Below are 50,895 nucleotides of genomic sequence, written 5' to 3'. Positions count from 1 at the left end.
AATGGATCAATTTTGAAACCAATCAAGTGGATCAAAATTAAATTGCGAAGTGGATCACTTTTCACTTGCGAAATACATTAAGCAAAACACTGCAGGGGGTATAATGATAATAGAAAGATAACAATGACACGAGGAGGAGTGAAAGACATGAAACTAAAAGTCATACTTATCAGCGGGCTTGTCGTAGCCCTCACGATTTGGATTGGTATCGAAATAAGCGACCGTATTACTAGTGACAAACAATCTTTTTTAACAAGTGAACCTGTTCAGACACAAACCGAAGGAAACGAGATTTCATTTAATCCTCCTAGTCTTGATGATGTTCCAGATGGTCCATTAGGTGAAGCCATTAAAGATGGTTATAATCTAGTAAATGAAACACATGTGTATGCCGATGACTATGTCGGAAATCAGCTCTCTTGCACTAGTTGTCACGCAGGAGCAGGATTGGAAGAACTTGGCTCACCGTTCGTTGGGGTAACAACACAATATCCGCAGTACCGACCACGCGAAGGCATTGTTTTTACGCTAGAAGATCGAATTAATGGCTGTATGATTCGAAGCATGAATGGAAAACCATTTCCGAATGACAGTCCAGAAATGCGCTCAATGATTGCTTACTTTACTTATATTTCGGAAGGAATCCCTGTTGGGGCTGAACTTCCTTGGAGAGAACAAAACAATATGAAAGAAATTCCGATCCCGAATCTCGCTGACGGAGAGGAATTGTATCAACAGTCATGTGTAGCATGCCACGCTGTTGACGGTTCAGGCATAGGCGCAAATACGGGACCTGCATTGTGGGGCGAAAATTCTTTTAATGACGGAGCAGGGATGACACGATTATCAAAAATGGCAGCATTTATTCAACAAAACATGCCACCCGGCGGTGAAGGAACATTTACAGACCAAGAGGCAGTAAATATTGCCGCTTACATTTTACAACATGACAGACCTGAATTCGCGGACAAGGACAAAGACTTCCCGCATGGTGGTAAGCCATCAGATTTTATCGATAAGGAACGACGCGAACAAATTAAAAATGGTACGATTGACTGGAAAGAAGTTGTTGGACAAGAATAAGAATCCGACATCAATTCAAGCCACTTCATTGACTTATCAGAAGTGGCTTTTTCATACATTTGCTCACCAAAGCTCAATTTTAAGAATCTCACATACAAATGACTAGTCATTTTTTTTTTAGAAGATGTTATATAGATGTGAAAAACATATTGTTAACCTACTATTTGATCTGTCTAAAATAGTAGTTTACTTCAACCTTAGATGACAAAAGGAAGTGACTTTACTAATTAAACAACATCTTCACCTTCATAAAATGATAAAGGGTTCTTGCTTGTCTTCCCTGTAACGTATATGGATTTATTAAAGGCTGCAAGCGTTCAAGAAACACTTGGTCACATGCATGTATATTCCCATAGTTTCTATAGCATTCATCATGTGCTTTACACGCTGCATCAACGTCATTAATAGGAGCCCCTGGACCACTACAACCAGGTCCGCACCAATTGTAACCGGGAAAAATACAAATTCGAAACCCTCTACTTCTTCTAGGCAAAATCATACGCATCCTTTCTTCCCGAATAAACTCTCATTCTTTAATTAGTTTATTCAGATGCTTTTAATATTGTATAAACCGTTACCTAATTTGTTAACTTAACCCAATTTAACTTTTCACAAGTGTAATTCTAAACATAGAATTAGCGAGAGCAGATCGAACATAGGATGCAGTCCTGGTCCTACTCAGACGAATAAAGAGTTACAAGGATATTTTAGAAACCCGTAAGGAAGATGGCCATATTTCCCCTATGAACTTTGCTGTGATACGATGTGAGGCTTTCGAATATGACGGTGATTTTTGCCATATTTCCCCTATGAACTTTGCTGTGATACGATGACCGCTAATGACGGTGCTATTTGTCTATAGCCATATTTCCCCTATGAACTTTGCTGTGATACGATGTATTTCTATCCTATTCCAAACTGTTATATGCCATATTTCCCCTATGAACTTTGCTGTGATACGATCTTAAATAAAAACTGGAGGAATACGCAATGGCCATATTTCCCCTATGAACTTTGCTGTGATACGATCTTAAATAAAAACTGGAGGAATACGCAATGGCCATATTTCCCCTATGAACTTTGCTGTGATACGATTTGATAATGATAATCCTTTGTACGTATTTAGCCATATTTCCCCTATGAACTTTGCTGTGATACGATTTGATAATGATAATCCTTTGTACGTATTTAGCCATATTTCCCCTATGAACTTTGCTGTGATACGATTCTAATCTCGGATGCCTTCATAACATATTCGCCATATTTCCCCTATGAACTTTGCTGTGATACGATCTTGATAACGCTTATGTTATCGAAAAGTTGGCCATATTTCCCCTATGAACTTTGCTGTGATACGATCTAGTAAAATTGTTAATTGCGAATTGGTAGCCATATTTCCCCTATGAACTTTGCTGTGATACGATACGAAAGAATGAGTAGACAAGCGGTCGAGAGCCATATTTCCCCTATGAACTTTGCTGTGATACGATCTTAAACGGTGCAACAGTAGCCTTAAAATCGCCATATTTCCCCTATGAACTTTGCTGTGATACGATTAGATAACATACTCATGCCATCTAACAAACGCCATATTTCCCCTATGAACTTTGCTGTGATACGATGTTGTTTTAATTTTCAACAAATCAATCTCAGCCATATTTCCCCTATGAACTTTGCTGTGATACGATATATGAGAGTTTCTTGCATAGTCGCAAGTTGCCATATTTCCCCTATGAACTTTGCTGTGATACGATGCGTAGGCTTGACGATGGCGAGCGATTTATGCCATATTTCCCCTATGAACTTTGCTGTGATACGATTATGACCGATTATAGCGTCAGTCTTTCCGGCCATATTTCCCCTATGAACTTTGCTGTGATACGATGAGCGGATTTCGTTGGAAAGAAGCGTTTAAGCCATATTTCCCCTATGAACTTTGCTGTGATACGATTCATGTTCTATCTTTAATACTTGCTTATTAGCCATATTTCCCCTATGAACTTTGCTGTGATACGATGACACTGGAGAAACATTAAGAAATGTATTTGCCATATTTCCCCTATGAACTTTGCTGTGATACGATTCATCTTTAGTCATATATTTCGTCACGTAAGCCATATTTCCCCTATGAACTTTGCTGTGATACGATGCATTTTATATTTACAATACTCCCATCCTTGCCATATTTCCCCTATGAACTTTGCTGTGATACGATTTCTCATTAAATTCATGATGTTTCTTAATCGCCATATTTCCCCTATGAACTTTGCTGTGATACGATTCTTTTGTCGCGAATAAATAACGCTCTTTTGCCATATTTCCCCTATGAACTTTGCTGTGATACGATCCACGTATCACAAACCCTTGAAAACAGTAGCTTTTCAGGGGTTTTTATTTTTAAAAAAGAAAGATTTTCATTCAATTTTAAGTAGTATATCCTTTATTTTTAATTGAAAATTGGAAAAAGAAAAGCACTCACAACAGATTGCAAGTACTTTCTAAAAAAAGTCCGTTTTATTTGCCCCTAATTCTTCTTCTGGGGTTCTTTCACCGAGCAGGATTTCCATATTTTCAAATTGCCTTTCTGTAATTTTCATACATCGGATCGCACCATTTACACTCGGTATATTTTCTTTTAATCGTTTCATATGTTTTTGAACAGCGTCATTTCCATTGCAAATTCGACTATAAACCGAATATTGTATCATCGTATACCCGTCGTTTAATAAAAATTTTCTAAATCTAGCATATTGCCTTCTTTCCTGCGACGTCATCACTGGTAAATCAAAGAATACGATAATTCGCATAAATCTACTCATACTTATGTTCATTCAATGAAACGAGCTCTGGTAATACGAGATACATCGGATCCTTTTCACGACATGCTGTTATAAAACTTTGAATCATTCGATCGACTCCATTTGTTATGCTTTGTTTTTCGTCTTTCCACACGGCCTCATAATTTAAGATTGCGAACAATTTTTCTCGAATGTCTTTTGACCATACTGAATCGTGATTAACGTGAATTGAAACGGTAACATCTACAAATGGTCGTAAGACTTCCATCAAATCATCAGCTAAATTAAAAGCATTTGTTTGACTATCATGAAAAATACCTAATGATGGTGTAAAACCATAGCGAACTAATGAGCGAGAGACTAATGAACGAATGATACTATATCCATAATTCAGTGAAATATTGATGACATCATCATGGCGGCGATTAAAATGTTCACCAAATAACTTTGTAAAATATAATCTTGCTCCATACGCTTCACGATTCGTTCGATCACCAGACTCAACACTTCGAGAGATAGTATAAATTTTTTGTGCTTCATCTGCTTTATGTACGAGTTCTAAGCAACGAGCTTGGTTTTCTAGTTTACGGATCACAATTTGCTGCCAAACTCGCTTTTTAAATGGTTTGGATAATCCAAGTTGCATTTCAAGCACACTTAATTGGCGTGAATGCCGATGGAATGGTTGCAACAATCCACTCGGCATTCGTTTTTGGTCACAAATAATTAAATTGATATGATAGTCTGTGCATTTACTTATCAAGACAGAAGTCAAGGTGACGGCAGGTTCTTCAATTGTGATCGTGCTAATATCTTCTAACGGTATTTGTATGGACTGTTCTTGTTGGATAACGAGTTGTTCATTTTTTGTAGATAGTTTTGCAAGATTACGAATGACAATATGCCTATACGCCATGACGCTTTTCCTTTTTCACTATTTTGAGATTACCAAGTGGATCAACCTGGTATTTATCAAAAATCTGAAGGCGTTGGACACCAACACGATCAACTAAACTATCATCATGAGATTGAATTGTTATCGCACCAGTAGCTGCGTCCACCCCTTTGAAGTAAAAGAAATCCTCTTGCCAAGAAACAATATTTTTATTTGCAGTTCGTGTTTCTTTTATTTGTGGTAGTTTAATATGAACTAAATCGTTAGGAAAAAGACTGAACTTGAAAGCAAAATCACTTGAATACTCAACCCACTCAGAGTATGGTTTTTTTTGTGTAATAAACCGATTCGGCAATCTACCTGCCTTTATATCAGACACATAAACCGGGATTAAATAGTATTTCCCGTTTTCTTTATGTTGAAAGACGTCTGTCCTTGCGATGCTCGCATTATCTGCAACCGTTGTGCGATTTAAGCTGACATAGGTGTTTCGTTTATCTTCGATTTTAACAGAGCGAATAACAGGTGCATTTTTAGGATTTTTAGATGGCTTGTAAAGCGGTTCTGCGAATGCTTTGGCTTTGTTTTTACCGTAAACCAAGTAACGCTCTTTAATGGCGCTGTATGTTTTTGGATCAGATTCTTTTCCGTACATAGGAAAGTCACCATTTTTATCAAAAGGAATTTTATCCAGAGATGTTTTCGTAACGACAACGGTATAGCCTTTATCGTTTTGGCCTCTATTTCTACGAAATGTCGCTTCGTGTAGCTGACCTTTCACACTTCGTTTTGGCATTCTTGAAACGAAAATCGGTTTAACTTCGCGAAGAAATTCCTCATCATAAGCCTCTTCTCGTCCTAATGATTGTAAAGCAAGCTTTAACGTGTCTGGATCTTGTATCATGCGAGCTTCTAACTCTTTTGCAAAACCGTCCCATGGCTCTGGAAAACGTTCCTTATCTTTTCTTAATTGTGTCGGAGTACTAACTTCACGTCTTTTAAAATAGGCACTCACCTTTTGACGGTTGTCATGGCTAACGGCAACGATGGCTGCATCTAATGCATGGTGTAAATCATTTTCGTCACGATTTTTATTGAAACCCCATCTTTTACGCATTAAAGAAGTATACGCACCGTTAACGGTATAGACATATTGTTTTTTATTTTTATCTTCACGGAATTGTAAATGTTCTTCAATAAAATTTTTAAAATAACGAGTAATATAGCGTGTGTCATTTAATTGGCGAGTGCGAAAGGCATCTTCTTGTTCATCATCAAAGTTTATTTTTAAAAGCAGACCTTTCTTTTTACGTCCAACTTTCAACGATGAAACGTAAGATGTGAATTGTTCCCATTTCGTTTTATCATGTCCGAACCATTCGTATGGTGTGCGATTTTGTTTGTTTTGGTTTTCTCTTCCGAGTACGAGCACTTTATTTTGATTACTATCATCAAAACTACGACTATATGGAATGATGTGGTCGACTTCGGCGTAACCAGGTTCAAATAATCGTTCAATCGTAATCGATTCTAATGAATAAGGGCATTTCCCATTTTGCTCTTCCCAAAGTTTGTATTTTAAAATATCATGGCCTCGTGGGTCACTGATGCTCGGATGTAATTCACGAATCTTTTTTCTTGCTTTTTCGTTGAGCGTTCGATTTGTATTGTAATCTTTCGATAGCTTCTTCCGTTCTGCATAAGGACGTCCCATTTCGCGAGCAAGTTCAATGTAAATCCCGGATGGGCTTCCGTATCGTTTAATAATGGCATTTAAGACTTTTCTCGATTGAGCGAGTGAACGTAACACAACAGGATTACGAATTTCATCGGTTGGAATAACGGGTAGCAATTTGCTTTTTTTCGTATTTGTGTTTTGATTGATTGCATATCCTGCTAATTCACAAGCTTTCGTATAGTTCAAACCTTTCTCCATATGTACAAGAATATCTTTTAATGCTTTTAATGATAGGTGTGAAAATTTTGAAAATGATAATGACAGTAATTCATCGATAAGTTCATCATTGTATGGACGATTTGCGATGTTCGGCATCTTTTTTCCTTTTGAACTAACGAATTCATTTTTTAAATAGTCGCGAATGTCGACATCATCTTTAAATACGGTTAAAGCATATGCGATCGTATCATAATCAACCGGGCGATATTGATGAAGGGCTGATTTTCCTTCAACTTCCTTTATTACTTTTTTTATTTTGTATTGACCTTCTAATGAAATAAATGTGACATTTTCATTATCTTTCAACGATTTTCCTTCATCATAAAATAATTCATTAAATCGTACGTTGTCACCTAAAGATAGTGCTTTCCTTAAAGCGGAATATTTAATTTCTTTTTTGTCATCCATGATTAAATCTAAAGCGATTTGTCTCTCTTCATCGTTGAGTGGACGGCTTGGTTCATCTTTCGGAACGATACGCAAGCGATTGAGCTTGTCCAATGCACGAAATCGTTCAAATTGATAACTAAATTTCGGTGCTCTTTTTTCACGAGGGATGAGTGAACACTCTCCGATTTTATCGATAATGTCTTCTTTAGAAGCATACGGACGTTGGGAGCTCCAAATTTCTAAATACATGTTTTCATTTTCTTTCGTAGCAAAAGGATGTCCATATTCGCGTTGTTTTTTAAAGATCGTTTTAATTTCATTTTCAATGTCATCACGTGCAAAAACGTGGGTATACTCCCCGCCTTTATTTCTCTTTCTTCCCTCAAATAATTCAGGTTCATGAACGAGAAGTTGGGCAATCGTTAAATAGCCTTTTTCTTTCATCTTTTCGTGATTTTCTTTTACTGCTGATAAGACGACACCGTCATCGCCTTTTTTTGTTTCACTTTTTCGATTCGATTTAAATCCACGATGCTTAGCACAATGAATTAAAATTCTAGCAAACTCGCGATCTTCTAATTGACGTTCAAGAGCATTTACTCTTAGTAACCAAATGTCTAAATCCCCATCTTGCCAATCATAAAGCATATCAGCTTGTACTTTTGTTAGTAAACCTTGATCAACGATAAATTTACGAACTCGACTGACACGGTATTTTCTCCGACGTAACCGTCTTCTGCTGGATCTCGCTTCTCTTCTCGGAGCAGCTAACGAGGAGCCGTCTTTCGGATTTTCGGCAACTTCAAACATTCTGACGCCAAGTCGTTCGATCCGTTCCTTATCTAAATTAATAACCGCCCAGCCAACAGATGTTACACCGATATCCAGGCCAAGATTATACCTCAATGAACTCACACCCTTTAAAATTGTTCCTTTAAAAGCAAAAAATGACTAAACGAGTTAGTCATTTTTTGAGGGAGATCCGACTAATCGGATAGGCGATCCCCAACGCCTCGGCTTCGTGCCTTACCATATTAACCCTATGAACTTTGCTGTAATACGATCGTGGTTTCCCCAAACCACAATTATAAAATACCAAATATTTTTAATTTTGTAAAGGGGTTCTAGTGAAAAATTCCAGGTTCATTATACCCATTGATCATCGAACAAAATATTGGCTAGCGTAGTAATATTTTTTTCATCTGGATCGATCATAATAAGTTTGTTATCTTTCGTAAACACGAGCGTTTGCTGATGTTTTATTGTACTTTTTCGAGTAAGACTATCTTCTTCAGTTTGAAAAGATTCGATATTGAAGATCGAATTTCTTGACGCTCCTTTTGTAATAAAGTTTTTTCATGTTCAGACGGTTTCCGAAAGACGAACGGAAACCGTTCCCCTAGCAACTTTAATACAATTGCTTTAGAGATGACATAAAGGCGGTATTGTTTAACATCTTCAAGCTCGACGAGCATAATCAATTCGACTTCCTCCAGCTCGCGAAAGACAAACATGAGGTTATACTTTTTACTTTGGTGGTAAAGTTCAAGCGCTTGAATGCTCCTCCATCTGTAATTTTTTCTTCCGATGTTACAATCTCTTTTTCGATTAATCGTTGATGTGTTTCCTCAAAAACGGCTTCGCCTTTCAACTAGTACCGTTTTTTTATCTGGCAGTCTAAATAGAGCTTCAGCACTAAATGCGTCAGCCAGCAAATAGTGCTCTGCAATTGAAAAAACGTCATTCGATGGCTTCATCATAAATTCCTCACTTGCTTCACTAAAGGATCCTTTAAAAAGTCATTCGTATACGTATCTAAATTGTTCAACGCTTTCGTTTGCTTTGCGGTAATCTGAGCAATGTCTTCGTGATACTGTTTAATAATCTCAAGGTAACTAAAAAAAGAATCGCGAGTCTTGCTACTCCAAGAAGCAGAAGCAACGTAAGAAATTAACGTTTCGCAACGAACGTTTGTTTTGTTGAGTGAAGCTTCAAACGCTTTTGCGGCTGCTTTTGCTTCTTCGACAGCATCTTCGTGAATCATGACATCTTCCATCTCAGCAATCAGCTTTTCGTATCTGCTTCTGCGATCGCAAGGTTTTTAAAGTGCATGTAACGGCTGTACGCGCGGTCTCTTGCGATGACGAGCCGAAGGCGTTGCTCTTTATCCTGTTCAAATAATTTCGTTTATTTTTGAATTTAATTCGTGCCTTTTCGCTTCAAAATCATTTGATGGAATGTAAGTCGTGGAAAAACAAGGAGCTGAGCTAGTGTAGCTGTTATAGGCAGCGTTTGCCTCACTAACTTTCTTATCGTGGTATGCGATTGCATCATTCAAACGCGAGTATAATTTATAATAACGAGCCCTTTCGATTTCATTGTCCGTTTTAAAGAGATTAAAAAAGAAATCAAACATGAACGTTTCCCTTCCTTTGCCTTTAATGCATTTAAGAAACGAATGTCTCCCTAACTAGTATTGATTTCTAGCCAAAAGTTTCGTTTTATAATTAGAATGAATAAATGCCACACAACGTCGTCGTGTGGCATCCATCCAAGACCTGTCCTTTCGATTAGCTAAGTCCAAAGTTTCTGGATAATGCTTCATCATGCTGGGCAACAGCGTCTGCTGTTTTGGTCAATTGCATATTGATTTCTTCCATAAGCTGTGCAAAGTCTTGAACTCTCGGCTTTAGTTGATTAAACTGGTCGTCAAAACGATTGAAAGCACGACCTTCCCATTCTGAACGTAATTCTTCTTGCAAGTTCGTTAAATTTTGCAAAATTTCCTCAATTTGTCTAGCGCTTTGTCCGTAACGAGTTGCTTTCGCTTTTAACTCTTCTGGACTCATGCGAATTTGTCCTGCCATCTTTTCCTCTCCTCTGTCAAGATTAATTTTTTATTCTTTGGTTTAAAGGAATTTTTAACCAAATTAATCCCTACTTGATACTTTATAGCATTATTTTTGTTTATCAACTGTTTTTTAGATCATTACAAAAAAAGGTTATTATCGTCCGTGTCTTTTTTTCTATTCATGGAATATTTTGGTTATTATCGTCTAACGAAAGGACTAATAAAAATTGATTGATATGAGCAACAATATTAACTGTTGATATTCGAATCGGTTTCTAATCTCTTTTTTGATTTTATGTATAATTTAATTATTAAAGCGTAAAATAAGAAAGACCGCTTGATGAAGGTACATTCAAGCGGTTGTACATTAGCAGATTAATAACATCTGCGTACCGGAATAATCCACCGACTAGAGTGAAGCACTTAAAGGTGGATTATTTTTTTAAATTTACTGAAACAATCGTGACAACAAGACTGGCAAACGTAACGGCAAAGATTAAACTTTCAAATACTGTCATCGGGACCGACCCCCTTTCCTAATGGTGGGAGTAGTTGACATGTCCAAACGAATCATACGGCCGTCGTTTTGCTTGTTGATCATGCTGTCACATCTCTATATATAAAAATTATATGATTGAAATTCATAATATAGTACATCCATTCATATATTGTTGGTTATCATCTCTCATTTATTTTTATTAAAAAATACGTTATACTTTAATAATATTCTAATTCTCAAGTATGTAAATGGTACACTGAAAATATTGAGTCTTATCTTATTCCCTAATAATCAAAAAAAGAAACACAATTTTTAGAAATTGCGTTTCTTTTTTGCTTTTTAAATAAAACGATATCCGATAATTAATACAGCAATGAGTGAGATCATAAACTGAATCCAAAAGCTAACTGTAGACTTGCCTTTACGTGCTCTCACTAAGATGAGTTCCATTGAGGCAATGAGCCAAATCCCAAATAGCATTTTTACAATCGCCATCAGCATAAACTTATAGGTGATCACAAGTCCAAGTCCGGACAAAAACATTATGACGAAAAACAACCGCAAAATCATGTGGGTAATCTTTTGAGCTTTTACCTTATCGTACCTAACTAAAATGTAACTAATTAAAAACAAAAGCAATACAACAATCCACATGTCAGCATGAGCGTGGAATAACGCGTTATAAGGCAATGCCATTCCTCCAATCGTGTAAGTTCTTCAATGTAAACGTAAAAGAATTGAGAACGTATACAGAAAAGGTTATTTATCCGAACCTATTGTACCAGAGTGATATAGTAAATTCATCCATTAACAATAAAATATTCCATTATACAGCACAGTCATGGAGTTAATTGCTGTTCTCTCTTTGTTTACATTGCTTTAACGAGACCTCCGTCTACGAGAATCGCTTGACCCGTCACGTATGTATTCGCTCCAGAGCATAAAAAGACGAGTACGTTCGCAAATTCTTCAGGTGTTCCATAGCGCCCAAGAGGTATGGCTGCTTCTGACTGTGCAACAATGTCTTCAAGTGCAACTTCTTTCATTTTTGCAATTTTGCTGTCAAGTTCTTTGAGTCGATCAGTCGCGATTCTACCTGGACCGACCGTGTTAATTAAAATATTATCTTTAGCTAGCTCTTGAGACAAACTTTTTGCGAGTCCCATAATACCTGTTCGAAATGTGTTTGACAACGTTAAGTTTTCAAGTGGCTGCTTAAAAGACGATGAAGCAATATTAACAATCCGTCCACTTTGTTGCTTGCGCATAAATGGCAACACTGCGCGAATAGTTCGAATGACACTGAGCAATGTTAATTCAAATGCATTCACCCAATCTTTGTCGGAAAAATCATCAAAGTTTCCTGCAGGTGGTCCACCAGCATTGTTAACTAGAATATCGATCGTTTTAAACTTATTCCCTGTTTCATGAACGAGTTCGACGATTTGTTCATTGTCCATAATGTTACACGTTTTGTAAGCGACGTTCGCTCCCGTTTTTTCACGAATTTCTAGAGCTGTTTTTTGTAAGTCCGTCTCGTTTCGGCTTGAGATCATAACATTTGCACCTTCTTCAGCAAGTTTCATTGCTGTCGCTTTCCCTAATCCTTTGCTTGATGCGAGCACCAGTGCCGTTTGTCCTTTGAGACCTAGATCCATTACACATTTCCCCTTTATTTTCTACTAATTGTTAAGCAAATGAAATTAATACGGACGTCTACTTTCCATGGATTTAAAGACCGACTGTAATATATTTTGTTTCTAAATAGGATTCGATTCCTTCCGTTCCACCTTCACGACCAATTCCGCTTTGTTTCATTCCTCCAAATGGAGATTGAGCTGCAGAAGGGACACCGTCATTCCATCCGACGATCCCGTAATTCAATTTTTCAGCAATACGAATACCTTTAGCATAATTTTCCGTATATACATACGCTGCAAGACCGTACGGAGTCTGGTTTGCAAATTTAATCGCTTCTTCTTCGCTATTCACTTTTTGAATTGGAGCGATAGGACCAAATGTTTCTTCGTTCATAATAATCATGCCTGGTTTGACGTTCGTTAAAATCGTTGGATTGTAAAAATACGTATCTCCTTCTACGATACCGCTTCCGCCTAACACACACTTTGCCCCTTGTTTCAAAGCATTTTGTACGTGACGATCAATTTTTTCGTAGCCTTGGCGGTTTATGACTGGACCGATATCGATACCTTCTTTCATTCCATTTCCGACTTTTAGTTTCGATGCTGCTCTAACAAATCGTTCCACGAATTCATCATGAATGCCTGCTTCAACATAGATTCGGTTGCCACAAATACATGTCTGGCCACCATTACGAAACTTCGCTAATAATGTATTGTTTACAGCTTTATCGATGTCGGCATCGTCCAAAATTAAAATCGGAGCATGCCCGCCAAGCTCCATTGACATATTTTTTACTTGATCGGCTCCTTGCTTAAGGAGCAACTTACCTACTTCTGTTGAACCCGTGAACGTAATTTTATTAACGCGGGGATTTGTGAGTAGTTCCTCGCCAATCGGCGCCGCTTTTCCAGTAATCACATTAATAACCCCTTTTGGAATCCCAGCACGTTCACAAAGCTCCGCTAGCATGATGGCCGTTAACGGTGTTTCATCTGCAGGTTTAACGACAAATGTGCAACCAGCAGCTAGGGCAGGACCAAGCTTACGTGTAATCATCGCCGCAGGAAAGTTCCACGGTGTGATTGCTCCTACAACACCAACAGGTTGTTTTGTCACGATCATCCGTTTATGATTAACGTGAGAAGGAATCGTCCGGCCATAAACACGTTTGCCCTCCTCTGCATACCATTTTATAAATGATGCAGCGTATTGGACTTCTCCCCTCGACTCTGCCAGCGGTTTACCCATTTCAAGTGTCATCATTTCTGCTAAAGGCTCAATCGCTTCAATCATCAAATCGTATAATTTTTCTAAGTATGCTGAACGTTCATAGGCAGTCAGCTTAGACCATTCTGGAAATGCTTTGTATGCAGCGTCAATCGCCTCGCGTGTTTCTTTTCGTCCACCATTTGGAACCGTACCGATACATTCTCCTGTAGCTGGATTACTCACTTTAATTTTTTCGAGATGCTCACCTGTCCAAATGCCATTCACGTAAATGAGCTTATCCATGTAATTGCCTCCTTAAGAATTGACTGAGTTTATCAGTGTGCCGATCCCTTCAATTGTGATTTCAATCGTATCACCTGCTTTGAGTAGCTTTGGTGGTGTAAATCCCATCCCAACACCTGCAGGTGTGCCAGTTGCAATGATATCTCCAGGTTCAAGTGTCATACCTTGCGAAAGCACCGAAATCAGCTCGGGAATGTCAAAAATAAGTTGTTCAGTTGTTGCACTTTGTCTCAATTCACCATTTACTTTCGTTTCAATTTTTAGCGCATGAGGATGATTAAGTGCAGATTTATGTACAATGTATGGACCCATTGGGCACGAACCGTCTAAGCTTTTTCCAAGTAAAAATTGTTTATGGCGCTTTTGTAAGTCTCTTGCTGTAATATCGTTTATAATCGTATAGCCGAACACATAATCGAACGCTTTTTCCTTTTCAATGGCAAAGCCTTTTTTTCCGATAATGACACCTAGTTCACCTTCATAATCAAGAGCTTCAGTTACATGTTCATGTGCAGGGATCGATTCATGCGGTCCGATAACGGTCGTTGGTGTTTTTGAAAAAAACATCGGTGCTTCCGGGATATCTGCTTCACTACCAAGTTCAATCGCATGAGCTGCATAGTTTTTACCAACGCAAAAAATATTTTTCGCGGGGCGTGGGATCGGAGCGAGCAGTTTGACGGATGCTAATGGTACAGTTGCTTCCGTTATATCCATTTTCAAAATTTCATTCACTTTATGTATCAATTTATCTCCGAATTGAAGGGCCTCATTCATCGTTTTCGGAAAATCTCCTTTTGATGCTCTCGTCAAATTGATAAATTGACTATCTTGAATGAAGCCAATCACTTCTTCGCCTTCCACACGTGCTGTTGCAAACTTCATCATATCGCCTCCCTCTTTTTCTTTTATTGTAACGAAAAAGAAGTAGTATTGTAAGTAAAACAATACCACTTCTCAAGTTGGATTATTATGCCCTATTGTGCACCCATTCCTCCGTCGATTCGATATTGTGCTCCAGTAATAAATGAACTTTCATCAGAGGCTAAAAATAATACAAGCTTCGCTATATCATCCGATTCTCCGTAACGACCTAAAGGAATTCCTTGTGCAAATCCTTTTTTCGCTTCCTCAGCTTGACCAGGATTGTATCCTTCTTCTAATGAACGCATCATTCTCGTGTTTACCGGCGAAGGATGAATAGAATTCACTCGAACGTTAGCACTAGCGGCTTCAAGAGCTGCAGTTTTTGTTAAACCAGTAACAGCGTGTTTCGATGCAATATACGGTGAAACGAAAGGGCTTCCGTTTAATCCCGCAACGGATGAAGTGTTAATGATGCTTCCACTTCGTTGTTTCATCATAATAGGTAAAACGTACTTTAAACCTAAAAAGACACCACGAACATTAACAGCTATCACCTTATCAAAGTCTTCAATCGATTGTTCTGTAATGGGAGCTACTTTTCCTTCAATGCCAGCATTGTTAAAGAAAATATCAATCGTTCCAAACTTGTCAATTGTCTCCTTCACATAATTTTGAACATCAGCTTCCTTCGACACGTCTGCTTGGACCGTATGCACGTCTCCTTGAGATTGTAGTTCCGATTTTGCTAGTTGCAATGGTTCATCCATCAAATCAACAAGAACGACTTTCGCTCCCGCTTGCAGAAATTGTGAAGCTGTTTCTTTCCCAATGCCACCAGCACCTCCAGTAATGATACCGACTTTTCCTAATAGATTTGCCACGTTTTAAACCACTCCTTTTCGTAAGCTGATGAATACATCATCCCTATTATGACTTCATTATTAAAAAATATTTATTTCGTAATTGTTTAAATTGTAGGTTAAGACAAGCTTGTCCAATGAATTCTTCTATTACGATTATTTTATTTAAAAATAAGAAGAAAAACTTCCCATCGTTTCCGACAGGAAGTACACTAAGCGTTCAATTCTTCAAATTTCGTATGTAAATCTTTGATTGCTGCGATAAGCGCATTCGTTGCTTTACCTTTATAATGTTCTTCAATAAGTTGCACCGGATAATCGACACCATCACGTAAGCTTAACCCTCGAAGCAAGCTTCCAATAAAGTCACGCCCATGTTCCGTCGCAAGCGTACATGACGCTTCAATAATGACACCGTATTTTTTGTCAATTTCTGCTGTAATCGTTAACGTGTCAAACACACTTTTCGCTGCCATTCCTTGTGGCAGTCGTGCATGTCCCGCAACAAAATAAGTATGAATCATAAAAAAATCCCCACCATCCCTTTTATGTCTATATTACATATACCATAGGACAGTGGGTAAATGCTATATTTCATTTACATTCATTAGTTGTTCCCTTTCCAAGCAGGGAGCATTTTACGAAGTGGTTTGTCTTCACGATAGCCGAGTACATAATCTGCTTGCATAACTGTATGAATTTCACGTGTTCCTTCATAAATGACAGGCGCTTTCGAATTGCGTAGGTGTCGTTCCACAGGGTATTCGTTCGAATAGCCATAAGCACCGTGAATTTGGACAGCATCATTCGCTGACTCATTTGCGAAGTTACAAGATTGCCATTTTGCAAGTGATGTTTCTCTCGTATTGCGCTTGCCTTGGTTTTTCAGTTCACCCGCACGATAAACAAGAAGGCGGCTCATGACAAGTTTTGCTTCCATATTTGCAATCATTTGTTTCACAAGTTGGTGCTGTCCGATTTCAACGCCGAATGTTTTACGCTCTTCGCAATATTTTACGCTCGCTTCAAGGCAAGCAGAAATGATACCACATGCCCCAGCAGCAACAGTGAAGCGACCGTTATCAAGCGCTGACATCGCGATTTTAAAGCCTTCACCTTCTTCACCAAGTAAGTTTTCTTTCGGTACTTTTACATTGTCGAAGAAAAGCTCTCCCGTGTTCCCAGCACGAATGCCGAGTTTCCCTTTAATTGCTTTTGATGAAAAGCCTTCCCATGTACGTTCAACGATAAATGCTGAAATCCCACGGTGTTTTTTGCTTTTATCTGTATAAGCGAAAACAAGGAAATGATCAGCGACATCGCAAAGAGAAATCCATGTTTTTTGACCGTTTAAAATGTAATAGTCGCCTTCTTTTGTCGCTGTCGTATTCATGGCAGCTACATCTGAACCTGCATTCGGTTCCGTTAAGCCAAACGCACCGATTTTTTCACCTTTCGCTTGTGGCACGAGATATTTTTGTTTTTGTTCTTCATTTCCCCATTGCAAAAGTGTCATGCTATTTAAACCAGTATGTACAGATACGGCTGTACGGAATGCGGTATCACCACGCTCAAGCTCCTCACAAACGATCGCTAGAGAATTATAATCCATACCCGAACCGCCATACTCCTCTGGAATACAGACACCCATCAAATCAAGTTCACCGAGTCTCTTCATAATCCCCATATTAAATTCGCCTTTTTCATCCCACTCTTTTATGTAAGGATTAATTTCTTTGTCAACAAAGTTGCGAACCATATCGCGAAGCATAAGTTGTTCTTTTGATAATTCAAAATCCATGTTTCTTCCTCCTAAAGTTTAGTTTCTATATTTTTAAACTGGATCAATGGCATCATTGTTCCAAATTTAAACGTTTTTAAATTACTCCATCTTGTGAAAAGCGGACAATGTCAGCTTTAGAAAAACCTAACTCACGAAGCACCTCATCATTATGTTCACCCGCTTTCGGCGGATGCCTCCGGATTGTCGTCGGTGTTCGTGAAAATTTAAGTGGGCTTCCGACGAGCGGCACGATACCTGCTTCGGGATGTTCAACCTCAACGAGCATATCTCTCGCTTCAATTTGTTCATCTTCAAACAGTGATTTCATGTCGTTAATCGGTCCACACGGAATGCCCGATTCATTTAGTAACGCTTGCCATTCAGCAGCTGTCTTTTGTTTAAATAAGACTGATAAAATTGCGACTAAGCTTTTTCGGTTTTCTAGTCGTTTTTCATTCGTTCGGAAAAATTCATCTTCTGCAAGAGTTTCCTCGTTTAAAACAGTACATAACCGTTTAAACTGATGATCATTTCCAACTGCAATGACAATGTCGCGATCCTTCGCTTCAAACGTTTGGTACGGAACAATGTTTGGATGTTCGTTTCCTAATCGACCCGGTATACTACCCGAAATTAAATAATTGCTTGCGACATTGACGAGCGCAGCGACTTGTGAATCAAACAAGGAAAGATCAATGCTTTGTCCGATACCTGACACGTGTCTTTCATTCAGAGCAGCGAGTATGCTTATCGCAGCATTCATCCCCGTTAATACATCCGAAATTGCGACTCCAACTTTAACAGGACCAGATTTTTCTGTTCCAGTAATGCTCATCAAACCGCTCATCGCTTGAATAACAAAATCGTATCCTGCTAACTTATTGTACGGACCCGTATTACCAAAACCAGTAATGCTACAATAAATAAGTCTTTCATTCCAATCTTTTACTTTCTCATAGCTGAGTCCGAGCCTTTCGATCGTCTCGTGTTTAAAATTATGAATGAAGACATCTGACTGTTTTACGAGCTTTTTAATAATGTCTTTCCCTTGTTTCGTTTTTAAATTTACAGTGATCGCTCGTTTGTTACGGTTCGTACATAAATAATACGCACTAACATCATTTTGAAACGGAGGTCCCCAATACCGCGTATCATCGCTTCCGCCTGGTAATTCAACCTTTATAATTTCAGCTCCAAGATCCCCTAGCGTCATCGTACAATACGGACCTGCAAGCACACGACTTAAATCGAGGACTTTAATCCCTTGTAACGGACCAGACACGATTTCACCCACTTTTTTTCAGAAAATATTCAAAAATAAAAGCCAGTAAAAAGTATGTGCATCTAAGGAATGCACCATACTATTTCACTGGCTCGTAAAAGTTTGAGAGACAATTCGGGCGTTGAATTGTGATCAAACTTAGGCAGTTGAATGAATATTATACAACTTTATACATATTGTAATCGAAGCGTAAAATCGTGTCAATCTATTTTTTGAAAAAATAAAACGGGTTGAATGATAATTTTACTTTGACTGCACAACTTCAACGTCAAATTTGAATGTCAAAATTTTTTAACGCGAATACTCGATAGCGTCATAAATGTTATTGCACATCGCCATCTTTAATCAAATTGATAAACGTTAACAGCGGATCTGATTTTTAAGACTCATTTCGGTCTCGACCAATCGCATGATACATGTCATCGTATTGTTTCGCTAGTGTAAAATCAAGTTCGGTTAAACCTCGCGCATTCCAAGAAGATAATTTTACTGTAATAAGCTTGTAGTCTATCGAAATAAGCGGATGGTGATTTACTTCTTCAGAGCGTTGTGCAATACGGTTAACAAATTCAATGCCTTGCAAATACTCACGGAATCGATATTTTCTCTCGATCCATTTTTCATCGAGTCGTTTCCAGTTTTTATTTTCAGTCAATGCTTGTTCAATTGCTTCCTCGGTTAAACGTTCCACTTTTTTCACTCTCCTCGTATTGTCGTTATTCGATCATATAACATCACACTGTTCATATATACTTGTTGTTTTACATTTTCAAAGCTTAAATTTTTTAGTTTTGAGATTTTACGCAAGCTTTCGTTTATAAAGAGCGGTGTAGTCCATCTACCTTCAAACGGACCCGCAAATTTCCAAGGACCGTCAGTTTCAACTAAAAGCTGCTCCATCGGCACGTTTGAAATGAGTGGAATATCCCTTTCACGATAACAAACTTCCGGAGTTATCGAGACATAATATCCTTTCGTAAGCAACTTTTTAATCATGGTAATGTCTGCTTTTAACCAATGAAACTGCGCTTTTATGACATTTTCACGTATGAGAATGTCGTATACAATATCAACCTGTTCATATACGGCATGAAGATTAACAGGAAGCCCATATTCTTTAGCTATTTTTACAAAGGTTGTGAAAAGTTCAATATATCGGTGTAATGAAGATGCACCAAGTTGTGTGAGCGCATAATACGGAAGACCGATTTCACCAATTCCTACAATTCGATTTTTTTCTTTTTTTATTAACTGTAATAACTCGAGCATCTCCTGATCAGTTGGCAACCGTTGCTCAGGATGCCAACCGATGCACGGAAACACAAAATTAGAAAATTGCTCGCTTAATTCTAAAATGTTATAACTTGAACGAACATCTGTCGCAACTGCGACAACACCCTTAATCCCTTGAAACTGCCAAGTAGCGATCAATTTCGGCATTTGTTCACGCGGATATTGATCGAGATGGATATGGGTATCGATCATTCGTCATCCCTCCGCTTATGATGACATCGTAATCCGGCTACCGATTCCAGCTGGTTCAGCAGCGTGAACGATCAATTTTCGGGCGAGGCGTGCTTTCAGTTCTGGTACGTGGCTAATAATTCCGATCGATACATTTTCCATTTGAAGTTTTTCTAAAGAAGTAATGACTGTTTCAAGTAATTGTTGATCAAGTGTCCCAAATCCTTCATCAAGAAAAAAGAATTCAAGTGGGTATTTGCCACGCAATTGAATGTGAGATGATAATGACAGTGCGAGTGCGAGTGATGTTAAAAAAGTTTCGCCTCCAGATAGCGTAGAAACAGGGCGTCTCACTCCCCCGTTCGCATCATCACGAATGACGAACCCACCTTCAGAGTTTACTTCGATTGCATATCGTTGATTCGTGAGGCGACCGAGTCGTACTGAAGCATCTTTCGTTACTTGCATTAACTGTTCTTCCGCCATAAATTCTACGAATGCATTTCCGCGAAAGACAGACTCGAGCTTCGTCAATCGCGTCACAAGCGTTTGTGCTTTTTCCCGTTCGCTCTCAAGCTCTTGAAATCGCTTATATTGTTTTTCTACTTGCTTATAATGATAATTAGCTTCAGATTTTAATTTGAATGCATCAGCATGTTGTTGTTTCACTCGTGTTCTTTCATTTTTCGTTTCTTCCCATTGTTTTTCTGATATTTGATTCTCGCCGATCAGCTCATTTACCCGCTCTAAATCATATTGGACTGCATTCCACTTTTCCTCGAAATCTGTTAATACGTTTGACCATGTTTTCCGCTCTTTTTCATCAGCTAACGCTTCTTCAAGCTCAGTTTCATTTACGAAGCTTGATTTTGCTAACTTCTCTTGCCAATGCTTTGTTGCTTCGGCCTTCCTTTCCGTTAATTGACTTAGGCGTTCACGGGTGCTCGTTTCACGGCTTTGGAATAGCTGTAATTTCTTTTCACACATTTCAACTTGCTCTAGTGCTGTTTTTTCACCTAATTCGAGCGCTTTTAATTGTTGTTCGGAAATATTTAACAATCTTTCTACTGATTCTTCTCCGACTATTTCTTTTATTTGATTACGTTTATGTTCTAACTCTTTGTGCACTTTTTTTAAGTCGAACGAAGTAATTTTCACTTTTACCGTTAAATTGTTTATTCCTTCTCTTCGTTCATCGATCTTTCGCATACGTTCATCAATGACTTGTTTCATTATATTGTATTGTTGTGTAACTTTCGCTAACCTTTCATCTTGCTTTTGAATGTTTATTAGTTCCGTTTCTATATTGTTAATCGCTTTGTCTGTATACGTAACTTCCCACTCGTGCATATGCTTTTCGTACGTTGCTTTTGTATCCGTTAGCTTTTCATTAATTTCATCTAATGATTGTTTACTAGCTAAAAGTTCCGTCTGTATAATCGACAATTGCTGAGTACTTTTTTGCAGATGTTGATGATATGACGCTACACGCTCATCAACAAGAAGAACATCTTGCTGTAATCGTTTAACGTTTTGATGGATAAAGGCAGTCATATCTTCAATTGACATGTTCTGCTCTTCATTAACTTCATCATCTATTTGCTGCAAACTAACCTGTTCATCCTCTAACTGATTAAACATCTCTTTTGATAATTGTTTCAAATTCGATAGTTTATGGGAAATTTTTATTTCACATTCGTTCATGTTAGAAATGATCGCTTCGTAACGATTGAACTTTTGTCTTTCGCTGTCTAATGACTTTACTTGTTTATGTTCATTTATTTTATGACGGTGTGTTGTAGATCTACAAACTGGACAAGGCTCGCCCTCTTTTAGTTGTGCTTGCAATTCTTTTGCAAGTTCATTTAATGTTTCCTTTTCAATAAGTACTTGCAAATCCTCTTTTTTTCGTATTGTTTTTTTCCGATGCTGTTGAATGATCGAGAGCAAGTTTGCAAGTTGCATGTAAATCGATTCAATTTTATAAAATAAGGGCAACGCACCTTGTCGATGTCGTTCATGTCTGCTGAATTGTTCATTATAGGCAGCACGTTTTTCCTCATATGTTGTTTGCTTCGCTATATGCTCGTTTTCAAGCTCTCGAATTGTTCGCATCCATTCGTCAAGTTGACGTTTTTCAAACACGGCTTGCTGAACTCGTTTGCGTTCACTCGTGTCGACCGTACTTCTTTGCATTTCTTCTTCAATTTCAGTTAACTGCTTTTTTTGATTAGTCGTTTTTTCTAGCAAGTCATTCAGCTTCTCATACTCGTTTTTAAGCTGTTGCTTTATTTTTTCATAGTCTCGTTGCAGCTTGTCTTTTTCACTAACCGCGCTATCAAAATCTTTTTCTAGTTGTTGCGCAATTTTATATCGCTCAATTTGTTGGATAAGCAATGGAAAATTCTCTTCGCGTTCTTTCCGCTTTTGTTCATAATTATGCTTTGCTAATGCCGTTTCATCGGCAATCTCTTTAAGTCTATGTTTTACGTGTTCATACTCTTCCTCACATTCTGAGGTAGCTTGTCCCCATTTTTTCCATTCGGTAAAAAACGGTTTTAACTGTTCTGCTTCTTTTGCTTTTTCCAACCTATTGCTCAGAACTGTCATCTCATTTTGTTGTTTTTCTATGTCGGTCTTTTTTGCTAAAATTTCCTGTTTTTCAAGTTGCCATTTCCAGAGCTGTTTTTTGTTTTCATATGCTTTTTCGAGCATACTTAACTGTTTTTCAATTAATTCAAATTGTGTCTCAGCTTCATTTCGTTTCAACTTTGCTGCTTCAACCTCTTCTTCTGACGTAGCACCTAATTCCGATTGTGCTGCAACAATTTCATTTACAACAACGTTAGCAGATGCAAGCTTTTCTTTTAGGCGCTGATTAAGACGTTCACCGTATTTTTCTAAATGAAATAGTCGTTCTAGCATTTTGCGACGTTCCGAGCCACGCAATGATAGAAATTCCGCAAATTTACCTTGCGGCAACACGACCGCTCTCGTAAAATCATCGATTGTTAAGCCGAGAATTTGTTGTACATTAGCTGTTACGTCACGTTCTTTATCTGCCAAAACGATGTCTGTATGCCCGATTTCTGTTAAGCGACAGACGCTCGTTCGCACAGATAATTGAGCAGTCCGTTTATACGTTCGTTCCACTCGGTAGCGGCGTTTCGAAGGACCTTTTCCAATTTCAAATGTAAACGCGACAGAAAGCGTGTCTTCGGCGTGATTCATAATTCCTTGTGTATTATTTGTCGCTCTCTCAACTTTACCGTAAAGTGCAAGTGTCATCGCATCAAGAATTGATGATTTCCCACTCCCTGTTGGGCCAAATATACCGAATACGCCGACTTCACGAAGTGTTGCAAAATCAACGACTTGCTTCTCACGAAAACTATGTAAACCGGAAATCGATAATGCGATGGGGCGCATCATGTTCAACTCCTTTCTTTAGTCGACGTTGTAGGGTCTTACGACGGTGTATCATGATCGTCAACTAGTTCAAAAAAGATCTTAATTAACTCCTCGTCAGGTGTTGCACCGCCCGTTTGTCGTTCATAAAATTTTGTGAATAGTTGATCGATCGGAAGGTTTGCTGCATGTATGATATTGCCATTTGTTGCATCACTCGTACGAAAGAGAGGACGAATATGAACAATTCCGTCATGGGCTTTGCGAATCCGTTGGATATCCTCCATTGAAATAACATCATCGACTTCGATCTCAACATCTACCCAACAATGACGATCTCGACCTTCTTCAAGCCATGCAAACATTTCTACCATTGAAGACGCTTGCCAAGTCACAAGGGGTTTTCCGCTTTTCAGAAATACTTCTTTCATTTTTGCTTTTTCTCCTGGCTCTACGTCAATAATCGTAACCGACTTTGCTTGTCCTGCTTCGGAAAAACTATAAGCGAGCGGTGAACCGGAATAACGAATGCTAGATTCTGAATGTAACATTGCTTGCGGACGATGAAGATGACCGAGGGCAACGTATTGGGCAGAGGAAGGAAACACGTCTGGCGAAACAGTATAAGCGCCCCCGACTTGGATCGGACGCTCTGAGTCTGTTTCACGTCCGCCCGCAACAAACAGGTGACTCATTACGACGTTGACGCTATTCATAGAAAAAGAGCGACTTAGTTGATTGAACAAATATCGGACACGTTCTTCGTACGCTTGTTGGAGAACATGCTCTTCTTGTGACTGCGTAAAAATCTCTTTCATTCTCGCTTCCGAAGGATAAGGCAAAGCTGCCACTCGTAACGATTCACCTGTTTCCGAAACCGACAAATTGGCAGCTTGCATCACTGGTGCTCCAATGAGTGTAATCCCGAATTTATTTGCAAGCGGTGAAGCTGCTACAAGGCGTTCTGGACTGTCATGATTACCAGAGATTACGACAATTTGTCGCTTTCCATCGTCTGCAAGTCTTGAAAGTGCCTCATAAAACAGTTGCTCAGACGCAGCCGGAGGGTTTACTGTATCATAAATATCGCCAGCTATTAAGATGACATGAATCTTTTCATCACGTACGATTTCACAAAGTTCATCAATAAATTGTTCTTGTTCGGCGTGACGGCTTCTCCCTTCAAGTGTTTTCCCGAGATGCCAATCAGCTGTATGCAAAATTCGCATATGTTTCACCCACATTTTTAGTTTTTTCATAATTCGAGACCGTCCATTGCTTTTCATGGGCAATTCCTCAAAAATTCAAGCGACGAATGCGGAAAGGGAATGTATTCTACCGAAGCGGTAGTTGTGATATGCAGACAAAGAACGCCACGTTTGTAATGTTCTGAGTTTACTCTCAGTACAGCACACTTCACGGTGCTTTGTTTGAGTCCTGTGGCAACGTTACTCGTCCCACCGTAAAGATTTGCACCGTACACCCTATACGTCGCAGTTTCGTTTAATTGCAGCAATTAAAAAGCAGCAAATCTTACAAATCAAAAGATAAAGTTTCATTAGGAAAACGGGATTTCCTAACCTATAAGTATCAAAGTTCAAGAATGTGACTGCCATCAAAGAAATATAAATACTTTTCTTTTACACGTTTTTTCCAAATGTGGCTAATAGCTTGAGCGTATAAACTAAGTTGGACTTCATACCGTTTTCTTAACCGTGGAAACGCTTCTTCAACACTAGAAAAACGATCAGAAATTGCATCTGTTTTATAATCAATTAAAACGAGACCATCGTCTTCTTCTAATACTAAGTCGATAACCCCTTGAATCACTACTTTTTCTTTACTGTGTTCATACGCTGGGATCGTATAAGTGAACGGGATTTCTCGATAAATATGCTCAGCGTTTCGAATTCGTTGAAATAACTCCGTTTCTGTCAATGCCGTAATTAGTGATAAATCGATCGCATTCGCTTGTTCCTCAGTTAAAATTTCATCTCGAACGAGTCGGCTTAGTGTATTTTGCAGTTCATTCAGCGCCATCGCATGAAAAGATACATGCTGCATAAACGTATGCATCGCGGTCCCACGTTCTGTGGCAGTCATTTTCGTTTTCTGTAAAAATCGTGGTCGCTCTTCAGCGGGATGCTGAAAGCTTTTTACATATACTTGATCGCTCTGTTCATCAACGACTTCCCGCTGTCTTTTTAATTCAGTTACAGTTTGCTTCGCTTTTATTTCGGTTAAATGTTGTTGTTTATACGACCAGCCTAATTGTTTGTACACCTTGTCTTTTCCTTCATGCTCAATGATTACTTCTGAACTAGCCTTAATACGATCTAATCTATCTTTATCTTCCATCTCTTGACTTTCATTTTCAATCGTTAAATCGCGTGCATGGAGGTATGTGATTTTCCAACGCGATTCATCTGAATAGACGAAAGTAGCTCGAACTTCTTTTTCTTCGAAGAAATCACGCAACAGTTTACTTTGTTTATGACGAATTAATGCAGGACCGATCCAATCTAAGTATGATTTACTCGTACGACGCGCATGATCAGAAAGCAACCATTCTTCATTATTCAAGTGAATTTGCCACTTTTGAACTTCTTTTTCTATCCCATTAACTGTACCAATTAAATATAATTTTTCCCGTGCCCGTGTCATACCGACGTACAATATACGCATTTCTTCAGCGAGCAATTCATCGTGTAACTGTCGCTTCATTCCATGTAGCAACAATGTCGGGTGTGAAATTCTTCGCTCTGTATCAACATATTTTGTGCCGATTCCATAATCTTTATGAAAAAGTACGTTAGCATTCAAATCATTCATATAAAATTTCTTTGACAAACCAGCGAGAAACACGATCGGAAACTCAAGTCCTTTACTACTATGGATCGTCATAAGTCGCACAACATCTTCTTGTTCACCAAGTGCTCTCGCTGTTCCTAAATCTTTTCCCTTTTCTTGCATTCTTTCAATAAATCGTAAGAAACGGAACAAACCGCGAAATGAAGTTTTTTCATATTGTCTTGCTCGATCATAAAGCGCGCGTAAATTCGCTTGACGCTGAACACCGCCCGGCAAACCGCCAACAAAATCGTAATATTTCGTGTCGCGATACAATTGCCAAATTAACTCTGATAATGCTCCTTGTCTTGCGGAAGTCCGCCAATTTTTCACTTTCTCATAAAACGTCCGTAATTTTTCGGAAAGTTCGTCCGCTTCATAATTTTCGATATATGCTTGCATCGCTTGAAAATAACTTTTGTTCTTATCGACGATTCGGATTTTCGCTAGTTCTTCTTCTGTTAAACCGACAATTGGAGAACGAAGAACCGAGGCAAGGGGAATATCTTGATCAGGGTTGTCAATTATTTGAAGCAATGACATCATCGTCATAATTTCCGTCGCCTCGAAATAACCTTCTGACATTTCAATATAAGCAGGGATTCCTTGTCTTTTGAGCTCCTCCATAACCAAGCTGGCAGAGCTTTTTACTGAACGCATTAAAATGACGATGTCACGATACGTGACAGATCGCATGCGCTTAAGCTTCGTGTCATATACGAGTGTAGCTTCATCCGTACCTCTTCCGATCAATTGTTTTATTTTGTTAGCGATAAAACGAGCTTCTAGCTCTTCTCTCGCTGCCTCTTCGACTTCTTCTGGCAATTCATCCCCCTCTTCTCCTTCTCGATCAATGAGGAAAAATTCAAGCTCACAGTTTTTACTTTCAGGATATGGAAACCCGTGCTTTAACTCTGCCGCTTCATCGTAATCCAGTTCGCCGATTGTTTCATTCATAATTTGCCTGAAAATAAAGTTTGTTCCATATAACACTTCTTCACGACTGCGAAAGTTTTTAGCTAAATCAATGCAAAGTCCTGATTCATTACCTCTGTTTGTAAAGTCTTTATATTTTTGGAGGAACAGCGTCGGTTCTGCTAAACGAAAACGATAGATGCTTTGCTTTACATCACCAACCATAAACAAATTATCATCTTTCGACACGAGTTGAATGATTGTTTCTTGAACGAAATTTGTATCTTGATATTCATCAACGAGCACTTCTCGAAATTTGTCTTTATAATCAAAAGCTGCATCAGAAGGAATGAGTTTGTTTGGATTTGAGCCTTCTTCGAGTAAAATTTGTAAACAATTATGCTCTAAATCGGAAAAATCAAATGCTGATTTTTCTTTTTTAACTGCATAGAATCGTTCTCCAAACGTTTTTACAAGTTCGACTAACGTTTTTATAAGTGGTGCAATTTCAACCATATCTTGCATATATTCTTGTAACGTGCGACTAAAAAACTTTTTTTGTAATGATTCGACGTTCTTTTTTGCTGTATTGCGTAAGCTTTGTACACTATCTTTTAATTGGGTCACAACATTATCTTTTTTCGTAATCCGTTTCAATGTTGGAAATTGAATCGTTTGAAATGCTTCACGCCATTGCTTCCAATCGTCCGATACGCTGATGAGGTGCTTCAGTTGCTGTATATCGCTAACAACCGCTTCTGCATACGGTATAGGTCCGCCTGGTGAATGAATAAGTCGATCGGCTTCTTCTAGCAACGTCAAACTTTCCAACAACTCTTGTTTAATCATTTTTCGTAGCTGAATAACCCATGGGATATCCTCGCTATCGATCTCCTCGGGTAGATTATATTGAGCAACGACATGATCTAACCAATCGTTCGGCCAAGGATGACTTCGTGAAAAGTCGTATAAATTCTCAACGAGATGTTGCAGTTGAAGATCGCTTCGATCACTTGAATATGCATCAACAAGTTTAAAAAAGTTTTCGTTATTTGGATCACTATAATTTTCTTCGAACAATTCTTCGATAATTTCCTCACGCATTAAAACCGCTTCTGTTTGATCCAAAATTCGAAAGCTCGGATCAAGTCCGATTTTATAATAATACGTTCGGACCACGTCACTACAAAATGCGTGAAGGGTTGAAATTGATGCGCGATTAAGCAAAGACAATTGCCGACGTAAATGTAAGTTGTCCGGCTGAGTCACTAATACTTCTTCAAGCGCTTCACCGATTCTTTGCCGCATTTCTGCTGCTGCGGCATCTGTAAACGTGACGACGAGAAGCTGATCAACGTCAACAGGATGATGTTCAGATAACAATCGTTGTATAATCCGCTCAACGAGAACAGCTGTTTTCCCTGATCCAGCTGCAGCTGCAACTAACGTCGTTTGCCCTCTCGTCATTATCGCTTGCCATTGTTCATCTGTCCAAACAACATCTTTCGGTTTCGATGGAAGATTGTTCATTGTTCTACATTCCTTTCTTCCAACATTTTCAATAATACGTCTTCCGCTTGTTCTACCTTTAAAGATCGGAATTGGTTTTCGGCTAAAGACTGATCAAATTGACAAAGAGAACGATATTCACAAAACGTGCAAGGTGTCTCTTTTTTCAATCGGTACGGTGAAATATCGACAATGCCACTCGTAAGCTTTGTTCCGATCGTTCTCGTCATATGACGAATGTGGGAACGAATGACGTCAAAGTCTTCCCGTGTTGCCACTTTCGAATTTTTCGTTGGCTTTCCATCTTTTCTAAAACCAGCAGGAACGATATCGGAGTTTTTCTCTGTAATTTCATCATCCATAAGCGAAAGGGCTTCACGATCGTTAAGTACGAGTCCTTTCATTTTAAACTGTTTAAATAATTGTTCTTCGATCTGATCATTCGAGATCGACTGCTCAACTTGAAGCATTGGATTGTGAATATGAAAATATAGGACACCTGCTGGTGTAGCTTGTTGTCCGATCCATGTAGGTGCATGTGTAATGACAACGTCCAAATACGTTAGCATTTGCATAGAAATGCCGTAATAAACTTCAGATAAATTCAAATCTCTTGCGCTTGATTTATAATCGATGACGCGAAGATAAATCCCTTCATCTCCAATCGCTTGATCAACACGATCAATTCGACCGACGACTTCAAGCTTTAAACCATTATCTAACTCATATGTCACGGGTGGGAGCGGAGCCTGTCTTCCAAACTCAAGTTCAACGCCAACAGGTGAAAAGCCACTCCGACGTGCTTGTTTTGCCAAAATGGAAACAGCTCGTCCGACGACTTGTTTTAATTTTCTCGTTAAATAGTGATGACGATTCGAACTTAACAAAATTTCATGCTGCATTCGTGGGGCTAAAAATTGTACAAAATTATCAGCTAATTGATAGCATTGTTTTTCGGAAAGCGTCGACCATTCAACGTTACGCTGACGTAAATCTTCAGCAATTAAATTAAGTGCGTCATGAAACAACTGACCGATATCTGGTGCACGAAAGGAGAACAACTGTCTTTCCTTCAATCGAAGTCCGTGAGAAGCAAATTGTTGAAAAGGACATGCTTGAAACTGTTCCATGCGTGAAACGCTCACTTGAATGACATCGCCATATAATTCAGAGCTTGTCTTTTCTGAAAGTGGTTCAGCATAATTTTTATAAAATAAACTTCGTTGCAACAGTTGAAGCTCTTCGTCATAGTCATTCGTAACGAACCAGTTATACGTGTGCCACCATACGTTAGACATCGGATAGCCTCTGCGCCAATTTCTCACGATACTTGTTAAAATTGAAAAACTTTTATACGGGGTCGTTATGAAAGCAAAATCATTTTCATCGTTTTGAGGTTCTAACGTCCATAACTGTTCTTCCAATGATGGAAACAATTCTTTTATTCTTCCAATCACCGGTGATGGAAATAGTGATTTACCTTCTTCATCTGCTAACGGATAGCTAATATATAATAATTCTTCCGCTGTTGTAAGTGATAAATAAATATAAAACTGCTCATCGAGAAGTTGACGAGTGCTCGCCGGTGCTAACATAATTCCCATTTCAGTCAAAACATCTCGATCTTTTTCCGTTAATAATCCATTTTCTACTGGTTTCGCCGGCAATATGCCTTCATTTACACCAATGAGAAACACGCACTTCACATCTGTATACCGTGATCGATCTACGCTCCCGATTAATACTTGGTCAAGTGAAGGTGGAACGAGCGAAAATTTCATACTCTCCATTCCCGATTCAACGAGTTTTGCAAATAAATCAAGGGACAATGTTTCCTCGCCTACAATTTCAACGATTTCATCAAGAAAGCCGATGACCGCTTTCCATGCTTGATCATGCTCTTGTGCGGTCTTTAAATCCCCATCTGATTCTGCATGTGTTAACAAAATGTGAAGTTTTTCAGGAATTTCGAGAGCGATAATAAAATTGTAAAGCGCCTCTGCCATCTCTCTCCCTGTTGTCGCGGCTTTCATTGCTTTTTCAAATTGAAGTAACGGTTCATGCACGAGATTGCGTAACGCATACATCTTTTTCATAAACTCTTTTTCTTTTAACTTATCACTTTTTTTTATAAATTGCTCCCAAAGCAAGTCATTTTTCCAGCGCTTCCCTTGTAATCCGAATTTGAGTACAACGTTTTCAAGTTGATCAAACTCGGTTCTCATAATATCTACTTTTTCAAATGAATCGATAGGAATGAAAAAGTCTGTTTTTATTGCACGAAACATTGATTCGTATCGCCAATTTTCTGTAATCGTGTCAAAGATAGACCGAATGAATTCAATGAGTGGATGATGAAGCATTGGTCGCTTTTCATCGAGAAAAAATGGGATATTATAATCAGTAAAAATTGTTTCAATTAAATTGTGATATGTACTGACGTCCCGCGTCATAACGCTAATATCACGGTATGCGTATCGCTTATCTCTAACAAGGGAAATAATTTCACGGGCAACCGCATCCACTTCAGCTCTACGGTTAACAGCTACTGAAAGTTGAAGCGATGATGCTTCATGTATTGATTTAGCAGGGCGTTTTTCAAATTGGTCCTCTAAAAAGGTAAGTGCGTGAGCGCGAAAACGATGAGGGGTACGTAATAATATTGGTTCTTCGACTGCAATATTGTTTTCAGACGCGATTTGCATAAGGGTTCGATAATTTCTCGCATTTTCATGAAATAGATCAAGTTCACTCGGATCATGTTCATATGGTGATTCCATCGTGCAAGTAAATGTAACATGTTCCGCTTGTCTCATTAACGCTTCGAGAACGACATATTCATTCGGGGTAAAACTATGAAAACCATCGACCCAAACTTCTGCATTTGCGATATACGATGAAAATGGAATTTTTTCTGCTAATAGTGTTAAGTAATCTTCAGTATCAACATATTGACCATGCAATTGCTCAACAAACTTACGATAAATAAGTTGTAAATCATGGAGCTTGTCTTGCAACGCTTGGTTCGACTCAGCCGCGACAGAAATTGTACATGGATCGACGCAATACCGTTTAAATTCAGCCATCATTTCCGCTGTTTTATCAATAAATCCTACTTTGTCTGCAGCACTTTGAAATGCATGCAATTGTGGCCGATGATGCTCAATAATTTTACGCAACATCATATTCGTCCCAACTGACGTTAAATGTGTACGTGCTAATCCGCCCGTTTCTTGTAGTACTTTCCATGCTAGCCTTGAAAAGCTAAACACTTGGGCACGGATAATCCCAGCAATATCTTCTGAACTCGATAATGCTTTTTCGGATTGAAAAGTCATTTGATCTGGCACTAAATAAATAATTGGTTGACCTTGCGGATCGTCTAAAAGTCGCTCACGAATGTCTCGTATACATTGATACGTTTTTCCATAACCAGATCGTCCGATAATAAAGCGTACACTCATCTTAATCCCCCGTTTTACTCAGCTTTGTATAATTTTTCTAGTAAATAAAACCACGTTTCCCGTTTTCGAAATTGTGCTTGTGCTTCTTCAACTGTTGTCTGTTTAAACGTAATTTCACTACCAGGTCTTGCTTGGGCAAGTTTTGGAATATCAACCGAGATGACCGTACCAATAATCGGATATCCGCCAGTCGTTTGTCGATCAGCCATTAAAATAATCGGTTGTCCCGATGCCGGAACTTGAATACTTCCAAAAGTCGTAGCTTCGGAGCGAAGATCTTTGTTCTTTTTAAGCTGGATATTCGGACCTTCCAGGCGATATCCCATTCGATCAGACCGAAAAGATACCGTATATGATTCGGTAAGCAACGTTTGAATCGAATCGTTTGTAAAAAAATCAAGATGTGGTCCAAGAATAAGTCGAACCGTCATCTTTTGCGAATAAGTTGGAATGTCCTCACGTTTAAGCATCCTTCGCTTAAAAAATCGAGGTGAAGGCGCCCTTTTTCGAAATAACGTATCCCCTTTTTGTAATGGACGTCCAAAATATCCACCTAATTTTGTTTTCGTTTCCGTCGATTGACTGCCAAAAACAAAAGGGAGCGCAAATTCTCCGGCTACACTGATATACGCTCTTGTTCCCGAAACATTTTTCCCAAACGTTAACAAATCTCCTCTTTTTAAATGCAAACTCGTCCACATCGGAACAGACGAACCGTTTATTTTCGGTGATAAATCCGCTCCACAAATCGATGCAATTACATCATTTTCAACGTAAAGATGTGGTCCAACGAGAGTCACTTCTAACACTGCAGCGTTAAGACCATTTCCGACGATAATATTTGAAATTCTATGGGAAAATGTGTCCATCACACCTGCGACAGGAATACCTAACGATTGATAACCTCGTCTCCCACTGTCTTGAATTGTCGTAAAAAGACCAGCCTTTTTAACTGTAAAAATGGGCACTGACATTAGTCATCACCAATTTTCGTAACTGAAATGTTTTCTTTTTGAAGCTGTTCCTTTAACATTGAAGCAAACGTTGGTGCATGTTCACCATCACCATGAATACAAACAGTGTCCGCTTGTATACTCACTTCTTTCCCAGTAATTGACCGAACTTTCCCGTGTTTAACAATTTGCAAAATTTGATGTGCTGCTTCATTTGCATCGTGGATTAAGGCGTTCGGTTCATTTCGTGGCGTTAAAGTACCATCAGGTTGATACGTCCTGTCCGCGAATACTTCATGGGCAATTTTTAAACCCGTTTCTTTACCCGCTTGACACAGTTCACTACCTGCTAATCCGTAAAGGATGAGATTTGGATCGACAGATTTCACCGCTTTTGCGATCGCAAATGAGACATCACGATTTTTCGCCGCTAGATTATATAATGCACCATGCGGCTTCACATGATTTAATTTTACACCGTGTACTTCAACAATCGTTTTTAATGCACCTAATTGATAGATTGTTAAATTGTAAATTTCATCTAATGATAACTGCATTTCGCGGCGTCCAAATCCAACTAAGTCTTGAAATCCAGGATGTGCACCGATAGCAAGCTTATTTTCAGTCGCTAGCTTCACCGTTTGCGTAATGACATTATGATCCCCGGCATGATACCCGCATGCAATGTTCGCAGATGTAACATGTTTAAACAGCTCTGCATCACTACCGAGCGTATATTGTCCGAAGCTTTCCCCTGCATCACAGTTTAAATCAATTCGCAACATTAGTCTCACCTTTATATACCGTTGTTTTTATACGAAATGTACCGCTTTTTACTTCCTGCTCAATTTCGTTATATTCTTGAAAAGATACAGGATAAAACCGTACATAATTTCCAGCCGATAGTAATATAGTCGGATCGTTACTAGAATCGTATAGTCGTAGCGGCGTTTTCCCGATAATTCGCCACCCTCCTGGTGATTGAAGCGGATAGATACCAGTTTGTTCCCCAGCAATTCCGACAGAACCTGGAGGTACATTTAACCTTGGAGACGATAAACGCGGTGTTGCAATTCGTGCATCCATCCCACCTAAATAAGGAAAGCCGGGTAAAAACCCAAGCATATAAATGTAATACTGTTCTCCTGAATGAATGGAAATAACTTCTTCTGTCGACAACCGATTTATGCGCGCAACATCGTCAAGATCCAAGTTAAAAGGGAATTCATAGCATGTCGGAATATGATAGATAAGCGGGGTATTCGTAACCGACTCGTTCTCTTCGGCAAGTATCTTTTCTAACTTCGTGCACATGTCTGAATACGTTGTTTTGAACGCATCGTAAAAAATTGAAAGTGTTGTATAACTAGGAATAATATCGGTAACCTCGTTTATCTTTCGCGCTTCAATACGTTCTTTCAAATTCATTAATTTTCGATTTAATGCAGGAGACAGTTCATTACCGAACGAAATTCGAATCCCGCAATCACCGAAAGGAGAAAATTTATTTTCCACAAAATTGTTCCTCCTCTATCGATACTACTCACGTGGTAACCATCTGTACTCGAATTTGAACGCGAGAAAATTAAGAATGAAAATCCGTCTGAGCATATGTTAAATCATCTAAATACGTTTACTTAACATGCGGCAACATCTTGTTAAGTCCCGCTATATAATCTATCATACTATGAATAACGAATGTTTTCGATTTGAAAATATTTTAACTAAATAAGGCACTCCCTACAAATTTTCCCGAGACTCAATGATTAGATGAACGACACTAACTAAAGTTTTTGTAACCTTTTTATTAAAGAGCTTCTCCATTATTGATTTGCACCTACACAAACAACCGGTTAATACATTACATAGATGCTTAGAAAAATGTACTGTTAATCCACATCACGATAGGTAGTTAAATAAAAAGGTAAGGATAGAAAAAAACAAGAGTATGATTATATGTTAAAGTTCTCAATAAAGCAGACATATTGTAAATCTATATAAAAACATGTCTTGTTTTGATAAGTATACTAATCGGTATTTAAAATTGTGATCGTATCGATTATACTAACGTGGGACGACTACTAGTTGTTGAAAGAAAGCAAAGGGAGATTTTTTATAATGAATCAAAAATCTGCTTATTTCAATGAACACTTTTTAACGGAACGAATTTTACAACATTCGACTGACATCATCTCTTTACATACTCGGAGCGGTTCCATCGTATATGCTTCTCCATCAACATTCATTTCGCTCGGGTATAAACCAGAAGAGCTTGTTGGAAAAACACCTGCTGATTTCATGCATCCTGACGATATCGACCAGTTAGCCACTCATAACACAGAGTACTATTTTCATAAATACTTAAGTAGTCGAATTCGCAGAAAAGAAGGCGACTATATTTGGATTGAAACGATTATGCAGCCGATGAATGATTTCACTGATGAGGAAGATGATCTCGTTTTATGCATATCACGTGACATTACAGCTAGAAAAGTCGCCGAAACCGAATTAAATGAAAGCACTGAAAAGTATCGTCGGCTCGTTGAGAACTCTCATGATACAATCGGAATTATTACGAAAGAAGGAACGTTCACGTATATGAACGAAACAGGAAAAAAACTTTTTGGTGCAACGAGTACTACTGAAATTATCGGGAAAACAATCTATCAATTTACACCAAAAGAGGATCATGAAAAAATTAGAAATTTTATTATTAACAACGATTTATACGAAGATGCTTCAGATTTTATTGAAACATCTTTAATTCGTCTTGATAACGGCATTCGACTTATCGATATGAAACTTATATCGATGGTACAACACGGTAAAAAAAGGAAGCAATTAATTATTCGCGACATCACAGACCGAAAACTGACAGAAGAAAAGCTTCAACAAGCAGAAAAACTATCTGTCGTCGGACATTTAGCAGCTGGAATTGCTCATGAAATACGCAATCCGCTAACTGCGATTAAAGGCTTTACCCAATTGTTAAAAGAAGAACATAATAACGAATATGCAGATGTAATGATCGCAGAATTAGACCGAATCGACAAAATTGTCGGTGATTTATTAATTTTAGCAAAACCTGAAGTTAAACAATTTAATGTATCAAATCTTAATGAACTCATGAATGATCTATTCTCTCTTTTAAAAACTCAAGCCATTATGAATAACATTGATTTTTCCATTACCTTTTCTAATAAAAACATAATCATTGAGTGTGAACAAGATAAACTGAAACAACTATTTATAAACATTATTAAAAACTCTTTTGAAGCAATTGATAAAAACGGAAAAATTTCAATTACATGTGAAAAAATACCTAAAAAAAATGAAATCCACATTACGTTCCGTGATAACGGAATTGGAATTCCTCCAGAACGATTGCCAAAATTGGGAGAACCCTTTTATAGTACGAAAGAAAGAGGAACAGGGTTAGGATTAATGATTTGTAAAAAAATTGTAAAAGACCACAACGGCTCACTTCATATTTCAAGTAAAGAACATGAAGGAACCGTTGTAGAAGTAACATTGCCTGTCTATCAAAAATCATAATCGATTAATTTGCGGTAAGTTCCGTAAATAACTTCTTTACTTTTGGTACGACGAGCTTACTTCCACCGCGTTCTTCAACATTTTCAATGAGCATTGCAATAAGTAACTCTGGAATGTCACTATCATACGCAATGAAGAATCCATTTTCCTGACCTGTTTCATCTTTACTTTTTTTCAATTCTGAAGTTCCTGTTTTACCAGCTATTTGTTTTCCAGAAATCTTGGCCTCAGACCCTGTTCCATTTGGATCAGCGACAACTTGAATCAATGTGTTGTTAATGAATGAAGCTGTTTCTTTTTTGATTACGTCCTTTTTCCAGACATCTGTTTCGGAACTTTCATCACGTTTCAAAAGGGTTGGTTTCAGTAAATTTCCGTCATTGAGAAACGGTGTATATGCAATCGCAGTATGCAAAATGCTCATTTGCACTTTTCCTTGTCCGTATCCGGAGTCTGCAAGTTGGATATCATTTTCAAAGGATCCTTCTATTATTTTGGAAGTTTTGATCGGATACTCAAATGGCAGCGCCTCATCAAAGCCAAATTGTTTAGCATAGTCAACGAATTGCTTTTTCCCTGTTTTTAATGCTGCTTGCGCGAAATAAATGTTATCTGATAAAACCATGGCTGTCTGAAAATCGACAGATTTCCCCGGATCGGTCACTCGAGTAATGAAGTAATCCCCCCATGAGTCATCTTCTTGCCATTTTAATCCATTGACATCAATCGAGGTATTTTTATCAATTGAACCAGTATCTAACGCAATCGCTCCAGTAATTGGCTTAAAGACTGAGCCGGGTGCATACGTACTAGTAAAACGATTTAATAATGGCTTGGCTGGATCTTCATTTAATGCTTCCCACTGTTCGTTCGAGATTCCGAGGACGAACAAGTTCGGATCATAAGAAGGGCTGTTAACGAGGGCTAACACTTCACCAGTTTGCGGATGTATCGCCGCTGTAGTTCCAGCTTCGCCTTCAAGTTCGTTAAAAGCTAGCTTTTGAATATTGCTATCGATCGTTAACGTCAATGTTTCTCCATGGACTGGCTCTTGGCTCGCAATCTCTTCTTTTTCGATTCCATCCTCGTCCATTATGTAAATACGTCCCCCATCTTTTCCTCTTAACTTATCTTCAAACACTTTTTCAAGACCATTTTTCCCAATTTGATCTCCTGATTGGTAGCCCTTATCCTTCAACTCTTCAAGTTCTTCGGCGTTCACCTCTTGAACATATCCGATTAAATGAGCTGCCGCATCTTTAAGTGGGTAAATACGCGCATCGGTTTCCATGTATGTGACACCTTCAATATCGAGTAAGCTATCAAGTCGATCATCTTCTTTCGAAATCATCGTCATTGGCACAAACGTATCAGGCTTAACCCACGAAGCATTTCGTTTCTCTTCAATTGTTTTCAATGGAAGATTTAAAATCTCTGCCATTTTTTCAAATGCGCTCGTTTCATCTTCAGGAAGTCGTTCAGGAACAATCCCAATGCTTAATGCTTTGCCATTAACTGCTAACCCTTTGCCATTGCGATCGACAATTTCCCCCCGCTTCGCTTGCAACGAATCAACACGAACTTTATCCCCCTCTACCATAGATGGAAAAATCATGGATGGATCCCATTCAATACCCCAACGTTCATCATCATCGATCATTTCTTTTACTAATGAAAAGTTATGTTCAAATGAAAGTTCACCGGCGATTGTTTCCATAACAATTTCATATTCAGCTACTGCTTCTCCATTTTCAGAAGGTTTAATTCCTTCTTCAGGCACGTGTAGTTCTACTTGTAAGTTCATCAGTCGAACACCATCATAAATGACTTCATACCGCTCAATAAATGTCTCTTTGTCGAGCGATTCCTTCGTCTCTTCAGACAGCTGATCATACATCTTTTCAAAATTTAGTTCATTCCATGATTCAACATACAGTGAAGCTGCATCTTCCGGTGTCTGCTCCTTGCTACATGCAAACAACATAAGCATAAGCATAAATAGAAAGCCAAATTGATTCCATTTTCTTATATTCATCGCATTTCCCCCTTTTATTTAACGATATACAAACGGGACAAAATAAAGCCCTTATGAGCATTTTAACCTATATCAAGACTTCTAACAGCAGTGTTTCTCACGAGTAAATTGCGATTTTTTACGAGATGCTTTATAACAGACTGTTACTAACTGATAAAAGTCTTTTTTAATGATTGAAGTCTAGAAGTGGAGTTTATGGATGGAAGTCACACGATAAGTAGATGATATATAGATTCCTAATCTTTCGACTTCAAAATAAAATTGAAATGCTGAAAACATTGCCGAGGATAAAAAATTGAATATAGCTTGAGGTTATGTAAACACATGAAAAGAAACAAGTGACCAGTTTACGCGGATTTACGTTATCATTTGAACGACCGAATGGTGCTAGCGGAACGTAAACCGCGACCCCTTCACTCTAAAAAGCAAATCAATGACTACATTATTCTGCACTTTTCTTCACTTTTTGTTGAACACTTTTATCTTTCAGCTTAATTTCTAAAAACTTACCACCAACCCAAAGTAAAAAAGTCAATGAACAAACGATAATTAGTTCCACTGGACTTTTTAACAACCCGAAGAAATCATGTCCAATGTAAGAAACGATTAAAATCATAACCATCTTCCCCATCGAAACAGCTAAGATAAAACTAATCGGGTTCATCTGTGAAAAACCTGCAACAACGTTTACTAATGCTGAAGGTGTAAACGGAAAACAATAAAGAAGGAACACAGCACCAAAACCTCGTCGTTCAAACCAATTCATTGTTGATTGTAACTTTTCATATTTTACAGCATACTTAATCAAACGATGTCTTGCAAACTTACGAATAATGAAAAAAACAAAAATTGAGCCTAAACTAGCACCGATCCATGAGTAAAGAAAACCGAGCAAAAATCCGTATACAAGCGCATTTCCTGCAACAAAAATGAATAACGGCAAAAAAGGCAATAACGCCTCTAAAAACGGTAATAGAATACCCGGAAGTGGACCAAGTGCACGGTATTGTTCTAAAAAGTCTTTTATATTTTCTTCAGTTAATGCCTGTCTCAATAACTCTAGATCCATACAAGTTCCCCTTTAAAAAGCTCAAAAAGTCTAGAGGCAAATAAAATGTAAACCGTTCAGTGTTTTCAGTTTTTCCACTATAATCGCTTAAATAAATCTTTTGCCTCTCGGTTCTCTTTGAACACACATTTTAGTTGTTAATCATATTGCTGTTTTCTCGTTTAAATCGTGTTTTCACAAGATCAAGAGTTAATATGTAAAAGCAGCTGTTCCTCAAACTATTGTAACATGTTTATCTTGAAAAGCATTTTGAAATCAATTAGGTTAAAGATAGTATAACAAGAAAGGAACATGAAAATGGGTAGATTACTCAAAAAAATTAGTCTAAGTATCCTTGGACTATTTATATTAACAAGTTGTGGAACTGATCCATCAAAAAGTATACAAAGCACAGAAAAGATTGACGACATTCCTTTTGAACGTGTCACTCTTGATGATACACCTGAAGATGTGAAAGCCACGATTGAATATAAAAATCGCGAGAAAGCGACATACGTTCTCCCTAACGATGATGATTATTATATTGTCGTCTCAAGGGGAGAACAACCAACGAGCGGTTATGAAGTTGAAATTTTATTTGTCGAAGATTGGGGCGACTCCATACATGTCATGTATAAATTTAAAGACCCAGCAGATGATGAACTCGTATCACAAGCAACTACGTTCCCTTTTGATATCGTGAGAATAAAACGTACCAACAAACAAATACTGTTCAAGATTGTAGAACATGAAAATGAACGAGACCGCGGACTCGACATTAATTTGTAACATGAACTACATTATTATAAAACAATAAACATCGTACAACGGAACGAAAATTAACGTTGACCTTTATCAAGAACTTACTCAATTACAGGAGCATATTCATAGATTATATGACGGTGCAGAAAAATTAAAATTTATTTATCGTAAAAGACTAAATTCAACATTTAATATACGACAATAAACTAGATCTTTTTTAAATGCAGATAACACGAGAGGAATCTCAGCGTTAAGCACATGCCTTTCCTGAAATTATGACACCTCAATCGTTAAAGCCCATACGAATGAACCCAAGATGGGGTACAACAATACACGCTGGATTCGCTATGCATTTATTGCCCAACCTTCTTGTTACACAAGAAATAAAAAATTCTAGTATGAGGCTATCTTACACCGAAATGGGGTAGTGACGGAAGGGGGTTCATCAAATATTCGTAATTATCTTAAATGGAATTACACGGTTGTGAAACAAATCAAATTTCGTATGTAAGAAACCATTACGTTAAAAAGAACTTCAGGCAGATGACAAAGTCATTTTATCTAGCACAAATTCAGAAGTAATGCCGATTATTCAGATTGATGGAAAATAAATCAGAAAAACTTCTGATAAATGGACGAGAAAGCTTTTGCGGTTGTATCAAAAAAATTAAGAATAAATAAAAGAGGTTGATTTTATCCCTCTTTTATTTATTTCGCTCTTCTTCTATAAGAACTCGTTTTAACAATTTTCCTACTGTATTTCTTGGAAGTGATTTGCGAACTTCAAATTGTTTCGGAACTTTGTAACGTGTTAAATGCTTATAACAATGATTTAATAATTCCTCCTCAGTAATTGTTTTACCTTCTTTTAAAACAACAAACGCTTTTACCTGTTCACCACTATACTTGTGTGGAATTCCGATAACTGCTGCTTCTTTAACAGCTGGATGATCATAAAGAACCCCTTCAACTTCTTGAGGATAAATATTAAACCCTCCTGAAATAATCATTTCTTTTTTTCGACCAACGATATAGAAATAACCATCCCTATCCATTGTTGCGAGATCACCAGTGTAAAGCCATCCGTTATGAAGCACTTCTTTAGTTTCTCGTGGCTTATTCCAGTAGCCCTTCATCACCTGAGGGCCTTTAATAATTAATTCGCCAGTTACACCAACTTCTACTTCATTACCACTATTATCTACAACTTTGCTATCTGTTAATGGTACTGGTATACCAACACTTCCAATTTTACGTGGTGCATTAATTGGACTTCGATGAGAGGTTGGTGACGTTTCTGACATTCCAAATCCTTCCAAAATGGAAACGCCTGAAGTCTTCTCAAAACGATGTAAAATATCAGGAGGTAACGGTGCGGAACCACTAGAACAGACTTTAAAACTGTCTAACCCGTATTTATGCACATGTGGATGATTTACAAATGCATTATACATCGTAGGTACACCAGGAAAAAAAGTTGGACGATACTTTTTAATTAATAAAAGTACTTTGTCTACATCAAATGTAGAAACAACTAATAATGTATGTCCAGAAAAAATAGATAGATTCATACCTGCTGTCATTGCATAAACGTGATACAACGGTGTTGCGAGTAAAGTAGTTTCTTTTCCATCTTCAAGTCGCTCATTATACATCGAATAACTTTGGACGACGTTCGCAAGCAAATTGTAATGCGTAAGCATAGCACCTTTTACTTTTCCCGTCGTGCCTCCGGTATATTGAATAACAGCGATATCTTCGGTAATATTAATCTCTTCATAATTTTCAAGTAAAGAAAAATCGTGAATTAGTTTATCAATTGAATAAGTCGGACTTGATAATGAAGCGTTATTTTGCCTAACACTATCATTGTTTGACAAAAAAACGAATTGAAACTGAACCTCCTTTTCAACTTCTCTTAATAAATAACAATTTGTTGCTGATGCCACAATAAACTGGATTCCAGCATCATTAATAATTTCTAGTAATTCCCTTGGTGTATATTTTGGATTTACCTGAACAACCGTTGCTCCAAGCATCTGTGCAGCGTAATAACAAATAATATAATCAGGGTGGTTACCGAGCATTAAGCCTATCCGCTCGCTTTTCTTGATACCCAATTGCTTCCAAGCATTTGCTAAACGATCTATTTTATCTTTTAAAGTTTGGTATGTAACTGTTTCTCCTTCATAGATAATCGCTGTTGAATTTGGATATTTTTGAACTGTTTCTTCCAACATTTGATATAATGACAAGTTTGGGATTTTAAATACACTTTTATTTTTTTCTGTATAAAATTTGTGCCAAGGTCGATTGATACCTTCATTCATTTCAGAACACGCTCCATACAATATTTTTTAATACATATTACTTGGTAAATAAAGTGCCAGTTGAGGGAATAGATATAGAATCACAATCAAAACGATGATTGGAATAATAAAAATAAACGAACCTTTAAAAATTTCATCTAAAGATAATTCTGGGGCAGCCCCTCTAAGTACAAAAACATTCATCCCTATAGGAGGAGTCATCATAGCTAATTCAATAACAAGAACGATAATTACCCCAAACCAAATGAGATCCATTCCCATCACTGACATGAGTGGTAAAATGATTGGAATTGTAACTACAACCATCGCAAGTGCATCCATGATTGCACCAAGGAACAAATACATTAAAATAATTACAGCAAAAAGCGCATAGTGTGGTAATGATAAACCGTTAAGAAAATCTGCTAAAAGCAACGGGATTTTAGTTATTGTAAAGAAATAGTTTAATAGAAACGCCATAATAATAATCGCAAATAAAAAACCTGTTGTCCTTAATGTGCTTGACATCGCCCCAATAAACGTTTTAAACGTTAATTTTCTTCTTATTAGCGTAATTATAAAAGTAGCAAAAGCCCCAATCCCAGCCGCTTCAGTTGGGTTGAAAATTCCTAAATACATACCGCCAATAACGATGAAAAACAGTACAATTACCCAAATTGTTGATTTTAATGAATTAAAGCGTTCCGTCCAGGTAACTTTTTCAGTTACTGCAGGAGCATAGTTTGGTTTAATTAAAGCAATTATATAAATTGTTAAAAAGTAAAGTAACATTAAGATTATTCCTGGAATAATTCCTGCAATTAACAATTGACCAATCGATTGTTCTGTCATCATTCCATAAATGATAAAAAGAGTACTTGGAGGAATTAACGGCCCTAAAGTACCTCCTGCAACAATTGAACCTCCGATGAGTGATTTATTGTATCCGAAGCGCAGCATTTCTTTTGAAGCGATGACACCCATTGTGGCGGTATTCGCTAAACTTGATCCTGATGCCGCAGCAAATAAAGCTGAAGATCCTACTGTCGCCATACCCAGCCCACCTCTTAACCGACTGAGCCAAGTTCGAAACGTAGCAAATAACTCAGTACTGATGCCACTGACGTATAGCAACTCTCCCATTAGCACAAACATCGGTATTGTACTTAACGTGTAACTAAAACTATGATCCCAAACAATTGTTTCTACTGCCGTTTTTAGCGTTTCCCAATCTTTTAGATATAAAATTCCAAGAAATGCAGGAATCGCCATTGATATCGCAATAGGTATTCTTAAAAACATTAAAATAAACATTAAAATTAAACCACATAGACCAACTAGTTCATACGGCATCTTATTGTACCTCTCTTTCTACTCATAATTTGGTGAAAATAATTCAACAAAAGAGTTAATCATTTTTAACAGGGCTTGTAATCCCCACATTGTAAATCCAAGAATAATAACAAAGTCAAACGGGTAGTATGGAATTTCCAGTAGACTCGTGCTGAGTTGCATTTCATTTTTATGATTTAAAAACACACTTATAAAAATAAAACTGATAACAAATGTTACGATAACATTTAATAGACTTGCTATAACATCAAGGATTTTCTGTCCTTTGTATGGCATTTTATCGACTATGATCCCGATAGAAATATGACCATCGACACGTTGGGTGTAAGCAAGTCCACACATGATAAGTACAACCATTCCTAATTGAACAATTTCTACATCACCTAATATTGGTTCGTAAATCAGCCTACTGATTACAGCAAATGCGACAAAAAACATCATAAAAGCCATTACAGTCAATGCGATTCCTTTTGTTACATTCGTCAAAAAGTTAATTGTCTTAATAATCATGTTAAATACCTCAATTCTATTAAAAGTAGAAGCTTCTAACCCCAACAAGGATTAGAAGCTCTTATACAACTAAAATGGAGTTGGTAATCCCTCTTCTTCCATCATTTTAAATAATTCGTCAACCATTTCTTGACCAGGATAACCTTTTTTATTTGCATCTTCTATCCATTCGTCCCAAGATACTTTACCTGCTTGTTTAAAACGTTGTAATTCCTTATCTGGTATCGTAATAATCTCCCCACGGCTAGCTAATTCTTTTTCCAATTGCTCGTAAGATTTTTCGAGCTCTGTTTCATAACTTTTCGTGAACAGTTCAGACAATGCTGGATTTAGTTCCTCGTCAAACAACTTTTTCAAATCATCTGGTAGCTTTTCGTAAAAATCTTTATTCATGACAGGGATCATTGGCGTTACTGAAACATTAAGCTTCGTAATGTATGGTGCTGGTTCGAAAAATTTCATCCCAACTGATCCGATCGGTGTGTAAAAAGTCGTATCAACTTGTTTCTTTTGGAGACCTTCATAAGTATCGTCAGTCGTTAATGTTACTGGTACACCGCCGAGAGATTTAGCAAGTTCAGTTTCACTTTTACCACTTGCACGTATTTTCATGTTTTTCATATCTTCAACTGCTTTTACTGGCTTAGTTGAGAATAAATCATATGCGTCAGTTGCAGTCGGATCCATAACAATAATATCTTTTAAATCATCGTTCGCATATTTTTCGCCAAATTCCTTCATAATTTTTGACGCTGCTTCCGAGCTCTCAAAAGCAAATGGCAAGTTTCCGATTGTATATGGAAAGAAGTTTGTATCATAGAAGTAGTTTGTAACTAATAAACTAACTTCGTACAATCCACCTTTTACATCTTGGTAAACAGAAGAAGATTTACCAAGAGAAGCACCGTGATAAATATTTACCTTTACTCTTCCGTCCGTTTTTTCTTCTACAAGTTCTTTCCAAGGCTCATAAACGTTATACGCATAATGGTGTGTCGATGTGGCCCAGTTATTTATATTAATTTCGTAAAATTCATCTGAATCTTTTTTCCCCTCACTACTCGAAGCGCTTTCATTCTTGTCATTACTTCCACATGCAATGAGTAAAATACTTAACAAAAACATCATTAATCCTAAGCTTCTTCTCTTCGAAAACATTATTATCCCCCTTATTAAATCATTTCGAATACGCTTTCATTTATTTAGCAATAAGATAAATATAGTCTTCTAACTCTTCACCTCCTTAGCGTAACACTTAAATATTTTCCTAAAACATGATTTGCCGTTTTAAGATTTTGTAAATAACCCAGAAAAACAAAAAAAGCCAGTAAATGACATACGTAGAGAGAATCTAATCTCTATTAGTATGCCATCCACTAGCTTACAGTTGAGAAACAATTCGGGTGATGAATTGTTGTCAATCTTAGGTAGTGTTTAAAAATATTTTTAAATTATGAGTAAATTGTAACCGAATAGTTTATATATGTCAACGAGTTTTTTAATATGACTTTTAAAAAGTAATTAATTTTTACATCATTAACTATTTTCGATAATATGTCCGTACACCATTAAATCTCGTCAAACAACTCTGTATCAAAAAGTTGGGCAGAAAATGTTTGATTTCCTAATTTTTGTTTTAGTTGAAAAGTTCTTGCATCTGAAAAAAATTCAGTATCTTTTAACGGTAAAAGTATTTTTTTCGGATTAATAGATTCAGGTGGAATCACACCTTTTTCAGTTATCTCACCTTTTAACATTAAATAGGCAGCCACAGCTGTTGGTAAAGATGTGCTGTTTGCCATTGTATAGTGCCCAGCCTTTGTAAACGTATAGCTAGCCCGCTCCCCATTTTTTACGCCTATTACTTCGATACGTGATGCTCCTAATGGCTTTTTTCCAACCGAAAAATAACTTGGATTTTTTTCTTGCTTATGTTGAAAATAGGCTAGTAGAAATTCTAGTGGAGAAACTTTTTCATTTCTAAAAAAAATCGATTCTTCACTTGTCAAACCAAAGTCAACTAAAGTTTTGTAAAGAGAGTTTAAATAATCAGGTAGTAAGCCCCCATAATTTGTAACAGTTTTAACCCCTCGTATAGATTGTGACAATGTAACAGGTTCTGGATGTCCAACCGGATATAAAGTAACTTCACCAACTAGTTCGCCAAAATCAATCGTCCTTGATGATTCTTTTCGAAATGCTGGTATATATTGAAGTTCTCCATCTTTAAAAATTGGCACCTTACCATCAATGATGTGAAACATATGGATCATTGCCCCAAAACCACCAAGTTCTGATTTTCCTACTAACCAATATGTATTTATTTCCTCTACATGATCCAATTCATCTGATGCAAGACGCGCTAAAACATTCGTAATTCCAGGAGAAGCCCCCATGCCGATGAGTGCTGTCACTCCCTTTTCTATTGCTCGTTCATTCAATGCTAATGCTTCTAATGTTGTATCATGATCGTCACATATATCAATATAATGGATACCTGCATCAATGACAGTTTCTAATATTTTTGTTCCAAATTTGAAATACGGACCAATAAAATTTAGGACTAAATCTGCTCCTTTAATCGTATTGGCTAACTGTTCTCTCTTGTTCACATCCACAGCTTGAGGCTGAACTTTAGAACCTAATCTGTTCGCTATTTTCTCTACTTTTGAGAAGTGAAGATCAGCTAAAACAATATTATTAATTTCTTCTTTTTCTACTAAATACTTTACAGCAGGTTGAGCCATATGTGCTGCCCCACCTAAAACTACGATGTTCATAAATATCATTCCTTTCATAATAAATATATCGATTCAAAATCAACGAATGTAACTTTGAATAGATTCATTTTTATATTAAAACTGGAAGGTAACTGAATTCTAACAATTTTTCAATGTATATTATTTTTTAATAAAATTTAATTGAATAGTTTTAAAAATTTAGGTATTATGATTTTAATCAATAGCGGTTAAAGCATCGTTCGCCGCTCTTTGGACAGGGGATGGTGAGATTGTTAAAATTAATAAATCAAAACTTGTCTCATTTTAACGATATATTTCATTCACAAAGTGAACAAATACAATCTTTTTTAGTTCACTCTTCTATATTGACAGAACTGCATCCGTCAGCAATAAATAAATATTTAAAAATAAATGATTCTGAAGAAATACTAGAAACACTTTTTGCAGACGGTCAAATCGTGTATAAAGACAAAGAACACTTTTATCATTATCCGCAACCGCTACGAGAGTTTTTATATAGCAAATTAACAAAGAAAATGAAATATGCTAAAAACATTAATAAAGAACATATAAAACTCGCTCATATTTATGAAGAAATGTCTTTATATCTTCCCGCATTTGTCCACTATGTTGCAGGAAAAGATTACTTTCAAGCGACCCGTATGATTCGGATTACTGAGAGCCGTTACAATCCGTCTGATTTTTTAACTTTGCTTACTCGTTGTTTAGAATCAGGAAATGCTAATTTGTTTTCACATGATTTTGATGTTTTTCTTATTCGTTGCATCCCACTATCAATCTTAGAACAACTCATCCCAACGATGAGAAATGACATTAATAAATATAAAAAAAACAACCAACTTTCTTTGGTGGCTCATTCACAATATCGGTTAGCGACCATTTTTATTTATAAAGGCGACATTCACGAAGCAAAACAAATTTATCGAGATTCCTTGGAAGTGAGTATGCAAATTAATCTTCATGACAAAATGATTTTAAATCATCTAGGAATAGCTGAAACATTAATTTTTTCAGGCAACTACGATGAAGCGATTTATTATGTAAAAAAAGCCTTATTTTACTCCGAAAAATTTCAATATCATTATTATCAAACCTATTCTCTTTGGTTGTTATCAGCTATTTACCTTGAAAAAAATAACTTTAAAGAAGCTGAGCCTTTTTTAAAACAAGCGATTGAATTAAGACAACAATCTGACGAAGATGATACTGGAAAAACTTTTTCCTATTGTAGCATGAGTAAATATTTACGTTATAAACAAGACTATGTCCAATCGATTAAATGGGCTGAAAAAGCACTACGTCATGCGTTACATTATGGAAATGATCTTGATGTCGGAGAAGCTTATGTTGAGTTAAGTAAAAATTATATGAGACTGGAGCAATGGGAACAAGCGGAAAGTTACTTAAACAACGCATACTCCGTTTACAAACATTTCTCCTACTATCGCTGTGTCGTTTTATATTTGCAACTAAAAATAAGCTTGAATAAAAAGGATAGCGTAAAAGCTGAGAAATTACGAAAGCGTTTGCTTAAAATCAGTCAAGAAAACAATTATCGTATCTTCATTGAAAAACTGCACGACAAGAAGCCTAAACTAGTCGTCAACCAAGAAAATACCGTGTCATTAAGGATAGAAACCCTCGGGCAATTTAAAATATTGTTAAACGATAAGCCTGTTAATTTAACCCGGTCATCAAGTTTACAGTTATTACAAATTTTGATTACGTGTCGAAATCAAAATTTAAATAAAGACTTTTTGCTAGATTTACTTTTTCCAAATCATTCTTTAGATTCGATCAATAAAAACTTTTATGTTGCGTTGTCCACATTGCGAAAAGCTTTAGAACCCAATATAAAATCTGGTCGGTTATCAACGTACATTACGCAATCAAAAAACCATTATCGGTTTAACAGTACTTTATTATATTTAGACGTTGATAAATTTACGCACTTCATTCACGATAAAACAGATTCTTTAGCAACCCGAACGAAGAATTTGTTAAAAGCTGAATCCTTATACAAAGGAGATTATTTTGAAGAATATCCGTATGCAGATTTCCTAGAAGTTGAACGCAAAAAATTACGTGCACAATATTTAGATGTATTAAAACAAGTAGCGCATTTATACTGGAATCCTAACAATTATAAACTCGGAATTGAGTATTTTGAAAAACTATTGGCAGTAGATCCTTATCAAGATGTCGTTTATTTGGATTATATTGAACGACTTTTAAAATCAAATTTATTTTTACAAGCTAAAAGCGTTGCCGAAAGATATACAAAATATATTGAAAAAGAATTAGGATTTTCCGTCCAAAATCAACTTCAACAACTTTTTAAACAGTACTCTTTTGCATTATGAATGTAAAATAAGCCGTAGCTATAGCAAACGGCTTATTTTATGATCATTCGATAAACATTGAATATTTTTTAAACACTCTGTCAAACATAGCAAGTACAAATTCAAATTCATCAGTAGTTATTGCTGTCGATAAACTCATCATCCCTCTTTTAGGAAAAAATACTCCTTCATTTAGCATCGCTAATTGAATGGCTTGCAAAACAGTTTGATTTCCACGTCTTACATCATCGACTGTTTTTATCGGAGTATCAATCGCATGTAAATTTAAAAGCGAGCCGATATGTGTTACTGTTAGAGGCAGGTTATATTCATAAATTAAATCTTTTAAATCTTCAGCAAACTGATTGCCTTTTTCATTTAAGTGTATAATTGTTTCTCCTTGATATTTTTTCAACATTGCGATGCCAGCTGCCGCAGCAATTGGAGTGCCTGCAAATGTTCCTGAATGGTGAACAGCATTTGGCTTCGAAGGGTTAAACACACTCATAATATCAGCTCTTCCCCCAAATGCACCGACGGCCATTCCACCACCAACAACCTTTCCGAGCGTTGTGATATCTGGTTCCAATCCGTAAATTTCTTGAGCCCCTGCATTTGCCAATCGAAAACTAATCACTTCATCAAGTATAAATACAATCCCATATTGTCGACACTTTTCTTGTAATTGATTTAGAAATCCATTTTCAGGTGGAATAATTCCTGCAGCCCCCATTACACCTTCAACAATTACAGCCGCAAGCTGATCTTTATATTGGTCAATGATTTGAAATGTACGTTCATCATTAAAATAACCGATGACAACTTCTTTATCGATATGTGGAGATAACCCCTTCCTTACAGGAGAAACGAATGAATCGTATTCTGCAATGTCACCAGAACCATGATATGAGCCATCCATTTTCATAATTAAATTTCGACCAGTAAAAACACGCGCGCCTCTTAATGCAGTTTGTATCGCTTCTGTTCCAGACGTCGAAAAGCGAACGATATCAATACTAGGAATCCTGTCAATCACGAGATTTGTCCAGTATGTGTCAAGTTATTCTCGGTTGTTCTTTTACACCAATATTTTCAGCACTCTATTTTGTACGCTTTTTAGGCTACCGCGCTATCGCTTGGTTTCCGTGTTATTTCGTCACGTTCTAAAAAGCAAGAACCTAACGAAATAACACGGGGAAAATGGGATTAGCTAATTGATTTAAATAATCTTCCTA

At 37.4% G+C, this 50,895-nt stretch carries 37 protein-coding genes and 1 CRISPR repeat array; of the genes, 4 read left to right on the top strand and 33 right to left on the bottom strand.

Going from position 1 to position 50,895, the window contains the following annotated elements; translation table 11 throughout:
* Window positions 1-147 precede the first annotated feature (147 nt).
* Entirely contained in the window at window positions 148-1,083 is a 936-nt protein-coding gene (locus ABU914_RS10960; RefSeq protein WP_379669769.1) for a c-type cytochrome, read from the top strand.
* A 223-nt stretch (window positions 1,084-1,306) separates the two neighbouring features.
* On the opposite strand, the gene ABU914_RS10955 is transcribed toward ABU914_RS10960, so the two are convergent.
* From ABU914_RS10955 to pxpB, 25 genes are all read right to left on the bottom strand, one after another.
* Window positions 1,307-1,582: a phospholipase gene (locus tag ABU914_RS10955; protein WP_379669772.1), complete on the bottom strand. Its 276-nt coding sequence runs from the start codon at window positions 1,580-1,582 to the stop codon at window positions 1,307-1,309.
* A 230-nt stretch (window positions 1,583-1,812) separates the two neighbouring features.
* A CRISPR array of direct repeats spans window positions 1,813-3,430; the repeat unit is 36 nt; unit sequence GCCATATTTCCCCTATGAACTTTGCTGTGATACGAT.
* 151 nt (window positions 3,431-3,581) lie between these two features.
* Window positions 3,582-3,902: a CRISPR-associated endonuclease Cas2 gene (cas2, locus tag ABU914_RS10950; protein ID WP_379669768.1), complete on the bottom strand. Its 321-nt coding sequence runs from the start codon at window positions 3,900-3,902 to the stop codon at window positions 3,582-3,584.
* Window positions 3,895-4,797: a type II CRISPR-associated endonuclease Cas1 gene (gene cas1 / locus ABU914_RS10945; RefSeq protein ID WP_379669767.1), complete on the bottom strand. Its 903-nt coding sequence runs from the start codon at window positions 4,795-4,797 to the stop codon at window positions 3,895-3,897. Before cas1 ends, cas2 begins: the two co-directional genes overlap by 8 nt.
* Window positions 4,787-8,029, bottom strand: coding sequence for a type II CRISPR RNA-guided endonuclease Cas9 (gene cas9, locus ABU914_RS10940; RefSeq protein ID WP_379669766.1), 3,243 nt, complete (start codon window positions 8,027-8,029; stop codon window positions 4,787-4,789). Before cas9 ends, cas1 begins: the two co-directional genes overlap by 11 nt.
* Window positions 8,030-8,382: 353 nt before the next feature.
* On the bottom strand, window positions 8,383-8,682 hold the full coding sequence (locus ABU914_RS10935) for a DUF5081 family protein (RefSeq protein ID WP_379669771.1): 300 nt from the start codon (window positions 8,680-8,682) through the stop codon (window positions 8,383-8,385).
* A 69-nt stretch (window positions 8,683-8,751) separates the two neighbouring features.
* Window positions 8,752-8,880: a hypothetical protein gene (locus ABU914_RS10930; protein ID WP_379669765.1), complete on the bottom strand. Its 129-nt coding sequence runs from the start codon at window positions 8,878-8,880 to the stop codon at window positions 8,752-8,754.
* A complete protein-coding gene (locus ABU914_RS10925) occupies window positions 8,880-9,167 on the bottom strand; it encodes a WXG100 family type VII secretion target (RefSeq protein WP_379669764.1) in 288 nt (95 codons plus the stop codon). Before ABU914_RS10925 ends, ABU914_RS10930 begins: the two co-directional genes overlap by 1 nt.
* A 526-nt stretch (window positions 9,168-9,693) precedes the next feature.
* A complete protein-coding gene (locus ABU914_RS10920; RefSeq protein ID WP_379669763.1) occupies window positions 9,694-9,990 on the bottom strand; it encodes a WXG100 family type VII secretion target in 297 nt (98 codons plus the stop codon).
* A gap of 822 nt (window positions 9,991-10,812) precedes the next feature.
* Window positions 10,813-11,163, bottom strand: a complete 351-nt coding sequence (locus ABU914_RS10915) for a DUF1516 family protein (RefSeq protein ID WP_379669762.1) — start codon at window positions 11,161-11,163, stop codon at window positions 10,813-10,815.
* Window positions 11,164-11,342: 179 nt separating this feature from the next.
* Window positions 11,343-12,131 (bottom strand): SDR family oxidoreductase, encoded by a 789-nt coding sequence (locus tag ABU914_RS10910; protein WP_379669761.1) that lies wholly within the window; start codon window positions 12,129-12,131, stop codon window positions 11,343-11,345.
* 73 nt (window positions 12,132-12,204) lie between these two features.
* A complete protein-coding gene (locus ABU914_RS10905; protein ID WP_379669760.1) occupies window positions 12,205-13,629 on the bottom strand; it encodes an NAD-dependent succinate-semialdehyde dehydrogenase in 1,425 nt (474 codons plus the stop codon).
* A 12-nt stretch (window positions 13,630-13,641) separates the two neighbouring features.
* Window positions 13,642-14,514 (bottom strand): fumarylacetoacetate hydrolase family protein, encoded by an 873-nt coding sequence (locus ABU914_RS10900; RefSeq protein WP_379669759.1) that lies wholly within the window; start codon window positions 14,512-14,514, stop codon window positions 13,642-13,644.
* Window positions 14,515-14,606: 92 nt separating this feature from the next.
* Complete coding sequence (locus ABU914_RS10895; RefSeq protein WP_379669758.1) at window positions 14,607-15,377, bottom strand: SDR family NAD(P)-dependent oxidoreductase; 771 nt, start codon at window positions 15,375-15,377, stop codon at window positions 14,607-14,609.
* Window positions 15,378-15,568: 191 nt separating this feature from the next.
* Window positions 15,569-15,880 (bottom strand): DUF3870 domain-containing protein, encoded by a 312-nt coding sequence (locus ABU914_RS10890; protein ID WP_379669757.1) that lies wholly within the window; start codon window positions 15,878-15,880, stop codon window positions 15,569-15,571.
* 83 nt (window positions 15,881-15,963) lie between these two features.
* Window positions 15,964-17,157 (bottom strand): acyl-CoA dehydrogenase family protein, encoded by a 1,194-nt coding sequence (locus tag ABU914_RS10885; RefSeq protein WP_379669756.1) that lies wholly within the window; start codon window positions 17,155-17,157, stop codon window positions 15,964-15,966.
* Window positions 17,158-17,233: 76 nt separating this feature from the next.
* Window positions 17,234-18,421, bottom strand: a complete 1,188-nt coding sequence (locus tag ABU914_RS10880; protein WP_379669755.1) for a CaiB/BaiF CoA transferase family protein — start codon at window positions 18,419-18,421, stop codon at window positions 17,234-17,236.
* 379 nt (window positions 18,422-18,800) lie between these two features.
* Window positions 18,801-19,112, bottom strand: coding sequence for a 4a-hydroxytetrahydrobiopterin dehydratase (locus ABU914_RS10875; protein ID WP_379669754.1), 312 nt, complete (start codon window positions 19,110-19,112; stop codon window positions 18,801-18,803).
* A 5-nt stretch (window positions 19,113-19,117) separates the two neighbouring features.
* On the bottom strand, window positions 19,118-19,906 hold the full coding sequence (locus ABU914_RS10870; protein ID WP_379669753.1) for a TatD family hydrolase: 789 nt from the start codon (window positions 19,904-19,906) through the stop codon (window positions 19,118-19,120).
* 15 nt (window positions 19,907-19,921) lie between these two features.
* Window positions 19,922-23,314: an AAA family ATPase gene (locus ABU914_RS10865; protein ID WP_483880151.1), complete on the bottom strand. Its 3,393-nt coding sequence runs from the start codon at window positions 23,312-23,314 to the stop codon at window positions 19,922-19,924.
* Between the two features lie 38 nt (window positions 23,315-23,352).
* Window positions 23,353-24,522 (bottom strand): exonuclease SbcCD subunit D, encoded by a 1,170-nt coding sequence (locus ABU914_RS10860; RefSeq protein ID WP_379669770.1) that lies wholly within the window; start codon window positions 24,520-24,522, stop codon window positions 23,353-23,355.
* A 361-nt stretch (window positions 24,523-24,883) separates the two neighbouring features.
* On the bottom strand, window positions 24,884-28,588 hold the full coding sequence (gene addA / locus ABU914_RS10855) for a helicase-exonuclease AddAB subunit AddA (RefSeq protein WP_379669751.1): 3,705 nt from the start codon (window positions 28,586-28,588) through the stop codon (window positions 24,884-24,886).
* The gene (gene addB / locus ABU914_RS10850; protein ID WP_379669750.1) at window positions 28,585-32,031 is read right to left on the bottom strand and encodes a helicase-exonuclease AddAB subunit AddB; all 3,447 of its coding nucleotides are present in this window, start codon (window positions 32,029-32,031) and stop codon (window positions 28,585-28,587) included. The genes addA and addB overlap by 4 nt, the downstream gene beginning before the upstream one ends.
* 14 nt (window positions 32,032-32,045) lie before the next feature.
* The gene (locus tag ABU914_RS10845) at window positions 32,046-33,005 is read right to left on the bottom strand and encodes a 5-oxoprolinase subunit C family protein (RefSeq protein ID WP_379669749.1); all 960 of its coding nucleotides are present in this window, start codon (window positions 33,003-33,005) and stop codon (window positions 32,046-32,048) included.
* The gene (locus tag ABU914_RS10840; protein WP_379669748.1) at window positions 33,005-33,769 is read right to left on the bottom strand and encodes a LamB/YcsF family protein; all 765 of its coding nucleotides are present in this window, start codon (window positions 33,767-33,769) and stop codon (window positions 33,005-33,007) included. The genes ABU914_RS10845 and ABU914_RS10840 overlap by 1 nt, the downstream gene beginning before the upstream one ends.
* A complete protein-coding gene (pxpB, locus tag ABU914_RS10835; protein ID WP_379669747.1) occupies window positions 33,756-34,499 on the bottom strand; it encodes a 5-oxoprolinase subunit PxpB in 744 nt (247 codons plus the stop codon). The genes ABU914_RS10840 and pxpB overlap by 14 nt, the downstream gene beginning before the upstream one ends.
* A gap of 603 nt (window positions 34,500-35,102) precedes the next feature.
* Between pxpB and ABU914_RS10830 the strand changes: the two genes are divergently transcribed.
* Window positions 35,103-36,539, top strand: a complete 1,437-nt coding sequence (locus ABU914_RS10830) for a PAS domain S-box protein (RefSeq protein WP_379669746.1) — start codon at window positions 35,103-35,105, stop codon at window positions 36,537-36,539.
* Window positions 36,540-36,543: 4 nt separating this feature from the next.
* Here ABU914_RS10830 and ABU914_RS10825 read toward each other — a convergent pair whose 3' ends face one another.
* Together ABU914_RS10825 and ABU914_RS10820 are read right to left on the bottom strand one after the other, a co-directional pair.
* A complete protein-coding gene (locus ABU914_RS10825) occupies window positions 36,544-38,574 on the bottom strand; it encodes a penicillin-binding transpeptidase domain-containing protein (protein ID WP_379669745.1) in 2,031 nt (676 codons plus the stop codon).
* A 442-nt stretch (window positions 38,575-39,016) separates the two neighbouring features.
* Window positions 39,017-39,643 carry a TVP38/TMEM64 family protein gene (locus ABU914_RS10820; protein WP_379669744.1) on the bottom strand — a complete coding sequence of 209 codons (627 nt, stop codon included), beginning with the start codon at window positions 39,641-39,643 and terminating at the stop codon, window positions 39,017-39,019.
* Window positions 39,644-39,940: 297 nt separating this feature from the next.
* Between ABU914_RS10820 and ABU914_RS10815 the strand changes: the two genes are divergently transcribed.
* Window positions 39,941-40,411 carry a protease complex subunit PrcB family protein gene (locus ABU914_RS10815; RefSeq protein WP_379669743.1) on the top strand — a complete coding sequence of 157 codons (471 nt, stop codon included), beginning with the start codon at window positions 39,941-39,943 and terminating at the stop codon, window positions 40,409-40,411.
* Between the two features lie 677 nt (window positions 40,412-41,088).
* Here ABU914_RS10815 and ABU914_RS10810 read toward each other — a convergent pair.
* The 5 genes from ABU914_RS10810 to ABU914_RS10790 all read right to left on the bottom strand — a co-directional run bounded on the left by ABU914_RS10810 (window position 41,089) and on the right by ABU914_RS10790 (window position 47,336).
* On the bottom strand, window positions 41,089-42,714 hold the full coding sequence (locus tag ABU914_RS10810; protein WP_379669742.1) for a long-chain-fatty-acid--CoA ligase: 1,626 nt from the start codon (window positions 42,712-42,714) through the stop codon (window positions 41,089-41,091).
* A gap of 27 nt (window positions 42,715-42,741) precedes the next feature.
* The gene (locus ABU914_RS10805; RefSeq protein ID WP_379669741.1) at window positions 42,742-44,046 is read right to left on the bottom strand and encodes a TRAP transporter large permease; all 1,305 of its coding nucleotides are present in this window, start codon (window positions 44,044-44,046) and stop codon (window positions 42,742-42,744) included.
* A gap of 18 nt (window positions 44,047-44,064) precedes the next feature.
* Window positions 44,065-44,556, bottom strand: coding sequence for a TRAP transporter small permease (locus tag ABU914_RS10800; protein WP_379669740.1), 492 nt, complete (start codon window positions 44,554-44,556; stop codon window positions 44,065-44,067).
* Window positions 44,557-44,625: 69 nt separating this feature from the next.
* Window positions 44,626-45,714, bottom strand: coding sequence for a TRAP transporter substrate-binding protein (locus ABU914_RS10795; RefSeq protein ID WP_379669739.1), 1,089 nt, complete (start codon window positions 45,712-45,714; stop codon window positions 44,626-44,628).
* A gap of 410 nt (window positions 45,715-46,124) precedes the next feature.
* A complete protein-coding gene (locus ABU914_RS10790) occupies window positions 46,125-47,336 on the bottom strand; it encodes a saccharopine dehydrogenase family protein (protein WP_379669738.1) in 1,212 nt (403 codons plus the stop codon).
* A 230-nt stretch (window positions 47,337-47,566) separates the two neighbouring features.
* On the opposite strand from ABU914_RS10790, the gene ABU914_RS10785 reads away from it, so the two are divergent.
* On the top strand, window positions 47,567-49,681 hold the full coding sequence (locus tag ABU914_RS10785; RefSeq protein ID WP_379669737.1) for an AfsR/SARP family transcriptional regulator: 2,115 nt from the start codon (window positions 47,567-47,569) through the stop codon (window positions 49,679-49,681).
* Window positions 49,682-49,724: 43 nt separating this feature from the next.
* On the opposite strand, the gene ABU914_RS10780 is transcribed toward ABU914_RS10785, so the two are convergent.
* Entirely contained in the window at window positions 49,725-50,696 is a 972-nt protein-coding gene (locus tag ABU914_RS10780; protein WP_379669736.1) for an aspartate aminotransferase family protein, read from the bottom strand.
* Between the last annotated feature and the right edge of the window lie 199 nt (window positions 50,697-50,895).

The sequence above is a fragment of the Pueribacillus sp. YX66 genome (assembly GCF_041725775.1).
GTDB lineage: Bacteria > Bacillota > Bacilli > Bacillales > UBA6769 > Pueribacillus.
The sequence above is the reverse complement of the archived record's forward strand: the minus strand, read 5'-3'. Positions and strand labels throughout refer to the sequence as shown.

Coding starts and splice junctions, on each gene's coding strand:
- ABU914_RS10960 (WP_379669769.1), top strand. CDS start 148: ATGAAACTAAAAGTCATACTTATCAGCGGGCTTGTCGTAGCCCTCACG.
- ABU914_RS10955 (WP_379669772.1), bottom strand. CDS start 1,582: ATGATTTTGCCTAGAAGAAGTAGAGGGTTTCGAATTTGTATTTTTCCC.
- cas2 (WP_379669768.1), bottom strand. CDS start 3,902: ATGAGTAGATTTATGCGAATTATCGTATTCTTTGATTTACCAGTGATG.
- cas1 (WP_379669767.1), bottom strand. CDS start 4,797: ATGGCGTATAGGCATATTGTCATTCGTAATCTTGCAAAACTATCTACA.
- ABU914_RS10930 (WP_379669765.1), bottom strand. CDS start 8,880: ATGAAGCCATCGAATGACGTTTTTTCAATTGCAGAGCACTATTTGCTG.
- ABU914_RS10925 (WP_379669764.1), bottom strand. CDS start 9,167: ATGATTCACGAAGATGCTGTCGAAGAAGCAAAAGCAGCCGCAAAAGCG.
- ABU914_RS10920 (WP_379669763.1), bottom strand. CDS start 9,990: ATGGCAGGACAAATTCGCATGAGTCCAGAAGAGTTAAAAGCGAAAGCA.
- ABU914_RS10910 (WP_379669761.1), bottom strand. CDS start 12,131: ATGGATCTAGGTCTCAAAGGACAAACGGCACTGGTGCTCGCATCAAGC.
- ABU914_RS10905 (WP_379669760.1), bottom strand. CDS start 13,629: ATGGATAAGCTCATTTACGTGAATGGCATTTGGACAGGTGAGCATCTC.
- ABU914_RS10900 (WP_379669759.1), bottom strand. CDS start 14,514: ATGAAGTTTGCAACAGCACGTGTGGAAGGCGAAGAAGTGATTGGCTTC.
- ABU914_RS10890 (WP_379669757.1), bottom strand. CDS start 15,880: ATGATTCATACTTATTTTGTTGCGGGACATGCACGACTGCCACAAGGA.
- ABU914_RS10885 (WP_379669756.1), bottom strand. CDS start 17,157: ATGGATTTTGAATTATCAAAAGAACAACTTATGCTTCGCGATATGGTT.
- ABU914_RS10870 (WP_379669753.1), bottom strand. CDS start 19,906: ATGATCGATACCCATATCCATCTCGATCAATATCCGCGTGAACAAATG.
- ABU914_RS10865 (WP_483880151.1), bottom strand. CDS start 23,314: ATGCGCCCCATCGCATTATCGATTTCCGGTTTACATAGTTTTCGTGAG.
- ABU914_RS10860 (WP_379669770.1), bottom strand. CDS start 24,522: ATGCGAATTTTGCATACAGCTGATTGGCATCTCGGGAAAACACTTGAA.
- addA (WP_379669751.1), bottom strand. CDS start 28,588: ATGAACAATCTTCCATCGAAACCGAAAGATGTTGTTTGGACAGATGAA.
- addB (WP_379669750.1), bottom strand. CDS start 32,031: ATGAGTGTACGCTTTATTATCGGACGATCTGGTTATGGAAAAACGTAT.
- ABU914_RS10845 (WP_379669749.1), bottom strand. CDS start 33,005: ATGTCAGTGCCCATTTTTACAGTTAAAAAGGCTGGTCTTTTTACGACA.
- ABU914_RS10840 (WP_379669748.1), bottom strand. CDS start 33,769: ATGTTGCGAATTGATTTAAACTGTGATGCAGGGGAAAGCTTCGGACAA.
- ABU914_RS10830 (WP_379669746.1), top strand. CDS start 35,103: ATGAATCAAAAATCTGCTTATTTCAATGAACACTTTTTAACGGAACGA.
- ABU914_RS10825 (WP_379669745.1), bottom strand. CDS start 38,574: ATGAATATAAGAAAATGGAATCAATTTGGCTTTCTATTTATGCTTATG.
- ABU914_RS10820 (WP_379669744.1), bottom strand. CDS start 39,643: ATGGATCTAGAGTTATTGAGACAGGCATTAACTGAAGAAAATATAAAA.
- ABU914_RS10815 (WP_379669743.1), top strand. CDS start 39,941: ATGGGTAGATTACTCAAAAAAATTAGTCTAAGTATCCTTGGACTATTT.
- ABU914_RS10810 (WP_379669742.1), bottom strand. CDS start 42,714: ATGAATGAAGGTATCAATCGACCTTGGCACAAATTTTATACAGAAAAA.
- ABU914_RS10805 (WP_379669741.1), bottom strand. CDS start 44,046: ATGCCGTATGAACTAGTTGGTCTATGTGGTTTAATTTTAATGTTTATT.
- ABU914_RS10800 (WP_379669740.1), bottom strand. CDS start 44,556: ATGATTATTAAGACAATTAACTTTTTGACGAATGTAACAAAAGGAATC.
- ABU914_RS10795 (WP_379669739.1), bottom strand. CDS start 45,714: ATGTTTTCGAAGAGAAGAAGCTTAGGATTAATGATGTTTTTGTTAAGT.
- ABU914_RS10790 (WP_379669738.1), bottom strand. CDS start 47,336: ATGAACATCGTAGTTTTAGGTGGGGCAGCACATATGGCTCAACCTGCT.